Annotated in this window: 55 protein-coding genes and 1 pseudogene (1 of these 56 running past the window's edge); 23 read left to right on the forward strand and 33 right to left on the reverse strand. The window is 62.6% G+C overall.

Annotation, left to right across the window (positions count from 1 at the left end):
- Positions 1–359: 359 nt before the first annotated feature.
- The 13 genes from ACVOLI_RS06280 to ACVOLI_RS06340 form a co-directional block, all read right to left on the reverse strand.
- Positions 360–1,586 carry a flagellin gene (locus ACVOLI_RS06280; protein WP_481533969.1) on the reverse strand — a complete coding sequence of 409 codons (1,227 nt, stop codon included), beginning with the start codon at positions 1,584–1,586 and terminating at the stop codon, positions 360–362.
- Positions 1,587–1,653: 67 nt separating this feature from the next.
- Positions 1,654–2,856 (reverse strand): flagellar hook-associated protein FlgL, encoded by a 1,203-nt coding sequence (flgL, locus tag ACVOLI_RS06285; RefSeq protein WP_481533970.1) that lies wholly within the window; start codon positions 2,854–2,856, stop codon positions 1,654–1,656.
- Positions 2,856–4,733, reverse strand: coding sequence for a flagellar hook-associated protein FlgK (flgK, locus tag ACVOLI_RS06290; protein ID WP_481533971.1), 1,878 nt, complete (start codon positions 4,731–4,733; stop codon positions 2,856–2,858). The genes flgL and flgK overlap by 1 nt, the downstream gene beginning before the upstream one ends.
- Before the next feature lie 11 nt (positions 4,734–4,744).
- On the reverse strand, positions 4,745–5,938 hold the full coding sequence (flgJ, locus tag ACVOLI_RS06295) for a flagellar assembly peptidoglycan hydrolase FlgJ (RefSeq protein ID WP_481533972.1): 1,194 nt from the start codon (positions 5,936–5,938) through the stop codon (positions 4,745–4,747).
- Between the two features lies 1 nt (position 5,939).
- Positions 5,940–7,055, reverse strand: a complete 1,116-nt coding sequence (locus ACVOLI_RS06300) for a flagellar basal body P-ring protein FlgI (protein ID WP_481533973.1) — start codon at positions 7,053–7,055, stop codon at positions 5,940–5,942.
- An 8-nt stretch (positions 7,056–7,063) separates the two neighbouring features.
- Complete coding sequence (gene flgH / locus ACVOLI_RS06305; protein ID WP_481533974.1) at positions 7,064–7,753, reverse strand: flagellar basal body L-ring protein FlgH; 690 nt, start codon at positions 7,751–7,753, stop codon at positions 7,064–7,066.
- Positions 7,754–7,775: 22 nt separating this feature from the next.
- A complete protein-coding gene (gene flgG / locus ACVOLI_RS06310) occupies positions 7,776–8,561 on the reverse strand; it encodes a flagellar basal-body rod protein FlgG (RefSeq protein WP_303746374.1) in 786 nt (261 codons plus the stop codon).
- Between the two features lie 308 nt (positions 8,562–8,869).
- Positions 8,870–9,619: a flagellar basal body rod protein FlgF gene (locus ACVOLI_RS06315; RefSeq protein ID WP_282271512.1), complete on the reverse strand. Its 750-nt coding sequence runs from the start codon at positions 9,617–9,619 to the stop codon at positions 8,870–8,872.
- Positions 9,620–9,809: 190 nt separating this feature from the next.
- Positions 9,810–11,030, reverse strand: a complete 1,221-nt coding sequence (gene flgE, locus ACVOLI_RS06320; RefSeq protein ID WP_481533975.1) for a flagellar hook protein FlgE — start codon at positions 11,028–11,030, stop codon at positions 9,810–9,812.
- 31 nt (positions 11,031–11,061) lie between these two features.
- The gene (locus ACVOLI_RS06325) at positions 11,062–11,739 is read right to left on the reverse strand and encodes a flagellar hook capping FlgD N-terminal domain-containing protein (RefSeq protein ID WP_481533976.1); all 678 of its coding nucleotides are present in this window, start codon (positions 11,737–11,739) and stop codon (positions 11,062–11,064) included.
- 25 nt (positions 11,740–11,764) lie between these two features.
- Positions 11,765–12,172, reverse strand: coding sequence for a flagellar basal body rod protein FlgC (gene flgC / locus ACVOLI_RS06330; RefSeq protein WP_481533977.1), 408 nt, complete (start codon positions 12,170–12,172; stop codon positions 11,765–11,767).
- Positions 12,173–12,183: 11 nt separating this feature from the next.
- Entirely contained in the window at positions 12,184–12,588 is a 405-nt protein-coding gene (gene flgB / locus ACVOLI_RS06335) for a flagellar basal body rod protein FlgB (RefSeq protein ID WP_481533978.1), read from the reverse strand.
- Between the two features lie 297 nt (positions 12,589–12,885).
- Positions 12,886–13,842: a chemotaxis protein gene (locus ACVOLI_RS06340; RefSeq protein ID WP_481533979.1), complete on the reverse strand. Its 957-nt coding sequence runs from the start codon at positions 13,840–13,842 to the stop codon at positions 12,886–12,888.
- A 113-nt stretch (positions 13,843–13,955) separates the two neighbouring features.
- Here ACVOLI_RS06340 and flgA point away from each other — a divergent pair, with 113 nt between their 5' ends.
- The 4 genes from flgA to ACVOLI_RS06360 all read left to right on the forward strand — a co-directional run bounded on the left by flgA (position 13,956) and on the right by ACVOLI_RS06360 (position 16,608).
- Positions 13,956–14,600: a flagellar basal body P-ring formation chaperone FlgA gene (flgA, locus tag ACVOLI_RS06345; RefSeq protein WP_481533980.1), complete on the forward strand. Its 645-nt coding sequence runs from the start codon at positions 13,956–13,958 to the stop codon at positions 14,598–14,600.
- A 62-nt stretch (positions 14,601–14,662) separates the two neighbouring features.
- On the forward strand, positions 14,663–14,965 hold the full coding sequence (gene flgM / locus ACVOLI_RS06350; RefSeq protein ID WP_282271889.1) for a flagellar biosynthesis anti-sigma factor FlgM: 303 nt from the start codon (positions 14,663–14,665) through the stop codon (positions 14,963–14,965).
- A 2-nt stretch (positions 14,966–14,967) separates the two neighbouring features.
- Positions 14,968–15,300 (forward strand): flagellar protein FlgN, encoded by a 333-nt coding sequence (locus tag ACVOLI_RS06355; RefSeq protein ID WP_481534018.1) that lies wholly within the window; start codon positions 14,968–14,970, stop codon positions 15,298–15,300.
- Positions 15,301–15,414: 114 nt separating this feature from the next.
- Positions 15,415–16,608: an ATP-binding protein gene (locus ACVOLI_RS06360; RefSeq protein WP_481533981.1), complete on the forward strand. Its 1,194-nt coding sequence runs from the start codon at positions 15,415–15,417 to the stop codon at positions 16,606–16,608.
- Positions 16,609–16,837: 229 nt separating this feature from the next.
- Here the strand turns inward: ACVOLI_RS06360 and ACVOLI_RS06365 are convergent, their stop codons facing one another.
- Both ACVOLI_RS06365 and ACVOLI_RS06370 read right to left on the reverse strand, forming a co-directional pair.
- A complete protein-coding gene (locus tag ACVOLI_RS06365; RefSeq protein ID WP_481533982.1) occupies positions 16,838–18,568 on the reverse strand; it encodes an EAL domain-containing protein in 1,731 nt (576 codons plus the stop codon).
- Positions 18,569–18,588: 20 nt separating this feature from the next.
- A pseudogene (locus ACVOLI_RS06370) lies at positions 18,589–19,569 on the reverse strand (sensor histidine kinase); the annotation flags it as partial.
- A gap of 400 nt (positions 19,570–19,969) precedes the next feature.
- On the opposite strand from ACVOLI_RS06370, the gene ACVOLI_RS06375 reads away from it, so the two are divergent.
- Entirely contained in the window at positions 19,970–22,744 is a 2,775-nt protein-coding gene (locus ACVOLI_RS06375; protein WP_481533983.1) for a bifunctional diguanylate cyclase/phosphodiesterase, read from the forward strand.
- A 379-nt stretch (positions 22,745–23,123) separates the two neighbouring features.
- On the opposite strand, the gene ACVOLI_RS06380 is transcribed toward ACVOLI_RS06375, so the two are convergent.
- From ACVOLI_RS06380 to ACVOLI_RS06405, 6 genes are all read right to left on the reverse strand, one after another.
- Positions 23,124–23,375 (reverse strand): hypothetical protein, encoded by a 252-nt coding sequence (locus ACVOLI_RS06380; RefSeq protein WP_481533984.1) that lies wholly within the window; start codon positions 23,373–23,375, stop codon positions 23,124–23,126.
- A gap of 77 nt (positions 23,376–23,452) precedes the next feature.
- On the reverse strand, positions 23,453–24,643 hold the full coding sequence (locus tag ACVOLI_RS06385) for a methyl-accepting chemotaxis protein (protein WP_481533985.1): 1,191 nt from the start codon (positions 24,641–24,643) through the stop codon (positions 23,453–23,455).
- Positions 24,644–24,769: 126 nt separating this feature from the next.
- Positions 24,770–25,384, reverse strand: coding sequence for a high frequency lysogenization protein HflD (gene hflD / locus ACVOLI_RS06390; RefSeq protein WP_481533986.1), 615 nt, complete (start codon positions 25,382–25,384; stop codon positions 24,770–24,772).
- Positions 25,385–25,393: 9 nt separating this feature from the next.
- The gene (gene mnmA, locus ACVOLI_RS06395; protein WP_481533987.1) at positions 25,394–26,515 is read right to left on the reverse strand and encodes a tRNA 2-thiouridine(34) synthase MnmA; all 1,122 of its coding nucleotides are present in this window, start codon (positions 26,513–26,515) and stop codon (positions 25,394–25,396) included.
- Positions 26,512–26,976, reverse strand: coding sequence for an NUDIX hydrolase (locus ACVOLI_RS06400; protein WP_282272349.1), 465 nt, complete (start codon positions 26,974–26,976; stop codon positions 26,512–26,514). Before ACVOLI_RS06400 ends, mnmA begins: the two co-directional genes overlap by 4 nt.
- 2 nt (positions 26,977–26,978) lie before the next feature.
- A complete protein-coding gene (locus tag ACVOLI_RS06405; RefSeq protein WP_481533988.1) occupies positions 26,979–27,455 on the reverse strand; it encodes a hypothetical protein in 477 nt (158 codons plus the stop codon).
- Positions 27,456–27,559: 104 nt separating this feature from the next.
- Here ACVOLI_RS06405 and clpS point away from each other — a divergent pair, with 104 nt between their 5' ends.
- Together clpS and clpA are read left to right on the forward strand one after the other, a co-directional pair.
- Entirely contained in the window at positions 27,560–27,880 is a 321-nt protein-coding gene (gene clpS, locus ACVOLI_RS06410; RefSeq protein ID WP_282272346.1) for an ATP-dependent Clp protease adapter ClpS, read from the forward strand.
- A 323-nt stretch (positions 27,881–28,203) separates the two neighbouring features.
- Positions 28,204–30,483: an ATP-dependent Clp protease ATP-binding subunit ClpA gene (clpA, locus tag ACVOLI_RS06415; protein ID WP_481533989.1), complete on the forward strand. Its 2,280-nt coding sequence runs from the start codon at positions 28,204–28,206 to the stop codon at positions 30,481–30,483.
- Positions 30,484–30,880: 397 nt separating this feature from the next.
- Here the strand turns inward: clpA and infA are convergent, their stop codons facing one another.
- The 5 genes from infA to trxB form a co-directional block, all read right to left on the reverse strand.
- A complete protein-coding gene (gene infA / locus ACVOLI_RS06420) occupies positions 30,881–31,099 on the reverse strand; it encodes a translation initiation factor IF-1 (RefSeq protein ID WP_005409596.1) in 219 nt (72 codons plus the stop codon).
- Positions 31,100–31,196: 97 nt separating this feature from the next.
- Positions 31,197–31,931, reverse strand: a complete 735-nt coding sequence (gene aat, locus ACVOLI_RS06425; RefSeq protein ID WP_481533990.1) for a leucyl/phenylalanyl-tRNA--protein transferase — start codon at positions 31,929–31,931, stop codon at positions 31,197–31,199.
- Positions 31,928–33,070: a GNAT family N-acetyltransferase gene (locus ACVOLI_RS06430; protein ID WP_481533991.1), complete on the reverse strand. Its 1,143-nt coding sequence runs from the start codon at positions 33,068–33,070 to the stop codon at positions 31,928–31,930. Before ACVOLI_RS06430 ends, aat begins: the two co-directional genes overlap by 4 nt.
- Complete coding sequence (locus ACVOLI_RS06435) at positions 33,067–33,948, reverse strand: metallophosphoesterase (protein ID WP_481533992.1); 882 nt, start codon at positions 33,946–33,948, stop codon at positions 33,067–33,069. The genes ACVOLI_RS06430 and ACVOLI_RS06435 overlap by 4 nt, the downstream gene beginning before the upstream one ends.
- Before the next feature lie 35 nt (positions 33,949–33,983).
- Entirely contained in the window at positions 33,984–34,952 is a 969-nt protein-coding gene (gene trxB, locus ACVOLI_RS06440; protein WP_303746396.1) for a thioredoxin-disulfide reductase, read from the reverse strand.
- A 289-nt stretch (positions 34,953–35,241) separates the two neighbouring features.
- Between trxB and ACVOLI_RS06445 the strand changes: the two genes are divergently transcribed.
- From ACVOLI_RS06445 to ACVOLI_RS06475, 7 genes are all read left to right on the forward strand, one after another.
- Complete coding sequence (locus ACVOLI_RS06445) at positions 35,242–37,611, forward strand: DNA translocase FtsK (protein ID WP_303746397.1); 2,370 nt, start codon at positions 35,242–35,244, stop codon at positions 37,609–37,611.
- A gap of 93 nt (positions 37,612–37,704) precedes the next feature.
- Positions 37,705–38,343, forward strand: a complete 639-nt coding sequence (gene lolA / locus ACVOLI_RS06450) for an outer membrane lipoprotein periplasmic chaperone LolA (protein ID WP_282270466.1) — start codon at positions 37,705–37,707, stop codon at positions 38,341–38,343.
- A gap of 125 nt (positions 38,344–38,468) precedes the next feature.
- On the forward strand, positions 38,469–39,764 hold the full coding sequence (locus ACVOLI_RS06455) for a replication-associated recombination protein A (protein WP_481533993.1): 1,296 nt from the start codon (positions 38,469–38,471) through the stop codon (positions 39,762–39,764).
- A gap of 36 nt (positions 39,765–39,800) precedes the next feature.
- Positions 39,801–40,187 carry a fluoride efflux transporter CrcB gene (crcB, locus tag ACVOLI_RS06460; RefSeq protein ID WP_296252342.1) on the forward strand — a complete coding sequence of 129 codons (387 nt, stop codon included), beginning with the start codon at positions 39,801–39,803 and terminating at the stop codon, positions 40,185–40,187.
- A gap of 89 nt (positions 40,188–40,276) precedes the next feature.
- The gene (locus tag ACVOLI_RS06465) at positions 40,277–41,317 is read left to right on the forward strand and encodes a glucokinase (RefSeq protein ID WP_481533994.1); all 1,041 of its coding nucleotides are present in this window, start codon (positions 40,277–40,279) and stop codon (positions 41,315–41,317) included.
- Positions 41,318–41,339: 22 nt separating this feature from the next.
- Entirely contained in the window at positions 41,340–42,347 is a 1,008-nt protein-coding gene (locus ACVOLI_RS06470) for a glycosylasparaginase (protein WP_481533995.1), read from the forward strand.
- Positions 42,344–43,081 carry a copper homeostasis protein CutC gene (locus ACVOLI_RS06475; protein ID WP_481533996.1) on the forward strand — a complete coding sequence of 246 codons (738 nt, stop codon included), beginning with the start codon at positions 42,344–42,346 and terminating at the stop codon, positions 43,079–43,081. Before ACVOLI_RS06470 ends, ACVOLI_RS06475 begins: the two co-directional genes overlap by 4 nt.
- Before the next feature lie 145 nt (positions 43,082–43,226).
- On the opposite strand, the gene ACVOLI_RS06480 is transcribed toward ACVOLI_RS06475, so the two are convergent.
- The 3 genes from ACVOLI_RS06480 to ACVOLI_RS06490 all read right to left on the reverse strand — a co-directional run bounded on the left by ACVOLI_RS06480 (position 43,227) and on the right by ACVOLI_RS06490 (position 47,204).
- Positions 43,227–45,380, reverse strand: a complete 2,154-nt coding sequence (locus tag ACVOLI_RS06480) for a TonB-dependent siderophore receptor (protein ID WP_481533997.1) — start codon at positions 45,378–45,380, stop codon at positions 43,227–43,229.
- A 1,131-nt stretch (positions 45,381–46,511) separates the two neighbouring features.
- The gene (locus tag ACVOLI_RS06485) at positions 46,512–46,883 is read right to left on the reverse strand and encodes a DUF3693 domain-containing protein (protein WP_481533998.1); all 372 of its coding nucleotides are present in this window, start codon (positions 46,881–46,883) and stop codon (positions 46,512–46,514) included.
- A 126-nt stretch (positions 46,884–47,009) separates the two neighbouring features.
- Positions 47,010–47,204 carry a hypothetical protein gene (locus ACVOLI_RS06490; RefSeq protein WP_481533999.1) on the reverse strand — a complete coding sequence of 65 codons (195 nt, stop codon included), beginning with the start codon at positions 47,202–47,204 and terminating at the stop codon, positions 47,010–47,012.
- A gap of 32 nt (positions 47,205–47,236) precedes the next feature.
- Between ACVOLI_RS06490 and ACVOLI_RS06495 the strand changes: the two genes are divergently transcribed.
- The 8 genes from ACVOLI_RS06495 to ACVOLI_RS06530 all read left to right on the forward strand — a co-directional run bounded on the left by ACVOLI_RS06495 (position 47,237) and on the right by ACVOLI_RS06530 (position 52,339).
- Positions 47,237–47,401: a hypothetical protein gene (locus tag ACVOLI_RS06495; RefSeq protein WP_481534000.1), complete on the forward strand. Its 165-nt coding sequence runs from the start codon at positions 47,237–47,239 to the stop codon at positions 47,399–47,401.
- Between the two features lie 57 nt (positions 47,402–47,458).
- Complete coding sequence (locus ACVOLI_RS06500; protein WP_481534001.1) at positions 47,459–47,770, forward strand: hypothetical protein; 312 nt, start codon at positions 47,459–47,461, stop codon at positions 47,768–47,770.
- Between the two features lie 64 nt (positions 47,771–47,834).
- Positions 47,835–48,863, forward strand: coding sequence for a replication initiation factor domain-containing protein (locus ACVOLI_RS06505; protein ID WP_481534002.1), 1,029 nt, complete (start codon positions 47,835–47,837; stop codon positions 48,861–48,863).
- A 13-nt stretch (positions 48,864–48,876) separates the two neighbouring features.
- Positions 48,877–49,158 carry a single-stranded DNA-binding protein gene (locus tag ACVOLI_RS06510; protein ID WP_481534003.1) on the forward strand — a complete coding sequence of 94 codons (282 nt, stop codon included), beginning with the start codon at positions 48,877–48,879 and terminating at the stop codon, positions 49,156–49,158.
- Between the two features lie 282 nt (positions 49,159–49,440).
- Positions 49,441–49,572 carry a hypothetical protein gene (locus tag ACVOLI_RS06515; protein WP_481534004.1) on the forward strand — a complete coding sequence of 44 codons (132 nt, stop codon included), beginning with the start codon at positions 49,441–49,443 and terminating at the stop codon, positions 49,570–49,572.
- 286 nt (positions 49,573–49,858) lie between these two features.
- Positions 49,859–50,908, forward strand: coding sequence for a virulence factor TspB C-terminal domain-related protein (locus ACVOLI_RS06520; protein WP_481534005.1), 1,050 nt, complete (start codon positions 49,859–49,861; stop codon positions 50,906–50,908).
- Positions 50,901–51,185 (forward strand): DUF2523 family protein, encoded by a 285-nt coding sequence (locus ACVOLI_RS06525; protein WP_481534006.1) that lies wholly within the window; start codon positions 50,901–50,903, stop codon positions 51,183–51,185. Before ACVOLI_RS06520 ends, ACVOLI_RS06525 begins: the two co-directional genes overlap by 8 nt.
- Complete coding sequence (locus tag ACVOLI_RS06530; RefSeq protein ID WP_481534007.1) at positions 51,182–52,339, forward strand: zonular occludens toxin domain-containing protein; 1,158 nt, start codon at positions 51,182–51,184, stop codon at positions 52,337–52,339. The genes ACVOLI_RS06525 and ACVOLI_RS06530 overlap by 4 nt, the downstream gene beginning before the upstream one ends.
- 33 nt (positions 52,340–52,372) lie before the next feature.
- Here the strand turns inward: ACVOLI_RS06530 and ACVOLI_RS06535 are convergent, their stop codons facing one another.
- Entirely contained in the window at positions 52,373–52,624 is a 252-nt protein-coding gene (locus ACVOLI_RS06535) for a DUF3653 domain-containing protein (protein ID WP_481534008.1), read from the reverse strand.
- Between the two features lie 180 nt (positions 52,625–52,804).
- Between ACVOLI_RS06535 and ACVOLI_RS06540 the strand changes: the two genes are divergently transcribed.
- The gene (locus tag ACVOLI_RS06540) at positions 52,805–53,158 is read left to right on the forward strand and encodes a hypothetical protein (RefSeq protein ID WP_481534009.1); all 354 of its coding nucleotides are present in this window, start codon (positions 52,805–52,807) and stop codon (positions 53,156–53,158) included.
- A 675-nt stretch (positions 53,159–53,833) separates the two neighbouring features.
- On the opposite strand, the gene ACVOLI_RS06545 is transcribed toward ACVOLI_RS06540, so the two are convergent.
- The 3 genes in view from ACVOLI_RS06545 to ACVOLI_RS06555 are tightly spaced (each overlapping or abutting the next) and all read right to left on the reverse strand, a layout consistent with a single transcriptional unit that may run on beyond the window.
- Entirely contained in the window at positions 53,834–54,454 is a 621-nt protein-coding gene (locus ACVOLI_RS06545) for a TraX family protein (protein ID WP_481534010.1), read from the reverse strand.
- On the reverse strand, positions 54,451–55,626 hold the full coding sequence (locus tag ACVOLI_RS06550) for a zonular occludens toxin domain-containing protein (RefSeq protein ID WP_481534011.1): 1,176 nt from the start codon (positions 55,624–55,626) through the stop codon (positions 54,451–54,453). Before ACVOLI_RS06550 ends, ACVOLI_RS06545 begins: the two co-directional genes overlap by 4 nt.
- A protein-coding gene (locus tag ACVOLI_RS06555) for a DUF2523 family protein (protein WP_481534012.1) crosses the window boundary here: on the reverse strand, positions 55,623–55,844 show its 3' portion. Its footprint extends 96 nt past the window's final position; 222 of the gene's 318 nt are visible here — the last part of the coding sequence; its start codon lies off the right edge, out of view; it ends in the stop codon at positions 55,623–55,625. Before ACVOLI_RS06555 ends, ACVOLI_RS06550 begins: the two co-directional genes overlap by 4 nt.

Here is a 55,844-nt window from a genome sequence, read left to right on the forward strand (position 1 = left end):
TCCGTGCGCAACGCCAGGACAGGGCGGCCCGGCTCGAAGAGCGGCGACGGCAGACCGCCGAGCACGAGGCCGCCTATGACCGGGAACAGGCCCTGCGGGGGGGCCCCCCCCGGCCCCCGGGGGGGGGGGCCGCGGGGGGCCGGGGGGGGGGGGGGGGGGCGGCGCCGCGCCTGGCCCCCCCCCCCCCCCCCCCCCCCCCCTCAATACCCCCCACCCCCAAAACATCCCCCCCCTGGACGCGGCCCCGGCCCCCCCCCCCCCCCCGCTCCTACATGGGAACCGGCGCAGATCACCGCCAAGGTGTGTGAATGCAAAAACCCCGGCAAGCCGGGGTTTTTGTTTGAACATGTGGAGCGTGCTTACTTCAGCAGGCTCAGCACGTTCTGCGGCACCTGGTTGGCCTGGGCCAGCATGGCCGTACCGGCCTGCTGCAGGATCTGGGTGCGGGTCATCTCGGCGGTTTCCTTGGCGTAGTCCGCATCGCGGATACGGCTACGGGAAGCGGAGAGATTCTCCGAGGTGGTGGCCAGGTTGGCGATGGTCGAGGTGAAGCGGTTCTGGATCGCACCCATTTCCGCACGCGAGCTGCTCACCGCGGTCAGTGCCTTGTCGACAATTTCAATTGCGCGCTGCGAACCAGCGAAATCGGAAATGTCCAGGTCTTCCATGTGGCGGGTGCCGCCACCATTGGCAGCGACGCCGGCTGCTGCGGTGGTTGCGCCCAGATCGGCCGCCAGCGAGACGGTGATGCCGGTGCCGCCAGTCAAGGTGCCGTTGGTGATGCCGCCAAAGTCCTGGCCGGCCTTGACCGAGGTTAGCTTCAGCTGGCCGCCTTCGATGGTTGCGTACATGCCGGTCTGGTCCAGCTTGTTGTTGAAGGCCTGTGCAACCTTCTTCTGCACGGCCGCTGCATCGTCACCGACTTCAATCTTGATGTCGTCAAGCTTGATCTGCGAAGCAGACGCCGCGCCGGCCGGGGTGACGCTGACGGTGATGCCGCTGATCGAACCGGAGGCAGTCGCTGCGGTGCCGCCGATGCCGGCGCCAGTCACGTTGTCGGCGAAGCCCGACTTGCCGAGCGTGTCGATGTTGGCATCGACGATGGCGTTGATGCCGATGGTCTGGCCGGAGTTGGCACCGACCTGGAACAGGGCACCGGTGAAGCTGCCGTCCAGCAGCTTGGTGCCGTTGAAGCCGGTCTGGTTGGCAACGCGGTCGATTTCCGACAGCAGCTGGTCGACTTCGGCGTTCAGTGCTTCACGGTCGCTGGGCGAGTTGGTTGCATTGGACGACTGCACCGCCAGCTCACGGATGCGCTGCAGGTTGTTGCCGATCTCGACCATCGCGCCTTCGGCGGTCTGGGCCAGCGAGATGCCGTCGTTGGCATTGCGCACGGCGACATCGAGGCCGCGGATCTGGGTGCTGAAACGCTCGGAGATGGCCAGACCGGCAGCATCGTCCTTGGCGCTGTTGATGCGCAGGCCCGAGGACAGACGCTGGATGGACGTCGCCAGGCTGCTGCCGCTGGTGTTCAAGTTGCGCTGAGCGTTCAGCGACATGATGTTGGTATTGATGACTTGTGCCATGGGACTTCTCCGTTGTGTTCGGTGACGTACTGCGTGTGAGGAGGCGGAAGCGGTGCGGATTGCGGAATCAGCGGATCATGTTGAACAACGACATCGACTGCATCTGGGTGAAGATGGTCTGTGCCGCTTGCAAAGCCGCACCTTCGAGCTGGTATTGCCCGATGGCTTCGGCGTAGTTGAGGTCGCGTAACTGCGACAGGGAACTTTCAAGCGTGATGCTGCTGGCCTCGCGCAGCGATGCCGCATCATCGATCGACTTGAGTTGGGCGCCGCCGGCGGCGCGTGCATCGATCAGGCTGCCCGATGCGCGGGCGACATCGCGGATGCTTGCCTGCAGTGCGTTCTGTTGCGCGGTGCGGCCGGCTTCGGTGGAGGTATCCATCTGCAGTGTCTGCACCAGCTGGTCGATGGTGCTGAACACATCACGGGTGCTGGCCTGGCCGGCGGTGAATGCATCGCCCGCGGCTGGCGTGCCTTCAATGCGCACGCGCAGCCCCTGGAAAACGATATCCTCGCCAGTCTTGTAGGTGCCGGTGCCAACCACGGTGTTGCTGGAATCCACTACTTCGTAGGTATCTGCCGCGGTGAAGCGCAAGGTGTAGCTGTCGCCGTTCCAGTTGCCGGAACCGTCGCGGCTGATATCGGTGAGCACTGCCTTGCCGGTATTGCCGGCGACAGCGGCCGCATCAACCGTGCCGTCGCCGGTACGGATGCGCAGGAAGACTTCGCTGCCTGGCAGAGCATCCTTGACGAAGGTGCCCGGCGCGATCTCGACCTGGCGCTGGATCTGGTCGCCGTTGTAGGTGACGGTCCCATTGGCAAGGGTAAACGGTGCGGCACCGTCGGCGGCGCCGCCAAACAGGTAGCGGCCGTTGCCATCGGTGGTGTTGGCCAAGGCCAGCATCTGGTCCTTGATCGCCTGCAACTCGGCCGACACCGTCTTGCGGTCCTCGACGGACAGCGCGGCGTTGTTGGCCTGTACGGTCAGATCGGAAACCCTTGCCAACAGCTCATTGGCCTGCGCCAGGGCGTTTTCCTGCAGGCCGAGTCGGTTCTGAGCGGTATTGGCATTCTTGCCCAGCTGTTCCATCTCGGCCAGCACGCGATCCAGGTTGACCGCGGTGCCGGAGGCGACGGGATCATCCTTGGCAGTGACGATCTTCTTGCCGGTTGCCAGTTGCTGCTCAAGATGATTCATCTTGCTCTGCTTGGACAGCATCAGCGAGACCGACTGGTCGTACATCATGTTGCTGGAGATACGGTTACTCATCAGCCCACCGCCTTCAAGATCGTCTGGAACATGGTGTCGGCGGTGGAGATCAGCTGCGATGCCGCCTGGTAGGCCTGCTGCAGCCGGAGCATGTCCGCCGCTTCCTCATCAAGGTTCACGCCCGAGATCGAATCGCGCGACGCCTTGGCGTTGTCGTTGATCACCTGCTGCGCCTGCAGCGAGTAATCGGCGGCGCGTGCGGCAGAGCCAATCTGCGTGGTCAACCCGCCCAGCGCGCCGTTCAAGGTGACGGTGCCGCCATTGAATGCCTTGGCATCTTCGACATTGGCCAGACGCGAGGCGTTGCCGTTGTCGCTGGAGCCTGCAGCGGTCTTGCCGATGTCGAAACGATCGCCAGCGGCTGGTTTGCCATCAAGCACCACGCTCCAGCCATTGGCGCTGATGGTCTGGCCCGGCGTGTACGGGTAGGGGCCAGCGCCATCGATGGTGTAATTGTTGGCGTCGACGAAGGTGATTGCTGCCGGGTTGAGCAGGGCGGGGTCACCGGCGTTCAGTACGTCCAGCTTGCCGAGCACGCCGGTGCCGGTATTGCTCAGCACGGCAGTGCCCTTGACCGGATTGGCGGCGGCGATGCGCGAGGGATCGGTGATCGCCACAGACAGATCATTGGTTGCGTTGGCGGTGGGTTGCAGCAGGAAGCGGTCCCCCGTTGCCGGCGTACCGCCGACAACGAACTGCACGCCATTGACCATGAACGGATCGGCAGCGGTGCCGGTGCCGGTCATCGGTACCGCAACGCCGGTATCGGCACGCGTCGCCTGCCAGTTCGTGCCGTCGAACTTCAGCAGCAGGTTCTGCCCATCCAGCGCGGCCAGGTCGCCATAGTTGGCGGTGAACGTCGCGCTGCCGGTGTTGTCGCTATGGCCGGCGATCTTCGGTGCACCGAGATTGAAGAAATTGCCACCCATATCGCCGTACAGATCCATGCCTTCGGCATGCGTCTGGTTGAACGACTGCGCCATGCCGACTGCGATCCTGCCGAGCTCGGCCTGCGCAGGGGTAAGCACGGTTTCGCGGAACTCGAGCAGGCCGCCGATCTGGCCGCCCAGGGCTTTGCTGTCCAGGGTCACCGTCATGCCTTGGGTCTTGATCGCAAGGCGCAGGCGTTCGGGCTGATAAGGGTCAGTGGCGGTGGTGATCTGCGAGGCGGTGGTGCCAACCACCAGCGCATGTCCACCGGCGGAGTAGACGTTCATCACGCCGCCGTCCTGGATCACCGCGGTGCCGCCGGTATAGCCGACAAGTTTGGAGATCAGCTGGTCACGGCGGTCCAGCAGGTCCGGTGCGGCGGCAGCGGCATTGCTGCCGATCGCACCATTGATCTGCGCGATCTCCGAGGCCAGCCGGTTCACCTCGGTCGCGGCCGAGATCAGGCCGTTGTTGACCTCGCTGTTAAGGCTGTCGAGGTTGCCGTTGAGCTGTTTGAAGCGGTTGACCAGGGTGCTGGCGTTGTCCAGCACATCACGCCGGTCAGCGGTGCCGGAGGCATTGGATGCCAGTCCATTGACGGCGTCAAAGAAGTTGGACCACACGCCATTTACATTGGTGGCAGCATCGGAGAACAGCGCATCCACGCGGTCGGCCATGCCGGACAGCTGCTGCAGCCGTGCCAGCTCGCCATTGCTGTCGAGCAGGCGAGAGATCGCCAGCTGGTCGGCGACACGGCGGATGTCGGTGATCTTGGTGCCGTTGCCAACGTCGCCATAGCCCACGTCGCTGGGATCGCGCGTGGCGAAATCCACCTTCTGCCGGCTGTAGCCGTCAGTCTTTATGTTGGCGACGTTGTGGCTGACAGTGGCCAGCGCCCGTTGGAAGGCGATCAGCGCGCTGGTGCCGGTGGAAAGAACATTAGACATGGACGGCTATCTCAACGACGGGTGATGCCGGCAAAACCGGCGTTACTGGCAAAGGTCTGGCCCAGGCGCGCACCCGCATCACCGATGGCGGCGACGGCGCGCTGGATGGTCGGGCCCGCGGCAATGGCGGCGATTTTGGCGGCGTACGAGGGGTCGGTGGCATAGCCGGCACGCTGCAGCCCTTGGGCGAAGCTACGCACATCGCTGCCGGCGCTGAGGGCTGCCTGGTAGCGGGGGCTGGTCTTCAGCATGCGGACGTAGTCGCCAAAGCTCTCCGCCATCGAGCCATAGGCACGGAAGCTGGCAGTCTCGTTGCGGCGCTGGCCGTTGACGTATTCATGGGTGCCGGTGGTGGCGCGTTCGCCGCTCCAGCCAGTGGCCTTGATGCCGAACAGGTTGTGGCTGCTGTCACCGTTGTCGCGCTTGATATGACGCTTGCCCCAGCCGGTTTCCAGCGCGGCCTGGGCAACCAGTGCGCGAGGATCGACACCGAGCTCACGCGCGGCGCGTTCGGCGTGCGGCCAGATGCTGGCTACGAAACCTTCGGGGGTGTGCTTGCCGAGCTTGTCGGCGGCAACATTGGCAGTAGCTGTATCGACAGCGTCACCGCGTTCAGCCGCCGATACCTTGCTCCAGCGGTCGTTGCTCATCGCCCAGTCGGTTGCTAACTCGGTCGGGGCGTTGTCCTGGTAGGGATTGGCTGAATTCAGCGATGCATGGAAGCTGCTGCTGTCACGGCCCGCGATCAGGTCCAGTGCCTGCGCCTGTGGCGCCATGTAAGTGGACTGGTCATTGATGTTCAGCGATGACAGCGGATCCTCGCCAACAGGCGGAGCGGCATTGAGCGGCAGGCCGGTGGCCGCGGGAGCTGCCAATTGATAGGCGCGTGCCGCAGCGGCGGGCTTGATGCTTGGATCAACCGTTGGAGTCGTCGTAGCTTCGGCGCCACCCAATTGACGGGCGATCATCGCCGACAGGCCCAGCCCGCGACCACGCGTCATCGCTTCGGCAATGCGCTGGTCGTACATTTCGCGGAACATCTGGTTTTCACCGGGGAACAGCGAATCGCCGAAGCTGGCATCGCGCATGCTCTTGACCAGCATCTGCGCGAACTGGCCTTCCAGCTGGCGTGCAACCTTGTCGATCTTCGCCGGATCATTGGCGATGGCCGGATTCAGTTCCAGCGAGGGCGCGGCGATACGCATGTCAGATCACCTCAAGGTCGGCGGTCAAGGCGCCGGCCTGCTTGAGTGCTTCCAGGATCGCGATCAGGTCGCCCGGTGCCGCGCCAACTTCGTTGACCGCACGAACGATCTCGTCCAGGGTCGCGCCGCCGTCAAAGCGGAACATGCGGCTGCCTTCGTTGCTGGCGGTGATTGTGGATTGTGGTGTGGCGACCGTCTGGCCACCGCCAAAGGCGTTGGGCTGGCTGACCTGGGTCGATTCGCTGACGGTCACCGTCAAGGAACCGTGTGAGATCGCTGCCGGGCTGACCCGTACCTGCGAGCCGATCACCACCGTGCCGGTACGCGAGTTGACGACGATGCGTGCCGGCGCGGTGCCTGGCGAAAGCTCGACGTTCTCGATGCGCGCCAGCATGCCGATGCGTGCGCCCGGGTCCGTCGGGGTCTGCACCGAAACAGTGCCGCCATCCACCGCACGTGCCGACCCTTCGCCGAAGGTGGCATTGAGTGCATTGACCATCCGCGAGACGGTGGTGAAGTCGTTCTGGTGCAGGTTCAAGGTGATGTCACCACCACCAGCGAAGACGTCGGGCAGAGCACGTTCAACCGTGGCGCCATTGGGAATGCGACCGGCGCTGGGAATGTTCACCGAGACGCGAGAACCATCCTTGCCCTGTGCACCAAAGCCGCCAACGATCAGATTGCCCTGGGCGATCGCATAGACCTGGCCGTCGATGCCTTTCAACGGGGCCATCAGCAAGGAGCCGCCGCGCAGTGATACCGCATTGCCGATAGAGGACACGGTGATGTCGATGGTCTGGCCGGGCTTTGCAAACGGCGGCAGCTCGGCATGGATGGCAACCGCTGCAACGTTCTTCAGCTGCGGATTGACGTTAGCCGGAACATTGACGCCCAGTTCGCCAAGCAGGTTCTTCAAGCTCTGTACGGTAAACGGCGCCTGGCTGGTGCGGTCGCCGCTGCCATCCAGGCCAACCACAAGGCCGTAACCAACCAGTGCATTGCCGCGCACGCCACCGACCTGGGCCAGGTCCTTGATCCGCTCTGCGTGAGCGGGCAGGGCGACAGCCAGTGCCAGCGCGGCGAGGGCGAGATAACGCTTGAAAGAGAAAGTCTTCATCACAGTGCTCAGAACAGCGCAAACGCCGAGTTGAAGAAACGGCCCAGCCAGCCCATCGCATTGGACTGTGCTACCGCGCCGCGGCCGCCATAGGCGATGCGTGCATCGGCAACTTTGCTGGAGGAAATGGTGTTGTCCGGGTTGATGTCTGCAGCACGCACCACGCCCTGGATCTGCACCAGCTCATCGCCCTGGTTCAACCGCAGGTTCTTCTGGCCCTGCACCACCAGGTTGCCGTTGGGAAGGCGCTGGATCACGGTGACAGTGACGCTGCCCTGCAGGCGGTTGCTCTGCGCGCTGTTGCCCTTGCCGGCGAAGTCACGCTCCGACGATGCGGAGGCACCGAGGATGTCCTTGCCGCCTAGTGTCACCGGTGCGCCAAACAGGGTCGGGGTACCAACGTCGATATCGGACTTCTTGCTGATCGCGGTGCTGGCGGTGGTGGTGGCCATGGTGTTTTCCACCAGGGTGATGGTCAGCAGGTCGCCAACATCACGCGCGCGCCTGTCGCCATAGAGATTCAAACCAGGGCCGGCGGCGTAGATCGCGCCAGCCGTTGGCGCTGCGGCCTGCACGACGATGGGCTGGACCGGTACCATCGGCGCATAGGGCCGCACATCGCCCGCCAGTGTGCAACCACCTATCAAGGCGGCGCACAAGGCGATGGAAAGTTGGCGCAGGAGTGGGGTGCTGCTCATGACGGTATCCCTTGGCGACCAATCAGACGTTGTTGTTGAGGTAGCCGAGCATCGAGTCGGTGGTGGAGATGGCCTTGGCGTTCATTTCGTAGGCGCGCTGTGTTTCGATCATCGACACCAGCTCTTCGACCACGTTGACGTTGCTGCCTTCCAGCGCACCCTGCACGACGGTACCGAGGCCATTGAGGCCAGGCGTGCCGTTCTGCGCCGGGCCCGATGCGGTGGTTTCCAGGTAAAGGTTCTCGCCCTTGGCTTGCAGACCAGCAGGGTTGATGAAGTCGGTAAGCGTCAAGGATCCGATTTCGACTGATGCGGCTTCGCCAGCCATCTTCACGCTGATGGTGCCGTCGGTACCGATGGTCAGCGATTGCGCGCCCTCGGGAATCTGGATGCCGGGCTGCACCGGGTAACCACTGTTGGTCACCAGTTCGCCCTGTGCGTTGATCTGGAAGCTGCCGTCGCGCGTATACGCCGACGTACCGTCGGGCATCATCACTTCAAAGAAGCCGCGGCCATTGGCCATCACGTCAAGCGCGCGACCGGTCTGCTGCTGGCTACCTTGTTCGAAGTGCTTGGAGGTGGCGACGACACGTACACCGGTACCCAGCTGCAGGCCGGTTGGCAACTGCGTCTGTGCCGAGGACGAACCGCCGGGCTGACGTACCTGTTGGTACAACAGGTCTTCAAAGCTGGCGCGGTCGCGCTTGAATCCGGTGGTATTGGTGTTGGCCAGGTTGTTGGAGACAACCGACATGCGTGTCTGTTGCGCATCCAGACCGGTCTTGGCGACCCACAATGCCTGATTCATGGTGCGATTCCTTGGTGACTGATACCGGCCGATTGGCCCTTGCCTGTGTCAATGCATGGGCCGTGCCAAAAACGCCGCCGGAATGTCGACGCTGTTTTTAGTAAGGCTGCTGTGTGTTAATCCGCGCCGTAGCTGCTTTGCCAACAGCGCAGTCGAAGGCATGCGTTTATCCGCAAGCAGCGCAAGCCGAAGGGATGAATGGGGAGTTGCTTCTTTGACGCATCAGGCGGGCAACACACCGCCGCTGCCCTGTTGCGTTCCCCGTAGCAGGGGAGAGCGCGCACTGTGCGTGCGCGTGGGTTCTACGATCAGCCGTTCAGACGAAGCAGGCTGTTTGCGCTGCGCGCGTTTTCGTCACCATGCTTGATGACCTTGACCTGCATTTCAAACTGGCGCTGCAGCTGGATCATCTGCACCAGCGCGCCCGCTGCATCCACGTTGCTGGATTCCAGCATTCCGCTGTCCAAGGCCTTGCCCTGGCGCTGGGCAAAAGGCTGCTGTGGATCGGTGTTGCGCATCAGCCCGTCGAGGCGTCGTTCCAGCCGCTCATTGGGTGCATCAACCACGCGCAGCCGGCCAATCATCGCCATCGTTTGTGGGCCTTCACCCAACGGAATGATCGACAAGGTGCCATCGTGGCCGATCTCCATTGCCTGGTGCGGTGGCACCGCGATCGGATTGCCGTTGTCATCGAGAACCGCATTGCCTTCGGCGGTCACCAACTGTCCGTTCGGCGTCAGTGACAAGGCGCCACTGCGGGTATAGGCCTCACTGCCATCGCTGGACTGCACGGCCAACCAGCTGCCCGGCTGCAGCGACAGATCCAGCGAGTTGCCGGTGATCTGCTGCGCCCCAACGCGACGGTTGAAACCGGCATCCACATGCACGGCATCCACGCGCGACGGAAAGCCCGGTCCCTGGATACGGAAGGCTTCGGTGTTGGCCAACGCTTCCTTGAAGCCCGGCGTATCCGAGTTGGCCAGATTGTGCGACACCGTGGCCTGTGCCTGCAGCGAGGCACGGGCTCCGGTCATGGCAACGTAGAGGGCTTTGTCCATAGGGCGGGGATTCGAGAGTTGGGATTCAGGGTTGGAAAGCGTAAGCAGGGTTGGTGCAGAGGTCGGCGAAACGCTTCAATCCACACGCCTTCCCATCAAGAAACAATCTCAAGGAAAGACAATGGCGGGGTCGGGTCAGGAATCGATGAATTGCCGGCCAATTCCCGATCCCGCCTCGCCAAACCCAGAGTCAACGGATATTGATGATGCTCTGGGTGATCTGGTCCTGGGTGGACACCATCTGCGCGTTGGCCTGGAAGTTGCGCTGGGCAACGATCATGTTGACCAGCTGTTCGGTGAGATCCACCGTTGAGGCTTCCAGCGAGCCGGCTTGGATCTGGCCCAGGTCCGAGGTGTCCGGTGCACCGGTACGCGGGGTGCCTGAAGAGAAGGTTTCTACCCACAGGTTGTTGCCCTGGTTCTGCAGGCCCTGCGGGTTCTTGAAGGTGGTCAGTGCAACCTGGCCCAAGGCCTTGTCATCACCGTTGGTGTAGCGCGCGTAGACAACGCCTTCCTCGGAAATGCTGATTTCATTGAGCTTGCCGGCGGCATAGCCATCCTGGCGGGTATCGCGCATCGCGAACTTCTCGCCGTACTGGGTGGCGCCAGACACGTTCAAGGTCAGGTTGACCACGCCGGCACCGGTGGCCGGGGTGAACGGTGCCAAGGGGATGTCGCCGTCAGTCGGGCTGGTCAATGCGCCGGCGTTGGAGAACTGCAGCAGCGACGGTGCGCCGGCGGACTGGCCGTCGATGTAGTTGTATACCTGCCACTCGTTGGGATTGGCAGTCTTCACGAAGTACGAGGTCTGGGTGTGGCTGACGCCCAACGAGTCGTAAACGGTGACGCCACCGGTGGAATGGTTGTAGCTGTTGGAATCGGTCGGATCGAAGGTGGCGATCGTCGGCTGCGGTGCGTTGCCGGGCAGGGTGAAGGCCATGTTGACCAGGGTGCTCTGCTTGGGCGGGCTGTCGGTGGTGAGCAGCTGCAGGTCGGTCAACTCGCCGTCGAAGCGCGTGCCATCGGCGCTGGGCGCGAATACCTGCAGGCGCGCGCCTTGCGGGTTGATCACGTAGCCGTTGTTGTCGGTCTGGAAATTGCCGGCGCGCGAGTACACGCGGGTACCGTTCATGCTCATGGTAAAGAAGCCTTCGCCGGCTACCGCCAGATCCAGGCTGCGGCCGGTCTGGTCGATGTTGCCCTGCGAGAACTGCTGCGCGACGTTGGTCAGGCGTGCACCCGAGCCAACGGCATTGCGCGACAAACCATAGCTGGTGGCATTGAACAGGTCGGCGAACTCGGCGCGCGACTCCTTGAAGCCGACGGTGTTGACGTTGGCGATGTTGTTGGCGGTGACATTCAGGTCCGCGTTGGCCGCGTTGATGCCCGACAATGAGACGTTGAAGCCCATGGCGATACTCCTGGGAAAACGAAGAGGGGGCTCAGCTGACGCGGAGCACGTAGTCGAGCGGGGCAGTGCCCAGCCCCTTGAGGTTCAGGTACAGGCCATCGGAACCCACGGTCACGCTTTCCACTTCTGCCTGCACGTAGGTGCTGAGCTTGCTCTGCGCACCAGCGGTGTCGGTATGGGTGGCGGTAACGGTGTAGCTGCCAGCCGGCATCCGCTTGCCGTCGGCGTCGGTGCCGTCCCACTGGAATGCCACCTCGCCGGCGGCATTCGCCGGTACGGTCAATTGGGTGACCTTCACGCCGTTGGCATCGGTGATGTCGACAGTCACCGAACCGGCCGATGGCGCGGCAACGGTGCCGCTGGCGCCACCTTCGGCCTCCAGCGCGACCTTGGTCGAGGGCACCATCACTTCGTGGCCGACCAGAGCCGCGCCACGCAGCACCTGGTCGCTGGCCATGGATTGCTGGAAGCCCTTTACCGAGGTGTTCAGATCGGTGATGCCCTGCACCGTGGACAGCTGCGCCATCTGCGCAACCATCTGGCTGTTGTCCATGGGCTTGGTCGGGTCCTGATGCTGCAGCTGGGTGGTCATCAGCTTCAGGAAGTCGGCCTGGTCCAGCGAGCTTTTGTTCTTGCTGGTCGTGGTCGTCGTGTTCGGGGCAGTAAGCCCAAGCGAACTGTACAAATCGTTGTTGACGCTGGTGCTCATGTCGGCAGATTCCTGGGGAGCGGGCTCAGCGGCCCATCGTCAGCGTGGCCAGGGCAAGTTCCTTGGCGGTGCTGAGCATTTCCACACCGGCCTGGTAATTGCGCGAGGTGGAGATGAGGTTGACCATCTGCGCGACCGGATCGACGTCGGGCGAATACACGTAGCCCTCGCCATCGGCCAAGGGATGGTTGGGTTCGTAGCGTTTGATCGGCGCAGCGTCGCTCTGCGCGATTTCCTTGACCTGCACGCCGGTCAGGTTGGGATCGGTGCGACTGGTAACGGCCTGGAAGATCGGTTCCAGCGGCTTGTAGACCGCGTCGGCAGAGCCAGCGATCGAATCGGCATTGGACAGGTTGGAGGCGATGGTGCTCATGCGCACCGACTGCGCCTTCAAGGCGGAACCGGCGATATCGAAGATGGGCAGATTGCTCATGGCGTGCTTCCTTACTGGCCAGTGATGGCAGTGAGCATGGTCTTCACCTTCGACTCGACGAAACTCAACGAGGCGCGGTACTCCAAAGCAGCGCGGCCGTAGGCGGCGCGCTCGGTATCCGGATCAACGGTGTTGCCATCCAGGCTCGGCTGCGCGCCTTCGCGCAGGATCTGGAACGGGTTGAGGCCGGCGTTGCCACCTATGGCGTAATGCTGCTCGGCCGTGGTGTTCAGCAGGCCATTGCCGCTGGTAGCGCCCTGGGCGTTGCGCAGAGCGGCATCGAAGTCGAGGTCGCGGGCCTTGTAGCCGGGCGTGTCGGCATTGCTGAGGTTGCTGGCGATCAGCTTCATGCGCTGCTCGCGCAGCGGCATCGCCTGGGCATGGATGCCGAGATAGTTGGAAAACAGGTTGGCCATGTGGAACCTCCCACGGAACGTTGCCGGGGAAGCTGCAAAACCTGTGCCAGAAAGCCATGTAGTGCCGAGCCATGCTCGGCAGGGGCGCCACAAGAGAGCCGCCCCGACGCTGCAGGAGCGGCGTAAGCCGCGAAACCAGCGCTGCGTCGGCCCGCAAAGAGCCGACCCCTCCCCAACCCCTCCCCTTGGCTTCGGCAAAGGGAGGGAGCGAATCTGTAGTGCCGAGCCATGCTTGGCAGGGGGGCGTTACCGGTGGAGCTCCTGCCGAGCATGGCTCGGCACTACAGGAGCCATGGCTCAGCTGTACGCGTACTGGGTCTCAGCCACATGCCGCAGCCGCTGCAGCACGAAATCAGCCAGCTCATGCGGGCTGTACTTGGCCACGAAGGCGTTGGCGCCTACGCGCTCGACCATCGCGTTGTTGAATACGCCCGACAGGGACGTGTGCAACAGCACATAAAGACCAGCCAAACCCGGGTGGCGGCGGATTTCCGTCGTCAGGGTGTAGCCATCCATCGCTGGCATCTCGATGTCGGAGATCACCATGGCATAGCGTTCGGCCGGGTTCTCGCCCGATGCCTGGATCTGCAGCAGATGCTCCAACGCCTGCTTGCCGTCGGAGAGCAGGGTTGCACTCACCCCCAGCTGGTCCAGCACGCTGCGTATCTGTTGGCGGGCCACGCGCGAGTCGTCGACGACCAGTACCTGCATCTGTGGCGCATCGGCAGGCAGGGCCATCGAAGGGTCGAGCACGGCCTCGCTGCGTACCTGGGCAATATCGGCCAGCACGCTCTCGACGTCGATCACCTGGATCAGTTCGCCCTGAAAGCGGGTAACTGCGGTCAAATACGTCGATTCGGCGCCCAATTCCGGCGGTGGGTGAATATCTTCCACCGCAATATTGACGATGCGCTCGACTCCGCTGACCAGGAAGCCCTGTACCGAGCGGTTGAACTCGGTCACCACCAGATAGCCTGGCGAGGTGTCGGCCTCGGGTTCGCGCTCGGGATGGCCGATGGCCAGGCCAAGATCCAGCACCGGCACCGAGCGGCCACGCACGTCGGCTACGCCGGCAAACTGGGTCGGCAGGCCGGGCACCTGGAACAGTGCCGGACGGCGCAGCACCTCCTGCACCTTGAATACATTCACGCCAAAAAGCTGACGTCCGCCAAGGCGGAACAGCAGCAGGGCAAGGCGGTTGTGGCCGGCCAGCCGGGTCCGCTGGTCAATTCGGTTGAGCAGGTCTTGTGACATGAGTGCTGTATCGGCTGCAGGTGCCGACAACTTGAGTGCTCGCCAGCCGGGCAATTGGCACGGCGCTTGCAGCGACATCCAGCGAACTGTTCCTGAGCCGGTGGCCGCCGCTGATGCGCTTACTCCTTTCTATCTGCCTGCTGTTGCCATCACTGGCCGGGGCCACCGCTTTCCAGCCGGTGGAGTCGATCCGTTCCGCAGCCCTGGCCACGCTGGGGGCAGGGGAGAGCGGTGAAGCCAATGTCGATGCCAACCTGCGCCTGCCGGCCTGCAGCCAGCCTCTGCAGGCCAAGGTCACCGCCAACACAACGGTTGAGGTTGCCTGTCCGCAGGCGGGCGGTTGGCGCTTGTTCGTGCCGGTGAAAGTGCGCCGGGAGCAGCAGGTACTGGTGTTGGCCCGGGGCGTGGCGGCTGGAGAAACGCTGGCAGCGGCCGATATAAGCAGTGTCAAGCGTGACACGGCACGCCTGGCTGGCGCCGTGCTGTTGAATCCGGAGGCGGCCGTGGGCCGGGTGGCGCGGCGTGCATTGAGCGCTGGCAGCCTGCTGTCAGCGACCGATCTGGTTGCGCCTCGTACCGTCCGCCGCGGCGATAATGTCGCCCTGGTGTCCCGCCGCGGCGGGGTGGAGGTGCGTATGGCAGGCAAGGCCTTGGGCGACGCTGGCGAGGGCGAACGGGTCTCGGTCGAGAACCTGTCTTCACGCCGGGTGATGCAGGGTATCGCCACGCCCGCTGGCGACGTGCTGGTCAGCCGATAAATTGCTAAAGAACTGGCCGGCGTTGCCGTTATCGTTTTTGAACCGAATCAGGACTCCATCACATGAGCCAGAAAATCGACGGTGGTATTCAGGCCGCAGCGCAGTTGCGCAGCGTAGCCATCAACACCAAGGTGGCCGCCGCAGGCGATGCCAAGCCCAAGCCGGTGGAGGCAGCCGATAGCGTGCGCCTGACCGGTGAAGCGACCCAGCTGCAGGCCGTGCAGCGTGAGCTGAGCGCCGCCCCCGCCATCGACCAGGCCCGTGTGCAGGCCGTGCGCGAGGCGCTGGAAAACGGCAGCTACAAGATCAATCCCGACGCCATCGCCACGCGCATGCTGGGCCTGGACCAGCAGCTGCAGGGATGAACCTGTCCATGGGCGACCCGTTGCAGCGCCTGAGCGAAGCGCTGGACCGCGAACAGCGCGCCTTGGCCGAGCACGATGTGCCGGCCCTGGTTGCCGCCACGGGCAACAAACTGGAAGCCCTGCGCGAGCTGGAGCGGCAGCCCCCGCTGCATGAAGCCGAGAAGCTCAAGGAGCTGGCAGAGCGCAACCATGCCAACGGCATGTTGCTGGCTCGCCGCCGCCGCGAGGTCAACTGGGCGCTGCGTCAGCTTGGGCGTAGCGAGAGTGCGCCTTCTTACGATGCCAAGGGGCAGGCCCAGACCGTACATGCACGGCGGCCGCTGGCCGTGGCCTGATCGTTGCCAAACGCGGCGCCCTCGCCGCGATCAAGTACGCACATCCAGCTATAGTGGCGGCCTGTTCCTGAGCTTGTACCGGCCGCCGTGACCCAGATCGACAGCAGCACCCTCATGCCTATTCCCTCGGCGGCCACATTGCGAGCCCTCGGCGAGCGTGTCCAGCATGGGATGCTGGTCTTCAGCGGCAAATTTGAAGTCAGCATCGCCAATGGTCTGGTGCGCGAATTGTTTGGCGTGGATGGCCCGGGCAGTGTCGATCTTGGTCGCCAGCTTGAGGCCTTGTTGCCGCCGTTCGCGCTGTCGCAGGCCCGTGCTTCGGGTAGCTGGGTCGGCAGCCTGCCGGTTGGCGAGCGGGTCATCACCCTGCATCTGCACCATCACAGTGATGAGGCCGGCGAAGCGTTCCTGGCGCTGTTCCAGCATATCGACGGCCCGGAAGACTACGAGCGCGAGCTGCAGCAACGGCATGCCGAGCTGCGTCAGGCCTATCTTCGCTTGAACGGTACCCAGGAAAAGCTGCTGCAGTCGGAGAAGATGGCCTCCATTGGCCAGCTTGCCGCCGGCGTCGCCCACGAGATCAACAATCCGATCGGCTACGTCCACTCCAACCTGGGCAGCCTGCAGGAGTATCTGCGCAGCCTGTTTACGGTGATCGAGGCCTATGAGCGTGCGTTGCGCGCGCCCGATCCGAAGGCCTTGATCCCGGAAATCGATGATATCCGCGACCGTCTGGACATCGATTTCATCAGTCGCGACCTGCCGCAGCTGATGGCTGAATCACGCGAAGGTATCGAGCGGGTGACCCGCATCGTGCGCGATCTCAAGGATTTCTCGTACTCCGGCCGCGACGAGTCGTGGAAGCTGGTCGACCTGCATGCCGGCCTCGAATCGACCATCAACATCATCTGGAACGAGCTCAAGTACAAGGTCACGCTGGAACGTCGCTACGGCGAACTGCCGATGATCGAATGCCTGCCATCGGAGCTCAACCAGGTCTATATGAACCTGCTGCTCAACGCCGGCCATGCGATTGCCGATCGCGGCAACATCGTAGTCAGCACCGGCGTCAATGGTGATGAAGTGTGGGTTGAGTTCAAGGATGACGGCGCGGGTATTTCGCCGGAATTGCGACAGCGCATCTTCGACCCGTTCTTCACCACCAAGCCGGTCGGCAGCGGTACCGGGCTTGGCCTGTCGATCTCCTACGGCATCATCAACAAGCATCACGGCCGCATCGACCTGGACAGCACGGTAGGCGAGGGCTCCTGCTTCCGCATCGTGCTGCCGATCCGCCAGCCGAAGTAATCGAAGGGCGCGGCTGCAGGATCGTGGGATTGCAGGACTGTGGGAGCGGCGTCAGCCGCGAAGCTGGTGGCGTGTCGGTCATTGCAATATCTGCAATCACCGATGTCCTGCAGGCGGCCTTTCATCGATGCATCCTGCAATTGCGCCGGATGCATGTGGGTCTGAGTTGTCAGTAGCTTCGCGGCTTATGCCGCTCCCACAAAAAAACAGGGAAAGGACTGGCTGAAACCTACGCCGCCCCCACACCCTGCTTTTCATCATGGGTGCGGAAGGCCTGGCGGATGTGCTCGCGCAGCTCGTCGTCATTCCATGGTTTGGTCAGGAAACGGTAGATCGCACCGCGGTTGATCGCGTCGGTGACGGTGTTCAGATCGGTATAGCCCGAGAGCACCAGGCGGATCGTGTCCGGATACAACATCTTTACCCGGCCAAGGAACTCGGTGCCGCTCATGTCGCTCATGCGCTGGTCGGACAGGATCACCTGCACGTCATTGATTGCCAGCAGATCGAAGGCGTCACGCACATTGCCGGCGGCGAGGATCCGGTAACCATCGCGGCGGAACAGGCGCACCAGCGAGCGCAGCACGTTTTCTTCGTCGTCCAGCAGCAGCAGCGTGCGGTCAGGACGGGTTTCGGCGAATGCCTCCGGCCGCAGGTAGCGGCGCCGCAAGGTCATGCCGGCGGCGTCGGCCGACATCGGCTCGCCAAACAGATAGCCCTGGAACACATCGCAGTCATTGCGGCGCAGGAAGCCAAGCTGGGCCTGCGATTCCACGCCGTTGGCGATCACCGTCATGCCCAACTGGTGGCCCATGGCGATGATGGCGCGGCTGATCGCGGCCTCACGGTTTGCCGCAGGTGCGCTCTTGATGAAGCTGCGGTCGATCTTGAGCTTGTCCACGGGATAGCGGACCAGTGCGCTCAGGCTCGAATCACCGGTACCGAAGTTGTCCAGGCACAGGCTGATGCCTTCGTTGCGCAGGTTGGCCAGGGTCTCGTGGACGAAGTTGACGTTGTTGGTCAGCGCGCTTTCGTTGATTTCAAGGGTCAGCATGCGTGCAGGCACGCCGATGGACTGCAGCATCGCCATCACTTCGGTGAAGAAGTTCGGGCGCAGCAGCTGCAGGGTCGATACGTTGACCGCCACGTTGAAATCTTCGAAGCCCTGATCACGCCAGACCTTGGCTTGGCGCAGTGTCGTTTCCAGCACCCAGGCGCCGATCTGCACGATGATCCCGAGCCGCTCGGCGGTACGCATGAAGCGTTCGGGCACCAGCATGCCCAGGGTAGGGGACTGCCAGCGCAGCAGCGCCTCCATGCCCATGACGTGACCATCGCGGGCGCTGACCAGCGGTTGGTAGCGCAGCCGCAGTTCACCGTTGTCGATGGCGTCCACCAGCTGCCGCGAGATGATGCTCTCGCTGTGCGCACTGCTGGGCTTGTGCAATACGTGCACGTGCACCGCGTTGCCGCCTTCGCGACCGGCCTGGTGCAGGGCGTCTTCGGCCAGATCGAGCACGCCGGTCGCGGTATTGGAATGCTCGGGGCAGAGGCCAACCCCGATCTTGGCAGTCAGGAACAAGGTGTAAGGCAGCACCGACAATGGCAGCTCGATCTGCTGGCGTATCTGCTCGGCGAAGGCCTCCGGTGTCGGTGTCTGGCTGCTGCGGGGCACCGCGATCAGGAATTCGTCGCTGCCGTGTCGCCACAACTTGCCGCGGTCGCCCAGAAAGCCACGCAGGCGCTCGGCGATCAGGATCAAGGCCTGATCACCCACCTCGGCACTCATGTTCTCGTTGACCGATGCGAAGTGGTCGATGTCCAGGTGCAGCAGCATCAACGACGTGCCGGTGCGGTTGGCGGCGTCCACCAAGGTGGCCAGCTCGGGATTGCCCGCACCCAGCCGTGCAGGGCGCGCGTCGTTGCGGTCACCGAGCGAAGGAGGGCTGTTGTTCCACATCGGGCGGGGTCCTTGGGGGGTCACTGTGCGTCCATTGCGTAGGGTAAACGCAGATCAATACGGGTGCCTGCACCCGGCGCGGTCTCGATTTGCAGGCTGCCGCCGGCACTCTGCGCGCGTTCGCGCATCACGATCATGCCAAGGCCGCGCGGGCCGGCGGGGTCAAAGCCTTCGCCATCGTCCACGACCTGCAGGTGCAGGTCGCCAGTGTCGCTGTTGCGCAGCGACAGCGATACCTGGCTGGCGCTGGCGTGGCGCAGTGCGTTGGTAAGGCTTTCCTGGGCAATACGGAAACAGGCCTGCTCGACCTCGTTGCTGGGACGACGCGGCAGCGCATCCACATCCAGCAGAAGTTCAACGTCGGTGGAGCGGAACAGCAGCCCGGCCTGCCAGCGCAGCGCAGCCTCCAGGCCCAACGCATCGAGCTGCGGCGGTCGCAACAGCATCGACAGATTGCGTAGCTTGATCACCGTGCTGTCAGCCAGCTCGATGATCTGGTCGATGTCGTCCTGACGGCGCGGCTTGTTTTCTTCATCGCGGGCTGCGCAGGCGGCCAGTTTCATTGCGGTGATGGCCTGGCCGATGTCGTCATGCAGATCACGTGAGATGGAGCGACGCTCATCCTCCTGCAACGAAAACAAGCGGCCCGCCATGGCCTGCAGCTCGGCGTTGCTGGTGGCCAGGGCAACCCGGCCATGTTCCAGCTCACTCAAATCGCGGATGACAAAGAGTTGGCAGGCTTTGCCATCATGGTGCAGCTGCTGGGTGGTCACCATGGCATGAAAAGGCTCGCCGCCCATCCGCGACAGCTGCACCGGGAGCTCGCTCTTGCTTGAACGCGGGCCATGCCTGCCGAGGTTGGTCAGCGACTGGATGGCGCCACCGCTGCGACCGGCGCCCATGCCCAGAATGCCGCGTGCGGCTGGATTGGCATAAAGAACGGTATCGCCGTCAGCGATCACTACGCCGTCATGCAGTAGCGCTCCCAGCTGTTCGAACTCGGCAGGCAGCCGGCCATGCAAGTGCGCTGCCGGCATCCATGACCGGAGCTGGTACCAGAGCAGCATCAGCGCCGCACAGATTGCCACCGCGATGGCCGTCACACTTTGGCTCCGCCAGCCCGATGAGTCCGCATCCGTTGCCAGCAATACCGCCACACCGGCCGTCAAAAAAACGGCCAAACCAAGCAGCCAAAGCATGCGTGCACGCCGCCGCAGGAGTGCGAAGGGCACGGGTGGAGCGGAAGTGGCCGGATCGGCTTGCATGGTGAGCGGGGGTTTGGACAAGCGTCGGCGCAGTTTAACGGCTTGTGCACATAGCGCACGACGAAGTGCTCAATTCTGCCGAGTTGGTGCCGTTATCGAATGGGTACCCGGTTTGTCGGGCGTGGAGATAGATCGCGTGGATCGCGGCGTCATAGCTAGCCTGCTTCGTCACCCGTTGAATGCGGCCGTCGTGCTGCTGGACACGGACGGGCAACCATTGGCCGCCAATGGCATGGCCAGGGAGCTGGGCCTGCCCGAACGCCTGTCACGTTATTGCGCGCAACTTGCCGGCATCCGGCAGCGGCTGGACCGGCACGAGGCAGTGGCCTGCCCGCTGCCCGGTGCCGGCGAGCGCTTGGACGGCTGGCTCAGCGTGGTCCAGTCGCCCTCGGCGGTGCCGTTGGGGTATTTGTACTCCCTGGCCAGCGATACCGAGGCGCGCAATGCCCGTTGGGCGATGGCGATGGAATCGGCAGGCCACAGTCTGTGGGACTGGGATATCGTCAGCGACGCGGTCACCCGCGCCAGTCCGGCGCATGTCGCCAACGCGGCGCAACCTGGCATCGGCCTGCTTGACGAAGTCCATCCGGACGACCAACTGCAGCTGCGCCAGGCCATTGCCGCGCACCTGCATGACCCGCAGGTGCCCTTTGCCTGCCAGTTTCGCCTGCGTCAGGCTGACGGCAGCTGGCATTGGGTGCTGGATCGCGGCCAGGTAGTTACCCGCGCAGGGGATGGTCAGCCGTTGCGGATGGTTGGTACGTATACCGATATCCAGCAACAGAAGTCGCTGGAGGACGAGCTGCGTTCGCAGCAGGCTCTGCTGCGCCGCGCCCAGCGTGTGGCTGGCATGGGCAGCTGGGTATGGGAGCCGCAGCGCAAGCGCGTGCAGTGGTCCGAGGAATTTGCCGCCGCCATTGGCTGGAGCAATGCCGCGCTACCGACCGGACGGCAGTGGTTGCGCAATCTGAACAGCGATGCCCGCACGCATCTGTTCTGCAGCTGGCGGCGCCTGCTGGATGAGGCCAAAGGTGGCAGCTTCGATATCACCTGGGGTCGCGACCCGGTGACCCAGCAGCAGCTGCGCATCTGGGTGGAGCTTGATTACGATACCGCCGGCAGCCTGCACCGCGTGTTGGGGCAGGTGCAGAACATCAGCAATCAGCGCCGTACCGATGCCTTGATCCGCTGGCGCACCGAATTGCTGAACCGCGTGTCCGCGCTGGGCCGTATCGGCGGCTGCGAGATCGAGGTCAGTACTCGCGCGATGCAATGGACCGAGGAGTGCTACCGCATCCACGGCCTGCGCAAGGCGCCGATGACCCTGGACCAGGCATTGGACCTTTACATCCCGGACTCGCGCGACAACTTCGAGTCGGCGTTGCTGCGCATCGCCGAAGGCGGGCTGCCGGAACAGCTTGATCTGTGCTTCTATCGTCCGTCCGGGCAGCGGGTGTGGGTGCAGGTGCTGATCGAACTGGACCAGCGTGATGGCTTGCCCGAACGATTCGTCGTGCTGTTCCGCGACATCACCCGCGAACGCGAGGCCGATGAACGGCTGGAACTGCTGGCCCACTACGACCTGCTGACCGGCCTGCCCAATCGCATGCTGCTGCGTGAGCAGGGCTCGGAAGCGATCATCGAGGCGCGCGAACGTGGTGCCGTCCTGGCGATGCTGTTCATCGACCTGGACGGCTTCAAAAGCATCAATGACACCTTCGGTCACGCCACCGGTGACATGTTGCTGAAGGCCGCGGCGGCGCGCCTGCACCAGAACCTGCGCAACGCAGACCTGTTCGCTCGCTTCAACGGTGATGAGTTCATCGTGATCCTGCGCAACCTGGTTGAGCCTGATGATGCCGGTCATGTGGCGCGCAAGCTGATTGCCTCGCTGGCTGAGCCGCTCTACCGCGAGGATGTCACCTTGAAGGTTGGTGCCAGTGTGGGTATCGCGCTGCTGGACGAAGGGCGTAATGACTTCGACAGCCTGCTGCGTGCGGCCGATGCGGCCATGCATGCGGCCAAGGAGGCTGGTCGCAATACCTACCAGTATTACAGCCAGGATGCGCTGGCTCGCACCCAGCGCCGGGTCGAGATCGAACATGCATTGCATGGAGCGGTCGAACGCGACGAGTTCAGTCTGGTCTACCAACCGCTGGTGCACGCCAATGGCGACGCCATTCCCTCGATCGAAGCGCTGCTGCGCTGGAACAGCGGCAGGATCGGCTCATGCAGTCCCGCCGAGTTCATCCCGATCGCAGAGAAATGCGGCGAGATCATCCATATCGGCGACTGGGTGCTGCAGGAAGTCTGCCGGCAAGCCGTGGTCTGGCAGCAGGCCGGGTTGAAGTTCGAGCGCATCGCAGTCAACGTGTCCGCCTTGCAATTGCGTGATCGCGGCTTTGCCGAACGCGTTGTCAGCATCTGCCAGCAGTACGGCTGGCCGCCACAGCGGCTGGAGCTGGAGCTGACCGAGTCGGCGCTGATCCGCGACACCGATGCGCTGCGCCAGTGTTTTGATGTCTTCGAACAGCACGGCATTCCGCTTGCGGTGGATGATTTCGGTACCGGTTTCTCCAACCTGCATTACCTGAACCGTTTCCCGGTGCAGCGACTGAAGATCGACCGCAGCTTCGTGCAGGGCATGTTGCACGACGTCGGCACCGCCGAGGTTACCCAGGCCATCGTGCATCTGGGTCATGCGCTGGGCATGTTGGTGGTGGCGGAGGGCGTGGAAACCCCGGCCGAAGCAACGATGCTGATCCAGCAGGGCTGCGATGAACTGCAGGGCTATCTGTTCTCGCGACCACTGCGACCGCGCGAGATGGTGCAGTGGCTGCGCAGCGGTCCGGGCGAGTTGCTTGAATCGCCGAGCCAGGGCGCGATCACCACAATCAGCGCAACCCACTGATCGACGGCAAGAACAAATACAAGCCCGGCTGCCTGATCCGCAGCCGGGTTTTTTCGTCCTGTGGGAGCGGCGTAAGCCGCGAAGCTGGCGATGCTGGCAGGCCTTGACCCGATGCTATGCGTGCTTCGCGGCTTACGCCGCTCCTACAAAGATAGCTGCGGTGCACGAGGACATGTGACCCGGCAACGGCTGCGGAGCATCAATTCTCCACTGCTTCTGCCTTGACCGAGCCAGTCTGCTCACCGGGTGTGGGAGCGGCGTAAGCCGCGAAGCTGGTGTTGCTGGCAGGCCTTCATCTGATGATGTGCGTGTTTCGCGGCTTGCGCCGCTCCCAAAGGGCATTGTGCGCGCACGCATGTTGACCGGTTGGGGCGGTGTCTCAGGGAACGGACAGGTCCCAGTCGATGCTGCTTGTGAGCCAATCGGTCTCTTCTGCCTGACCAGGGGGCGTGTCTTGAGCGCGCAGTGCACGCAGTTCCAGCAGCTCCTGCCGTGCATGCTGTTCAAGCCGCGCGAGTTGTTCGCGTCGACTCAGCGGACTGCCGTTGGCGATAGGTGATGGAAGCATGGCGTCATCAGCCTGCGATGCTGGCTCGGCGTTGCTGTTGGCGGTGGAGCGGGATGTCAGCATATATCAGCGTGGTTGCAGCAACAGCAAAGCCCCGGCCAAGGGCCGGGGCTCGGGTGCAGGGATGGAGCAGTGCGAAATCAGAACAACTCTACCGTGCCAGCGCCCATGCTCTGCTGGGACACCGGCTTGTGCGGCGGGCGTTCCCATTCCACGCGCATTTCGCGCAGGCGGTTGCCGGTGCGCTGCAGTGCGCTAACCATCTCGCCATCGAAGACGCCGCCGTTACGGTGCAGCAGTTCCTGCAGCGCCACGGCTTCGCGGTTGATCGCGCCAAGACGGTCAAGATGGGTGTGCACGCCGCCCAGGGCCTGGGTGGCGATGTCCTCGAACTGCAGGGCGCGCACGGCTTCGGCCACGCTGCCGTCGATGGCGCGGCCGCATTCGGAGATCTCGCGCATGCCATCACCCAGCGAGGCGTTGATGGCGGCAACACTGTCCAGCATCGAGGCTGCTTCGTGGCGGGCTTCGCGGGACCGGTCCATGTCGCGTGAGGCCATGTGGGTGACGGTTTCACGCACCTTGGCAATCGCGTCCTTGGAGCTGTGGGCCAGCTTGCGGATCTGCTCGTTGAAGGTGGTGGAGCGCTCGGACAGATTGCGCACCTCGTCGGCCACCACGGCGAAGCCACGACCGGCTTCACCGGCACGCGCGGCTTCGATGGCGGCATTCAAGGCCAGCAGGTTGGTCTGGTCGGCGATCGACTTGACGTCTTCCAGCAGGGCGAAGATGCCATCCAGGTGCTGCGCCATCTGGTCGATGTGCTGCACGGTGTTGCTGCTCTGGCCGCTGACCTGCTCAAGTGCTTCCACCAGCTGTTCCATCTGGTGGCTGGCATTCTGGGCGAAGCGGGCCACGTCGACACCGCCGCCACCTTCATCACCGGCGCGGTCAACGATGCGGGCCAATGCCTGGCTCTGCTGGCGCGACTTGCGGCTCATCGCATCGAAGCTGCCGCCCAGGCCGCCGACGGCCTGCCGGATCAGCTCGCGGGCGCGCTCGATCTCGCTGCGCGAACCATCGATTTCGTTGCTGACAAAGCTGCGCAGTTCGTTGAGCAGCTGGTCCTGCTCCTTCAGCACCTTGGCGTGCTCAGGCGAGCGCTGGCTTTGCGAATGCACGCTCCACCAGGCAAACACCAGCCAGCTCAGCACCATGGTGGTCAGGATCGCCCACAGGGCCGCGGAGGGCCAGGACAGGACGGCAGCGACCACAACCAGAAGGGTGAGGACAAGCGGGGCTGCCAAACGGATTGCAATACGTGAATACATGGACGTTCTCGGGAGAGTCACGAATGCAGTATCGGCAGTGGGCAGGGTGTCTTTAGGCCACTGGCGTGAATCCCGGGAGGTTTTGCGATGCAGGCCCGCAACCGCTGCGATTGCGGGCCTTGAAAATCAGCGCAGACGGCGCTCGATGGCTTCGAGCATGGCCTTGCGCGAGAACAGGAAATCCCAGTAAGCGCCGCCAAGCTGGCGCCACAGCACCGCCGAGCGTACCGCCGCCAGCAGCAGCGCCCGGATCTCCGACACCACCATCGCCTGGCCCAGGTAGTGCGGGTTGCCCTGCACCATGATCTTCGGCTTGAGCTGGCTGATGGTGTCTGCATACAGCGCGCCCATCGCGCTCAGTACGTCCGGGTGGCAGCTGTCGCCGCGTTCCTGGGCAATGCTTGCAGCGCGCTCGATGCCGGCTTCAACCTTGTCGACCGTGGCGCCTTCACGCACGAAGCGACGTTCCAGCTGCATCACCGACAGCGCGAGCCGCGGCAGCAGGTCGTCCTTGCCCTGGTTGCGGAAGTAATCGCGCAGCAGGCGCAGGCCGGGTTCCACCTGGTTGGCACTGCCGTACACGGCAGCGGGCGAGCTGGCATCAATACGCATTACGCTGTCCATTGCGGTACGCACCACGGCGCTCTCCGAATGGCCGGTTTCTGCGATGCGGCGGACCTGCTGCAAGGCCTGGGCAATGCCAGCCAGGGCAAGTACGCGGTCATCGATGGAAAAGGTCATGGTCATCTCTCAAGGGGAAACAGGGGCGGCCAAACGGCGCTCCAGGGGTGCATCGGTGGCGGCGATCACCGCGCCGCCCAGGCATTCCATGCCGTCGTACAGCACCAGTGATTGGCCGGGGGTGACGGCGCGTTGCGGGCGCGCGAAATGCACGTCCAGCGTACCGTCATCACGCACCTTCACGGTGCAGGCTTCGTCGGGTTGGCGGTAGCGGGTCTGCGCGGTGCACTCGAACTCGCGCGCGGGCGGGGCACCTGCAATCCAGTGCATGGCCTCGCTGCGCAGCCAGTTGGACTGCAGCCAGGGGCTGTCATGGCCCTGGTCGACGTACAGGATATTGCGGGCTACGTCCTTGCCGACCACGAACCACGGCGCGGCCGGGCGCCCACGCACGCCGCCGATATTCAGGCCCTCGCGCTGGCCAAGGGTGAAATAGAACACGCCGGGGTGACGGGCGATCACCTGGCCATCGGGGTCGTGGATCTCGCCCTCGCGGGCCGGCAGGTACTGGCCAAGGAACTCACGGAAATCGCGTTCGCCGATGAAGCAGATGCCCGTCGAATCCTTCTTGGCATGCGTGGGCAGGCCAGCGTCACGGGCGATGCGGCGCAGCTCGCTCTTCTCCATGTGCCCGATCGGGAACAGGGTGGCTGCCAGCTGGGTCTGGCCCAGCTGGTGCAGGAAATAGCTCTGGTCCTTGCCACGATCGGCACCGCGCAGCAGGCGCCAGCGGCCGCCGGAGTGGTCGACCTGGGCGTAGTGGCCGGTGGCGATGCGCTCGGCGCCCAGCTCGCGCGCGGCGTCCAGGAAGTGCTTGAACTTGACCTCGCGGTTGCACAGCACATCCGGGTTGGGCGTGCGGCCAGCCGCATATTCGGCCAGGAAATGCTCGAACACACCCCGCCAGTATTCGCTGGAGAAATCGCGGAAGTGGAACGGGATGTCGAGCCGGCCGCAGACCGCCACGGCGTCGCGGCGATCATCCTCGGCACGGCAATGGCCGCTGCCATCGTCGGCCCAGTTCTGCATGAACAGACCGGCGACATCCAGGCCTTGCTGGACCAGGGTAAGTGCTGCCACCGACGAGTCCACGCCGCCGGAGACGCCCACCACGATGTTGGGATTGCTCACGGTGCCACCTGTCGCACAATCGAAAGCGGGTAGCGCTGCCCGGCCAGCCAGTCGGAAATCGTATGCCAGACCAGCGGGCTGCGCAGCCGCGCCATATCGGCCTGCAGGGCTACCGGGCTCATCCACAGCGCCTGCACGATGCCAGTGTCCAGCGCCTGCTGCGGGTGGTGCTGCAGCGGTTCGGCGGAGAAGGCAAAGCGCAGGAACGGCGTGCCGTCGGCGGCCGTCCATTGATAGCTGCCGATGAAGCCGGTCAGGTGCACGTCCCAACCGGTCTCTTCGCGGGTTTCACGCACGGCCGCCTCGAGCAGGCTTTCGCCTGGCTCGAGATGGCCGGCCGGCTGGTTCAATACCCGCCGGCCGTTCTTTTCTTCTTCCACCAGCAGCAGTTGCCCTGCGCGGGAGACCACGGTGGCCACGGTCACATGTGGCGCCCATCGCTGGGACTGCAATGCATTCACGCTCAGTACTCGTCCTTGGACGTCATTTCCAGCTCGATCGCATCGGCGCTCTTGGCGGCGGCGTCGATGGCATCGGAAATCACTTCCGCGCTGGCATCGGCGTCAATCTTCACCACGAACATGGCCACCTCGCCCTGCTTCACCCAGCCGCCGAGCTTGGAGTCGTTGGAATCCTCCAGCAGGCGGTTGGCGACCAGTGCCGGGAACTGCGGACCTTCGGACTTGTAGCCCGGCGACCAGATTTCGCGCACGTGGTGGCTGCCATAGGTTTCGACGTTGGAGCGCACGAACACCAGCTGGGTACGGTCATCGTCCATTTCAAAGACCAGCTGGTAGTCACCGTCGCTGTCTACCTCGTACTTGTACTTGAGGGTATCAAGCAGGCGACCGACCGCACGGTCCGGTTCGCCGGCAAAAGCGGTTCCAGCGGTGGCGGTGGCCAAGGTCAGCAGGGCGATGCTGAGTACGGACTTCTTCATGTTTTCCCCAAGGAATGGATGGTTAGCCGGTAAATTGTGCGGGGGCGAGGGGGCAGACGTCCAATGGTCAAAAGACAGCCAACTGGAACGGCTATAATCGCCAGATGTCCCAGAAGACCCAACACGACAGCGAACACGGCCTGCTGGTAGCTCCCGGCAAGCCCGAGGTTGCGCCCCCGCCGCAGTACCAGGTGATGCTGCTGAACGACGATTACACCCCGATGGACTTCGTGGTGACTGTCCTGCAGAGCTTTTTCTCGATGGACATGGACAAGGCCACCCAGGTGATGCTGCACGTCCATACCCGCGGCCGTGGCATCTGCGGTGTGTATACCCGGGAAGTCGCCGAGACCAAGGTTGCCCAGGTCAATGAGTTCTCGCGGATGAACCAGCACCCACTGATGTGCACGATGGAGCGGGCCTGAGCCTGCCTTGGGCGCCGATCCAGCGCTTGGCTTTCTCCCCATGCGGCAGGGTTATCAGCATCGGCGGCGCAGCGGACACTTACCTGCTGTAGAACTGCCGGTATGCCCGGGTGAGGCAGTCCGGGCTGGCGGAACGATCCGTTTCGCGCGAGACACACAATCCCGATCCAAGCCCCTGTTCCTGCGTCGAAAGTGAATGCAGGATTCACGGAGGCGGGCGATTTGCCGTGCCTGCCGGCCCGGCGTCTACATCTTCGTCATTACGGTGCTGGAAAAATCGTCGTCAGGCCGCATATTGTCTCCAACCGCAACCGGAGTGCCTTATGTTCAGTAAAGACCTCGAGCAGACCATTGGTCAGTGCTACAAGCGCGCCCGAGAAGCCCGTCATGAGTACATGACGGTTGAACATCTACTGTTGGCGTTGTTGGAGAATGCTTCGGCGCAGGCGGTTCTCAAAGCCTGCGGCGCGGACCTGGAGCGCCTGGGTCGCGAGCTGGCGAAGGCGATCAATGCCTCGGTCTCGTTGCTGGCCGAGGATGACGGCCGGGATACGCAGCCGACCCTGGGCTTCCAGCGGGTGCTGCAGCGGGCCGTGTACCACGTACAGTCCTCCGGCAAGAAGGAGGTCACCGGTGCCAATGTGCTGGTCGCCATCTTCGGCGAGAAGGAGTCGCACGCGGTCTATTACCTCAACCAGCAGGACGTGACCCGCCTGGATGTGGTCAATTACCTGTCCCACGGCGTGGGCAAGAGTGGCGATGACCCGGAAATGTCTTCCCCGCTGGAAGGTGAGGGCAGGACCGAAGGCAGTGAGGGGGAAGGCAAGGGCGATTCCCTGGCCGAGTTCGCCAGCAATCTCAACGAACAGGCCAAGGCTGGGCGGATCGATCCGCTGGTTGGGCGCCGCGACGAGATCGAGCGTACCATCCAGGTGCTGTGCCGCCGCCGCAAGAACAACCCGTTGTATGTCGGCGAGGCCGGCGTCGGCAAGACCGCCATCGCCGAAGGCCTGGCCAAGCGCATCGTCGATGGTGAGGTGCCGGACGTGCTTGCCGATGCGGTGATCTATTCGCTGGATCTGGGCGCGCTGGTGGCTGGCACCAAGTACCGCGGCGACTTCGAGAAGCGCCTGAAGGGCGTGATCACCGCGCTGAAGAAGATTCCCAACTCGGTGCTGTTCATCGACGAAATCCACACCATCATCGGTGCCGGTTCGGCGTCGGGTGGCACCATGGATGCGTCCAACCTGATCAAGCCGGCGCTTGCCTCCGGTGAGCTGCGCTGCATCGGCTCAACCACGTTCCAGGAATACCGTGGCATCTTCGAGAAGGATCGTGCCCTGGCGCGGCGCTTCCAGAAGATCGACATCGTCGAGCCGACCATCGGCGAGACCTTCGAGATCCTCAAGGGCCTGCGGCCGAAATACGAGGCGCACCACAGTGTGACCTATGCCGACGATGCATTGCAGGCGGCGGTGGACCTGTCGGTCAAGCACATTGCGGATCGCCTGTTGCCGGACAAGGCCATCGATGTGATCGACGAGGCCGGTGCGCGCCAACGCCTGTTGCCGGAAGGCCAGCGCAAGGAGCGCATCGACATCGAGGAGATCGAAGCGATCGTCGCCAAGATGGCACGGATTCCGGCCAAGCAGGTTACGGCGACCGACAAGGATGTGCTGCAGCATCTGGAGCGCAACCTGAAGATGGTGATCTTTGGCCAGGACCAGGGCATCGAATCGCTGGCTTCGGCGATCAAGCTGTCACGTTCCGGCCTCGCCAGTCCGGACAAGCCGATCGGCAACTTCCTGTTCGCCGGCCCCACCGGCGTTGGCAAGACCGAGGTGACCCGTCAGCTGGCGTTGCAGCTGGGTATCGAGCTGGTGCGCTTTGACATGTCCGAGTACATGGAGCCGCATTCGGTCAGCCGCCTGATCGGTGCGCCTCCGGGCTACGTCGGCTTCGACCAGGGCGGTCTGCTGACCGAGAAAATCGTCAAGACGCCGCACTGCGTGCTGCTGCTGGACGAGGTGGAGAAGGCGCATCCGGACATCTTCAACATCCTGTTGCAGGTCATGGATCGTGGCGTGCTTACCGACACCAATGGTCGCGAAGCGAACTTCAAGAATGTGGTCCTGGTGATGACCACCAATGCTGGCGCAACCCAGGCAGCGCGTCGCTCGATCGGCTTCACCAAGCAGAACCATGCAACCGATGCGATGGAAGTGATCCGCAAGAGCTTCACCCCGGAGTTCCGCAACCGCCTGGATGCCGTGGTGCAGTTCCAGCCGCTGGGCTTCGAGCACATCCTGCGGGTCGTGGACAAGTTCCTGATCGAACTGGAAATGTTGCTGCAGGACAAGCATGTTTCGTTGTCGGCCACGCCGGCTGCCCGCGAATGGCTGGCCCATCACGGCTTCGACGCCGACATGGGCGCGCGTCCGATGTACCGCGTGATCCAGGACAAGGTGAAGCGCCCCCTGGCCGACGAACTGCTGTTCGGCAAGTTGTTGAACGGCGGCAAGGTCAGCATCGATGTCCGCGACGGCGAGCTGATCGTGGAAACCGAGTCCGAGCCGGAGCATCTGTTGCCGGCAACGGTGTAAGCCAGCTCCTGTGGGAACGGCGTAAGCCGCGAAGCCAGGATTGTTTCGACGCAAACAAAACCCCGCATCCAACGATGCGGGGTTTTTCTTTTGCTCTGGTCCCTCCCTTGTGCCGCAGGCGCAGGGGAGGGTTGGGGGGGGGGCTTCGTTGCCTCTGTAGTGCCGAGCCATGCTCGGCATGGGGCATTACCAGCAATGCCCCACCCCCCGTAGTGACGAGCCATGCTCGGCAGGAGCGTTACCGGTAACGCTCCTGCCGAGCATGGCTCGTCACTACGGGGGGTGGGGCATTGCTGGTAACGCCCCTGCCGCGCATGGCTCGGCACTACGGGGAATCCTGGCCACGCGAAAAAGCCAGCGCTAAGGCTGGCTTTCTGCTCACGCTCGACTTACCGCATTACTTCATGCGGTAGGTGATACGGCCCTTGGTCAGGTCGTACGGCGTCATCTCAACCTTGACGCGGTCACCGGTCAGGATGCGGATGTAGTTCTTGCGCATGCGGCCGGAAATGTGGGCGATGATTTCATGCCCATTTTCCAAGCGAACACGGAACGTGGTGTTCGGCAACGTCTCGCTGACGGTGCCTTCGAACTCGATGGAGTCGTCTTTCGACATGTAGTCCTGTGCGGTTCTGCGGACGGCCATTGGCCTAAGGGCGGGCATTTTACGCTGTCGCGGCCAAGGATGCAAAGTTTGCGTTAAGTACCGGCATTCAAGCCAACGCCGAGGCGGCCAGTTCGCCGAATCTGGGCGTCCAGCTGCCAGCGTCGCTGGGTTGCTGTACCAGTTGGCGCACGCTTTCCAGAAACACTGCGCGGGGCAGGTGCTCCGCACCCATCCGCAGCAGGTGCGGGTTTTCCACCTGCGCGTCCATCAATGGCCAGCCCCACTCGGCCAGGGTGCTGGCCAGGGCAGCGAGTGCGACCTTCGAGCCGCCGCTGCGGCCACTGAACATGCTTTCGCCGTAGAACATCTGGCCGATGGCGACGCCGTAAATGCCACCCACCAGCGCTTCGTCGTCGAACACTTCCACCGAATGCGCGTAGCCGAGCTGGTGCAGGGCGACATAGGCCTGGTGCATGTCGGCGGTGATCCAGGTGCCATCCTGGCCGGGGCGCGGGGCCAAGGCGCAGGCCTGCATGACCTCGGAAAACGCTGTATCAGCGCGGATCGTCCAGTTGCTGTTGCGCAGCCCGCGCCGGAAGCGCGAGGACAGGTGGACCTGATCGGTGCGGAACACCATGCGTGGGTCCGGTGACCACCACAGCAGCGGTTGGCCCTCGGAAAACCATGGAAAGATGCCGCCGGCATAGGCATTGAGCAGCCGCACCGGGCTGAGGTCGCCACCGACGGCAAGCAGGCCATCAGGCTCCCGCAAGGCCAGCTCGGCGGGCGGGAACGGCGCATCGCTGGCGCTGTCCAGCAGGAACGGACCTTTGTTGCTCATTGCGATGGATCTTCCTGCTTGAAGGGCGAATGGCGCATCAGGTCTGCGGCATAGGTCGCGACATCCTCGCGCTCGTGGCCGCACCAGTCGCGTGCCGCCTCGCGGAACTGCGGATGGGCCAGCCAATGGTGGCTGCGAACCTGTGTCGGAAGAAAGCCGCGCGCCAGCTTGTGCTCGCCCTGCGCGCCGGGCTCGAAGCGCTGCAGGCCTTCGCGCAGGCAATATTCGATGCCTTGGTAATAGCAGGTCTCGAAGTGCAGGCCGGGCAGGGTGGCGCCGCCCCAGTAGCGCCCGTACAGCGTATCGGCGCCACGCAAGCACAGCGCGCCTGCAATCGGCTCGCCATCCTGGATCGCCAGGAACAACACCAGCTGACGCGGCATCTGCTCGGCCATGTGGCGCAGGAACGCCAAAGTCAGCGCCGGCGCGTTGCCGTACTCGGCAAAAGTCTGCAGGTAGAAGCCGTGCATGGCGCGCAACTCGTCCGCGCTGGCCTCATCGCCGTGGCGCACGACGAAGCTGATGCCGGCGCGGACAACCTTGGCGCGCTCCTGGCGGATGTTCTTGCGCCGCTTGTGATCCATCGCGCCGATGAAGTCATCGAAGTTCTTCCAGTCCGGCTGGCGGCGCCACTGGAACTGCACGTCATCGCGCTGCAGCCATTGCGCGCCGAACAATGGGTCTTCATCGGCGAGATGGAAATTGATGTGTGCGGACGACAGGTCGTTGTCCTGCACATGGCGCACGATGGCCTCGATCAATGCCTGCCGATCAGCGTCGTAATGGGCCAGTAAACGCGGCCCGGTGACCGGAGAGTAGGGCACACCACACAGCCATTTCGGGAAATATTCCAGACCGTGGCGGGCATATGCATTGGCCCAGGCATGATCGAACACGAACTCACCGTGCGAATTCTGCTTCAGGTAACCCGGTGCGGCGGCGATTAGTTCATCGTCGCGCCACAGGCTCAGGTGCTGGGCCTGCCAGCCCCATTCCGGGCGCAGGCAGCCATGCTGCTCCAGTCCACTGAGAAAGGCGTGGCTGATGAAGGGGTTGCTGCCGTCATGCAGGCCATCCCACTGCGCGGCGCACAACGCTGCAAGGCTGGGGAGGACGCGAAGTTGCAAAGGCAGGTTCATGGTTCCAGCGTCAGTACGTCGATGACGGGTGGGTTGAACAGGCGCAATGGCAGGCCGATCTCTCCGCTACCGCTGGTGGTGAAAACACGTATCGGACCGCAGGCGCCCTGCATGACCTGCTCACCGCGATCGAAGCCATAAGCGCTCGGAATGACCTTGCGGTACAGCCAGGGGATGCGGATCTGCCCGCCATGCGTATGCCCGGCGAGCACCACGGCCACATTGCCGGCGCACACCTGCATGGCGCTGTCGGGGTTATGGGCAAGAATGATCGTGGGTCCAAGCAGTGCTTCGCCTCCGAGCAGGAAGCGCGCGTCATCCCGCCCTGCCCAGCGATCGCCGAGGCCCGCCCAATCCACACCATCGGCGTCCCTGAGCAAACGTCCTTCGATGACGTTCATGCCGTGCGCGGCGAGAGCGGCACGCAAGGGTTTGTCGATGTCTGGGCCGGGCTTTTGCTGGTCGTGGTTGCCGAGTACCACAAACGCGGGCGCGCGCAGGTCCGCCAGCGGTGCGAACAGCTCCTGCAGCGACAGGCCTTGTGGCTCGTAGGTCAGGTCGCCGGCGATCGCCACCGCGTGGACATCCTGATCGTTGATGCGCTCGACCAACCGCTCAAGGAAGCGCCGATCCTTGTAGACGCCCAGGTGGATGTCACTGACCAGAGCGAGACGTGTCGCGGTGCCGGTACCTTCCAGCGTGGTGTGCCTGATCACGATCATCTGCGGCTCGATGAAGCGTGCCCAGGCGAACACGCTGCAACCGAGCAGTAGCACCACGGTGGCTGCGCGGTGCTGCCGTTTGCGCCAGCGCCACAGCAGCCAGGCGATGACAGGAAAGACCAGCCAGCTGCCATGGAACAGCAGCTGCTTGATCATCAGCTTGTCCATGGCGGGCTGGCCGGGTGGGGCGCTCAGGCGCCCTTTTCGTCCAGGAAGCGCTCGGCGTCCAGTGCGGCCATGCAGCCGAAGCCGGCCGAGGTGATGGCCTGGCGGTAGTGCTGGTCGGCAACGTCGCCGGCGGCGAAGACGCCTTCGACCGAGGTCATGGTGGCGTTGCCGCCCAGGCCGGAACGGATTTCCAGGTAGCCGTTGTTCATTGCCAGCTGGCCGGTGAACAGCTCAGTGTTGGGCTGGTGGCCGATGGCGACGAAGAAGCCGTGGGCTTCGATATCGCGGGTGCTGCCGTCCAGAGTGGACTTGACGCGCACGCCGGTGACGCCAGCGTCATTGCCCAGCACTTCGTCGACCTGGTGGTGCCACACGGTTTCGATCTTGCCGGCGGCGACCTTGGCGAACAGCTTGTCCTGCATGATCTTTTCCGCCTTCAAGGTGTCGCGGCGGTGGACCAGATAGACCTTGCGGGCGATGTTGGACAGGTACAGGGCTTCCTCAACGGCAGTGTTGCCGCCGCCGACCACGACTACGTCCTGGTCGCGGTAGAAGAAGCCGTCACAGGTGGCGCAGGCAGACACGCCGCGGCCCTTGAAGGCTTCCTCGGACGGAATGCCCAGGTATTTGGCAGTGGCGCCGGTGGCGATGATCAGCGCATCGGCGGTGTACTGGGCGTTGTCACCGGTCAGGGTGAACGGGCGCTTGGACAGGTCGGCGGTATGGATGTGGTCGAACACCACTTCGGTTTCGAAGCGCTCGGCATGCGCCTGCATGCGCGCCATCAGGTCCGGACCCATCAGGCCATGCGCATCGCCCGGCCAGTTGTCGACCTCGGTGGTGGTCATCAGCTGGCCACCCTGCTGCAGGCCGGTAACGACCAGCGGCTTCAGGTTTGCGCGTGCGCCATAGACCGCAGAGGTCCAGCCGGCGGGGCCGGAGCCGAGGATCAACAGGCGGGAGTGCTTGGTCGGGAGGCTGGAAGTGCTCATGTATACTCGCGAAAGTCAGGATTGGTGGCCCGAACGCGGCATTCCGCAACTGTCCGGGCAAGCCAATAGAGTGGCGGTCTGACCCCGGTGAATCAAGGCACGTGAATGGAACTGCGCGGCCCGTTGGATACAACTCCGCGGTTTCCCGCATTGCCGCCGCCTCCGTCTGGCGGCTTTTTGACGTTTTCTGTCTGTCAGCAGTACCGCAGTGCGCTGTAATTGGGTGAAACCCGACGATCTGTCGTTTAATATCAATCACTAACCGTGCATTTTTAAGGTCTGGTCAAAGGTGGCGAAACAGGTCCCGGAACGCGACAAGAGCCCCAAGGCTGCCGCTGAAGCGCGCAAGTCGGCGGCTGCAGCAGCAGACAATCCGCGTCGTCAAAAACTGTGGCGTGACCTTGCGTTGATCGCGATCGCGCCGGCGTTGCTGTATCTGCTCGCCAGTCTGTTCACGTATTCGCCTACCGATCCGGGCTGGTCACAGTCGGGCTCGGTGGTTGCGCCCGTGCACAACATGGGCGGCAAGGTCGGCGCATGGATTGCCGATGTACTGCGCCAGTTGTTCGGCTATGTGGCCTACCTGATCCCGCTGATGCTGGCGGCGGTCGCATGGATCGCCATGTTCGGGCTGAAGAAGACCGATGAGCGCGGCCAGGATGACCTGGGCCCGGCGCTGCGTCTGGTCGGCATCGTCGGTTTCCTGATTGGTGCTACCGGTTTCCTGTACCTGCGTCTGCCGCCGGGTGATGTTGCCCGCGCAGGCGGTGGTCTGGGCGTGCTGGTCGGCAAGTCGCTGCAGACTGGTTTTGGCCCGGTGGGTAGCAACCTGTTCCTGCTGGTCCTGCTGCTGACCTCGATCACCCTGGCCACCGGGCTGTCGTGGTTCGCGGTGATGGAGAAGATCGGCAAGTGGGTGCTGGCGCTCGGCCCGATGCTCAACAAGAAGAAAGAGCAGGCCAGCGAGTGGCAGCAGACCCGCGTGCTGCGCGAGGAGCGCGAGGAAGTGCGCAAGGTCGACGCCGAGGTACGCGCCAAGCGCGAGCCGGTGAAGATCGAGCCGCGCCCGGCACCGGTGATCGAGAAGAGTGACCGCGCCAAGCGCGAGACGCAGATTCCGATGTTCCAGGGCGTCAATGGCGACGGCTCGGACATCCCGCCGCTGGCCCTGCTCGACGACCCCAAGCCGCAGGCCAAGGGCTACGACGAACAGACGCTGGAAACCCTGTCGCGGCAGATCGAGTTCAAGCTCAAGGACTTCCGCATCGATGCGCAGGTCGTCGGCGCCTATCCGGGCCCGGTGATCACCCGTTTCGAGATTGAACCGGCGCCGGGCATCAAGGTCAGCCAGATCAGTTCGCTGGACAAGGACATCGCCCGCGGCCTGTCGGTCAAGTCGGTGCGTGTGGTTGACGTGATTCCGGGCAAGTCGGTGATCGGCCTGGAAATCCCCAACGTCACCCGCGAGATGATCTTCCTGTCCGAGCTGCTGCGCTCCAAGGAATACGACAAGTCGGCCAGCGTGCTGACCCTCGCTCTGGGCAAGGACATCGCCGGCCGCCCCAGCGTGGCCGACCTGGCGCGCATGCCGCACCTTCTGGTGGCCGGTACCACCGGCTCGGGCAAGTCCGTTGCGGTCAACGCGATGGTGCTGAGCCTGCTGTACAAGGCCAGCCCGAAAGACCTGCGCATGCTGATGATCGACCCGAAGATGCTGGAGCTCAGCGTCTACCAGGGCATCCCGCATCTGCTGGCGCCGGTGGTCACCGACATGAAGGAGGCCGGCAACGGCCTGCGCTGGTGCGTGGCCGAAATGGAGCGCCGCTACAAGCTGATGAGCGCGGTCGGCGTGCGTAACCTGGCCGGCTTCAACAAGAAGGTGAAGGACGCCATCGACGCTGGCCAGCCGATGATGGACCCGTTGTTCAAGCCCAACCCGGAGATGGGCGAGGCCCCGCGTCCGCTCGAACCGCTGCCCTTCATCGTCATCTTCATCGACGAATTCGCCGACATGATGATGATCGTCGGCAAGAAGGTCGAAGAACTGATCGCACGCCTGGCGCAGAAGGCACGTGCGGCCGGCATCCATCTGATCCTGGCCACGCAGCGCCCGTCGGTGGACGTGATCACCGGTCTGATCAAGGCCAATATCCCGACCCGTATCGCCTTCCAGGTCAGCTCCAAGATCGATTCGCGCACCATCCTCGACCAGTCCGGCGCGGAAGCGCTGCTGGGCAACGGCGACATGCTGTACCTGCCGCCGGGCACCGCCATGCCGGACCGCGTGCACGGCGCCTTCGTCTCCGACGAAGAAGTGCACCGCGTGGTCGAGCACCTGAAGGCCAGCGGCCCCACCGATTACATCGAGGGCGTGCTGGACGAAGTGCAGACCATGGGCGATGGCGTGGTGGTCGGCGCCAACGGTCTGCCGGAGAGCAGTAGCAGCGGCGGTGACGAGTCCGATCCGCTCTACGACGAAGCCCTGCGCATCGTCACCGAAACCCGCCGCGCTTCCATTTCTGGCGTGCAGCGTCGCCTGAAGATCGGCTACAACCGTGCCGCGCGCCTGATCGAGGCAATGGAAGCGGCCGGCGTGGTCACCGCGCCCGAGCACAATGGCGATCGCACCGTGCTGGCGCCGCCGCCACCCAAGCACTGAACGAAAGGGCGGCATTCAGCGATTGATTGCCGCCCATTCAGTTTGCAAGAGGCAGACTCTGCCTCACCAACGACACAACTATCCCAAGCCGCCATGACTGCATTCCTGCGCCACTCCGTTCTTGCTGTTGCCCTGGCTTGTGCCGGCCTTGCTGCGGATGCCCATGCCGGCGCCCGCGACGACCTGAAGTCCTTCACCAGCGGCCTGCGCGGCCTTGATGGCCAGTTTGCGCAGCAGGTGGTGGATCAGCGTGGCCGGGTCAAGGAATCCTCCAGCGGCCGTGTCGCGCTGTCGGCACCACGCCAGTTCCGCTGGGAATACACCCGTCCGCATCCGCAGCTGATCATTGCCGACGGCAGCAAGCTGTGGGTCTATGAGCCGGACCTGGAGCAGGCCCGGGTCAGCCCGCAGGGCACCGAGGAGCAGAACAATCCGCTCACCGCGCTAATCAACCCCGCGCTGCTGGAACAGCAGTACGACATCAGCGAAGAGGCTGCGCCGCGTGACGGCATGCAGTGGCTGTCGCTCACCCCCAAGCGTGATACCCAGGCCAGCTTCGATGTCGCCGCACTGGGCTTCGCCGGTGGCGCGCTGTCGCGGATGGAACTGACCGACGCGGTGGGCCAGCGCACCATCATCACCTTCAGCGGCTGGAAGAAGAACCCGAGCTTCGCTGCGGGCACCTTCCGTTTCGTGCCTGGCAAGGACGTCGACGTCGTCGGCGAACGCTGAACCCAAGCCGGGCTTTTGAGACCAGGGCAGGGCGGCCACGCTGCTAGAATGCAGGCGTGGCCAGATCCCGAAATATCTTTCTTGATGAAGCTCCCGCCGACCTGCTGACAGCGGACCGGGACAATATGCGCCCGCTCGCCGAGCGCATGCGCCCGCGTGCACTGGACGAGATGGTTGGCCAGAAGCGCTTGCTGGCACCCAACACGGCGTTGCGCCGCGCTGTTGAGTCCGGCCGCGTGCATTCGATGATCCTGTGGGGCCCGCCGGGCTGCGGCAAGACCACCCTGGCCTTGTTGCTGGCGCAATACGCCGATGCCGAGTTCAAGGCGATATCGGCAGTGCTGTCTGGCCTGCCGGATGTCCGCCAGGTGCTGGCCGAGGCCGCACATCGTTTCGCCGACGGTCGCCGCACCGTGCTGTTCGTCGACGAAGTGCACAGGTTCAACAAGGCACAACAGGATGCCTTCCTGCCGCACATCGAGCGCGGCACGATCATTTTTGTCGGTGCGACCACCGAGAATCCCTCGTTCGAGTTGAACTCGGCATTGCTGTCGCGCTGCCGCGTGCACGTGCTGGAGTCGGTGTCGCCCGAGGATGTTGTGGAAGCGCTGCAGCGCGCCTTGGACGACAAGGAGCGCGGGCTGGGCGAGCAGGACATCGCGGTCTCGGCCGAGTCGTTGCTGGAAATCGCCCGTGCCGCCGACGGTGATGTGCGCCGCGCCCTGACCCTGCTTGAAATCGCCGCCGAACTGGCAGCGGGCGAGGGCGGTGAGATCACCCCGGAAACCCTGTTGCAGGTACTGGCCGACCGTACACGCCGCTTCGACAAGAACGGCGAGCAGTTCTACGACCAGATCTCAGCACTGCACAAATCGGTACGCAGCTCAAACCCGGACGGCGCCATCTACTGGTTGGCGCGCATGCTCGATGGTGGCTGCGATCCGTCTTACCTGCTGCGCCGGCTGACCATCATGGCGGTGGAAGACGTCGGCCTGGCAGATCCACGTGCGCTGGAAATGGCGATCAATGTCTGGAACGCCTATGACCGCATCGGCGCCCCGGAAGGCGATATCGCCCTGTCCAACCTGGTCGTCTACCTGGCCAGCACCGCCAAATCCAACGCGGCCTACATGTCCCTGCACGCGGCCCGTGCCGACATCGCCAAGTACGGCACCCAGCCGGTGCCGATGCACCTGCGCAACGCACCCACGCGTCTGATGAAGACGCTGGGCTACGGTCAGGGTTACCAGTACGACCACGATGTCGAGGGCGGCATCGCGCTGGACCAGACCGCGTTCCCGGACGACATGGGCGAACAGGTCTATTACAAGCCGGTGGAGCGCGGCCTGGAGATCAAGCTGAAAGACAAGCTGGATCGCCTGCGCACCGCCCGCGAGCAGGCCCGCGCGCAGCGCAAATGACCGCCATCCGCCAACCCGTGCCTGGAGCGTGAATCCATGTGGCAGTCCTTCCTGGCCATCGGTATTGGCGCGGCACTCGGTGCCTGGCTGCGCTACGGGCTGAGTCTTTGGTTGAACCCGCTGCACAACACCGTGCCGCTGGGGACCTTGACCGCCAACCTGCTCGGTGGCTACGTCATCGGGCTGGCGCTGGCATTCTTCGCCAGCCGGCCCGAACTGTCACCGCAGTGGCGGCTGTTCATGGTCACCGGGCTGCTGGGTGGCCTGACCACGTTCTCGACCTTTTCGGCCGAAGTGGTTTACCTGTTGCAGCGCCAGCAGCTGGGCTGGGGACTGGTCACCATTGGCTTGCACCTGGGCGGCTCGTTGTCGATGACCGCTCTGGGCTGGTGGACCTGGCGTGCCCTGCGGCACCTGACTTGAGCCCGCTTTCAATGCCGCAGTCGATACCGCATCATGCGCCCACCACAAATTGAGCGTTTCCTGGATATGCAGCAAAAGCGGACACACGAATGAGCAGACCGGCGTTGGATGACGCGGCCCGCAGCGAAGCAATCCAGGATTCTGAATCGGGGAGCGCCATCATCGGCGCGGATGTCGGCGGCACCTATGCACGTCTTGGCTGGACCCGGCTGGATGCCAACGGTGCGTTGAGCGTGCAGGGGTTCCGCAAGTACACCTGCGCCGAACATCCCAGTCTTGCCGCGATCCTGCGCGACTACGCCGACTGGCTGGCGCGCGAAACCGACGCGCCACCGATCGCACATGCCGTTGTCGCCATTGCTGGCGTGCTTGATGGCGACACCCTGCTCAACACCAACCTGGCCTGGCCGGTGTCGTTGGCGGCAACCCGCCGCGATTCCGGCTTGCAAACGCTGGAGTTGATCAACGATTTCGTCGCTGTCGCACAGGCGATGGCACATGCCGAAGCCGACGCGCTGCATCTGATCTGCGGTGATCCCACGCGGGTAGCCCCAGGTCCGGCCGTAGTGCTCGGCCCCGGCACTGGCCTGGGCGTCGCGGTCTATCTGCCAGGCGGAGATCCCTCGGTGCTCGCCAGTGAAGCAGGGCACGCGGCGCTGGCGGGTTCCACTGAGTTGGAGCAGGACGTATTGCGCCTGCTGTCGCGGCAGTACACGCATATCGACAACGAACGGATCCTGTCCGGTCCGGGCTTGATCACGCTTTACACCAGCCTGTGCGAACTGCGCGGCAGCACGCCGCATTGGCTCAGCCCCGCCGATCTGGTGGCGGCAGCCCACAGCGGCACTGATGCGCTGGCGACGGAAAGCATCGAGGTGTTCTGTGCGTGGCTGGGCAGTCTGGCCGGCGACCTCGCACTGACCTTTGGCGCGCGTGCGGTTTACCTCACCGGCGGCATCACCGGTCATTTGAGCGGCCCGCTGCATGCCGGTGGCTTCCAGCAACGCTTCCTTGCAAAAGACCGCTTGTCGCAGGCGCTGCGGCACGTGCCGGTCTGGCGTGTGGAACATGGTGAGCTCGGTGTACTCGGTGCCTTGGCTTGGCACGTGGATAAACTCGCAGCACGCTGACACCACCCAGGAGAACCCAGGCATGAGTACCCGCAGACAGTTCCTGCAGTCGTCCGCGCTTATTGGCATGTTGGGCAGTGCGGCGCCGGGGCTGCTGGCATCGCCGGTGGCCGCCAACGGCGCGCGCGTGGTCTCAACCTGGGACTTCGGCGTAGGTGCGAACCAGGCTGCATGGAAGGTATTGGCTGCGGGCGGCAGCGCACTGGATGCGGTTGAAGCCGGCGCCCGCTGGGCGGAAAGCGAACTCTGCAATCCCACTGTCGGCCGCTGCGGCAATCCGGATCGCGATGGCGTGCTCAGCCTCGACGCCAGCATCATGGCTGGCGATGGGCGTTGCGGATCGGTGGCTGCATTGGTCGACATCCTGCACCCGATCTCTGTTGCCCGCGCGGTGATGGAGAAGACCCCACACGTCATGCTGGTGGGCGAGGGGGCTCAGCAGTTCGCCGTGCAACAAGGTTTCGAACGACAGAACCTGCTCACCCCGGAAGCGGAGAAGGCATGGCGCGAGTGGCTGAAGACCGAGCACTACGCGCCGCAGATCAACGCCGAGCGCCGTGGTATTCCCGGTGACAAGGACAACCACGACACGCTGGGTATGATCGCCATCGATGCCAGCGGACAGATGGCCGGCGCCTGCACCACCAGCGGCATGGCCTTCAAGATGCACGGCCGCGTTGGCGACAGCCCGATCATTGGCGCCGGCCTGTACGTGGACAACGAAGTCGGCGCCGCCACGGCGTCCGGCATGGGCGAGGAAATGATCCGCAATGCGGCTTCGTTCCTGGTGGTTGAATTGATGCGACAAGGTCGCTCACCGGCAGAAGCCTGCCGCGAGGCCATCCAGCGCGTTGTCCGCAAACGCCCGGAAGCGAGCCGCACCTTGCAGGTCTGCTTCCTGGCGATGAACCGCAGTGGCGAGGTCGGCGCGTATGCGCTGCACAAGGGCTTCGTCTATGCGGTCTGCGATAGCAGCAGGCAGGACGCGCTGCTTGAGTCCGCGTCGGTGTACACGAGCACGCAGGCATGAGCTCGCGCTATCTGTTGGAGATCGCCTGCAATTCGGCGATGTCGGCCGTGGCCGCGCAACAGGGCGGGGCGAATCGCATCGAACTGTTCGAGAACCTGGAGCAAGGCGGCACCACGCCTTCGTCCGGCAGTATTGCGGTGGCGCGGGATTACCTGCAGATTCCGTTGTTCGTGTTGATACGACCGCGCCCCGGTGACTTTCACTACGGCGCACTGGAAGCGGAACTCATGCTGCGCGACATCGCGCATTGCCGGCAGCTGGGCTGCGATGGCGTGGTGATTGGCGCTTTGAGTGCAGACGCTGAAGTCGACATGCCGCTATGTCGTGAACTGGTCAGCGCAGCCGGGCCCATGGATATCACGTTCCACCGTGCCTTCGACGCAGCCCGTGATCTGCCAACAGCGCTGGAGCAGATCGCAGATCTCGGTATCAAACGCATCCTCAGCTCAGGTGGCCACGGCAGTGCCGCCGAAGGCAGCGCCGTGCTGGCCAGCTTGGCAGAGCAGGCTGGCTCACGCCTGGCCTTGATGGCTGGCGCGGGACTCAGCGCCCAAAACATCGCCGAGATCGCCTTGAAGACTGGTTGCGTGCAGCTACATGCCTCGGCCAAAGGGCGGCAGCGGTCCGCCATGCGTTACCAGAACCCCAGGTTGCAGGGCTTGGACAACGATTGGATTCAAACAGAAAGCAGCGCGGTCGCCGCTTTGCGCGAGGCGCTGGATCAGCTGGGCTGATCCGGCGCTCCTTGATGTTTGTCGATTAAAGTGTCGAGTCACTTTAATCGGCGAGTAGCCGCCTCTAGAACCTTTGTGGCTGGCACTTCAAATCAGGTACGGCCGAGCGCGATGCCAACGGAGACGTGGGCATCGGCGTTTTTGCTTACCAATCGATGCGCAGATCCAGGGATGCGTTGCGAGCCTCGCCGAGCATGTCCAGGTTCCAGTATTTGCGATTGAACACATTGTTGAGGTTGGCGGTCAGCGTCGCGTCGCGTCCTGCCACCGTGGTGCGGTACTGGAAGCCAACATCAGTGATCGTGCGTCCCGGGATCAGGATGCGATTGGCGTCTTCGTAATACTGCTCGCCGGAATAGCGGACCGTGCCGTGCAGGCTGAAGCCGCTGAGCAGGGCAGGACGGTATTCGAAATTGCCGACGTAACTACGCGGCGCCGAGCCTGCTGGGCGATTGCCGCGCAATGCGGCGTTCTCCGGCGAGAGATCTTCCAGGCTGGCGTCCAGCCACAAAGCTCCCAGGCCGACATCCAGGCTGTCGGTTACACCGTAGCTCGCGATGGCTTCAAAGCCGCGGTACAGGGTGAGGCCGTCCTGCACCAGGTAGAGCTGGCCATCACGCCATTGGTCGATCTGCGCGCTACGTTCTACCCGGAAAGCGGCGGTGGTGAAGCCCAACCTGCCGCTCTGGTATTTGGCACCGATCTCGTACTGCTTGCTGATTGTGGCGTCCAATACCTGGCCGGCGTTGGCATACGGCGGCTCGTTGTCAAAGCCAACGCGGCCCGCCGGTTCCAGCGACTCCACGTAGCTGCCGTAGATCGACACCGCGTCCACCGGCTTGTAGATCAAGGCAAGCGTGGGTGTCAGTGCCGAGGTGGCGTAGCGCGAATCCACGGTCGGGTCGCCATCTTTGTCGCGTTGTTCGTAATCGACATAGCGTGCACCAAGTATTGCCTGCCATTTTTCGCCGAAGTGCAGGGTGTCGCTGGCGAACACCGACTTCTGCCGCTCATCCGAGCTCACTGGCGCAAAACTGAAATCCGGAACATGGTGGGAAATGAAATCCTGACGTTGGTAGAGGTTGCCCGAGAAGTCGTTGCTCCAGTAAAACTCATTGCTCCAGCGGTCCCAACTGCGCTGCACCGCGCTGCCAAACACCAGTTCATGGCGGATCGCACCGGTTTCAACGCTGCCGGTGACCAGTACCTGGGCAACGCTGCTGCGCAGATCGGCGCCGAAGTTGTAAACGCTGCCCTCGTAATCGCCTGCCTCATTGAGCAGGTTGCCGAACATCTTGTTGGAGTAGTGCTCGCGCCGGCTGCCGCCAACGGTGAAGTCCACGTTCCAATCCTCATTCACACGCCACTGCAAGCCGGTGGTGGCATTGGTGGTCTTCGCACGGTAGTAGGAGTTGCGGACGCGGACGTTCTCGTAGTCGTAGGTGGGGCGGGGCAGGCGATCGCCTTCGTAGCTGTCCCAGTAGAAGTACATCGGCTCGTACTTGAGCTTGTTGTCCTCGCGCAGCAGTTCGGCATGCCACACCAGCGAATCGCCGATCGGCTGCTCCACTGCGATCGCAATCAACTCGCGATCAAGGCCCGCGCCGTTATAGGCGTCGCCACCGTCCTTGGCCAGATTGACGCGGACACCGAACGAATCAGGCCCGTTCAGGCGGGTGCTGGCGTCCACGCGGGCAGACCAGGCGCTGTCGTTGCGCCAGCCGACTGTGGCGGAGAGCATCGGCGTGCTGGTAGGCCGTTTGGTCCGGTAGCTGATGATGCCGCCGGGCGAACCAAAGCCATACATGAAGCCCCCGAGTCCCTTCAGTGCCTGCACGGATTCGACGGCTTCGAGCGGGTACTCGCCGCCCCATTCCATCAGCATCGGCACGCCATCCACATAGTGGTTGCTGACGCCGATGCCTCGGATCTGGGTGCCCCACCAGGCAGTCGTTGCCGAAGGCTCGGCTGCGTAAACCGATGGGTCATTGATGAAGATGTCGCCCAGCGTGGTTGCGCCGCGCTTCTCGATATCTTCCTGCTCCACCACGGTTACCGAGAACGGCGTGTCGAGCAGCCGCTTGGTGCCCAGCGCGCCCGCGCTGGCGTCCAGGTTGAGGTTCAAGCCCAGGCGCTCGCCCTTGACCCGAACGGTGTCGAGCTCGGTTGCGTCCTTGGCAGCTTGTGCGGCGGGAACGGGTTCTGCCGTTTGTGCCTGCACGTTCAGGCAGGCGGCGGTGAGGCAGACGAACAGGGCGGAATGACGCGGGAAACGCACGCGCGAAAGACTAGGCAGCAAGGAGATGGCCTTGGCGAGGGACGTAGATTGGAGCAGGGCGGTAGCGGCCTGCCAGCAGAAGTACGGCAGCGATCCTATTGCGAACGAGTCTCAATAGCAATATTTGACAAAGGTGACGGGGAGCGTCGTCTACGCGGTGAAATAGCGACATCGCGGGGATCTGCGTTACCGAAGAGTGGACTTGTGCTGCTCCATGTCCGGTACCTGTCTCGAATAAAGTGATCCATCACTAAATTAAAGACTCCCAGTTGCGGTTTGCTCGGGCTGAGCCGGAACAGGGCGGGGCAGGCCGCCGCAAAGCTCAGACTCCGGCTGGAGGACGGGCACCTGTTTGCGGCCAATACGACGCCTTACTACAAAACCCTTTCAGGGATCGCACTCTGCAATGGTCAGCCAGTTGCGGTCGCCAGCGAAGGCTTGCTGGCACCGCAATCAGACACGCGCATCGCTGATTCCGCACCTGCGTGCAGCAAGACCCGTCACTTCAGTTCACCTAGATCGATGATGAGGGCAACAACCAGGCTTGCCGGGCAACGTTGTCGGCAAAGTAAGTGTCTGCGATTGCTTGTTGAATGCAGGCACGAGTTGCAAGAAGCCGATTAGACCGGTGATTGCTGCCAGCGGCGTAGTTAAAGGGCATACCCGCTCATTTAAGTGACGAAACACTAAAATAAGCGGCGATCGGCAAGGCGCGTCGTGGGCCGGCGCGCCCATTGCTTGAACAACTGCGAGCACGCCGCAAGATCCAGCTGCATTGGCGCTGTGGCCGTCGCCCTGTGTTGCGGTAGCCGCCGCAGAACGATTGCAGCCACCTGAGCTCGAACCATGCAAGTTCTGGCTTCGTTGACCAACAGGATCAAGCCAGGCTGATGAAGCCGACCAGATAGATGCCGGTACGAGAACAAGTCGTGAAGTCGATCTGCGGGACAGACTTAGGGGCAGCTGCACTGAAGCCGTCAGCCAAACGGCATAGCTCATAGATAGACAGCGCCAAGCCATTGAAGGGTTCTGAGCCAAACCAGCAAGACGAATCGCTGTTGAGACCTCAGCTGGAACTGGACAAATCTGAGAGCTGGGCTCTCCGCGAGTGCTGCAGATCTCGCGGAGAGCCTCCCATCGCATCCTGTTTTTTTACATAATATACATACCGGGCACTTTTTCAGCGGCAATAACTTGATTTGCAAGGGATTTATCGGCGGCGCCAGCGCTCAAGGGCGCAACGAAAATCGCTGCTGCTGCGAGCCGCAAAAGCATTTTTGACCATAGAGCGCGTTCCGCAGGGGACTGCGCTCTTTCTGCGTGGACCCGTGCAAGCCATTCCGGTCCATCGATCTTCGCGAGCGCGCAAAGCTGCGCAATTCTTTCGTCAGGGATCGGATTTCGTCCCTGCCTCCACGCGCTCACAACGGCACGCGTCAGGCCAAGGCGCTGAGCTAACGCATTGTCTGAATTGAAATTTCCTGCCTGCTTTGCCTGGTCGAGCAGTGCGTTGGTCGTTTCCACGTATGCGAATCCGTTGACGAAGTGTCTGCGAATCAATATACAACCCTCGTGTCTGCGGGTTCGCATACACCCCGCCCCCTGTACCCGCAGGGGGCCGGGTCACGGGTAGGGAAGGGGATGGAAGGGTCATTCAGCGATCCGTTGAGCTATGGCTTTAACGGTTAATCGGGTACCGGTTGGACAGTTTGGGTCGTTGGTCTTCGTTAGTAGATTGGCAATGAGTTCTGCCTGAGTCTCTTTCGGGAGGGTTTTGGCAAGTTGCCCTATAGCAAAGAACACACCTTCAAACGTCTGCATTAGTGCTTGGCTGTTCTGGTCCATTTCGGTCTCCGTAGTCGTTCACGGAGTTTCGCATGCACACAGCTGCCGTCATCGCATTGTTCGCTTCATCGCTGGCCTTCTCGGTCGGCACGGCTCGTCTGTTCGGCTGGGTGATTCGTCGCCGGAATTCGCGTGTTGATTCCGCGTACCGCGCTGCTCGCCTAGTTGCCCAGGCACGTGCGGAGGTGGGCCCATGATCTTCCTCGTTCCGGTCTTGCTCTACGTGTTCTTTCTCCTCTGGATGTGGGCGCGCCGTGGCTAACCGCATCCCTTACGGCATCCGTCGCGTAGATCCGCGCTTCTACGAGCCGCTTCCCGCGTCGTCGCACCTCGACATCGAGGTCGAAGCGCTTCGCGCCATGCCGCAACCCAATTACGAGATTGAACACCGCATTGGTGACGGTCCATGGCTTCCCAAGTGCCGCTATGGCCGGGATGACGCATGGGCCGTCGCCCGCGCTCGCTGGTGGAATGCGCTGCTGCGTGGCCGTCGCTCCTATCGCGTTGTTGCTGTCCTCGGCAACACCCGCACCGTGGTCTGCGGGGAGGGTTCCAGCTATGCATGAGGTCGCAGCTTTGGGACTCCCCTCGTCTAACAGGGGAGTCAGTGAAAATGAACAGATCGGGGTAGTGATTGACTGGCTGGCTGCATCGTTCGATTTGATTTCTGTTCTTGAGGTCCACGGGCTGGTCGATGACCGTAAAGCGGTCTTGGATGACCTCGATGGTCCGATAGGTTCCTGCGTTCGACCTGTCGCCCAGGCACTGGCGGATCACTTCTTCCCCGGTCTGTTTGAGTTGGGCGATCCATCCCGTGGCCGCTTCTACAACTGGCGCGTGGCCCTGCGCGCTGGTGGCGAGCATGTAGGTCTGCTGGAGTTCGGCGGCCTCAACACCATTCGACAAGATGGCACCCACACCGGTCGGCTGGAATTGACAGGTGATGGTTGCCGCCTATTTGAAGCCAGCAGTGGCGATGACCATGCGGAGCGGTGGTCGTCGCTCGCTTCACTGCTGGGCATCTGCGATGCGCGGATCACGCGCGTCGATATAGCGGCAGATGATTTCCTCGGCCAGTGGCCCGTTCAGTGGGCTATCGATCGGTACAACGAAGGCGGTTTCGACCGTCGTGGTCAGCGTCCCAAAGCCCGCCTGATCGACGATATGGGCAACCGCACCGGTAAGACGTTCTATGTCGGCAGTCGCAAGTCTGAGCAGCAGCTGCGCGTATACGAGAAGGGCAGGGAGCAGGGGAACGTGGCATCCGAATGGGTGCGCTACGAAGGCGAGTTTCACGCCAGCAACCGGCGTGAGCTTCCGTTGGAGATGCTCGTTGACCCCGCACCGTACCTGGTCGGCGCGTATCCGGTGCTCGACTTTGTTGGCGGCATTGGCGAACGCCTGCGTATCGCAACTGAAAAGCTGCTCGCCAACTGCACCCGCGCAGTGATGAATTTCCGGCGCCAGTACGGGCCGATGGTCAACGCGATGCTGCATGCATCGGGTGGCGATGAATCAACGCTGGCCCGGCTGATCGTGGGTACCGCCCGAGCCAAGTTGCCGCCGTGGTGCCCGCGTCCAGAGGACACCGCACAGCTGCTCACCGCAATTCTTTTCGCCCCCTCGGGGCATGTCGATAGCTCGCCATCGCGGGCATAACCAAGGAAAAACCATGGAACTGATCAAAGTCACCATCCTCAATGCCCAGGTCGAAGAGCGCAGCGGCGTCTTCGAAGACGACAGTGGCAAGGAACGCAAGTACACCACGCGCAAGCAGAAGGCGAAGGTGGAGGCGGGCGGCTTCGCCTACCCGTACGACGTGCGTCTGGAGGACGGTCAGGCCGCATGGCCGGTGGGTGAGTACGTCATGGATACCGCCGCGATGGTGGGCATCAACAAGGGCGTGCATAACTTCTCCAAGTACGCGGTGCTGGTAAAGGCAGTGAAGTCCTAACTGATGCCAACGCAGCCTCACGTCTTGCAGTGTGTCGAGTTCGACCCACAGACCGCCACGTGTGCGGTACAGGCGTGGGTTCCTGTTCCGACGCTCTTGCCCGACATTCCGATGACTGATGTTTTGCAGCTTCTCGGTGCCGCAGCTGTTCCGCTTGCGGTCGCGTGGGGAGCCAAGCTTCTGGGCAGAACTACGAGGGACTAACTATGTGGTATTGAGCGGTTCTTTTCCCGGCGGAACTGCTCTCTATTTTCAAGCTGGGCGCTATAGAAGGAGTTAGAAATGGATACTGGTGACGCAGTTGCAGCCATCGCCCTGATCACCGCGGGTGTGGCTGCTATCGGTGCAGCAAAGCTGCTGCCGGCGGCTACTTCGGTGGGCTGGAAGTGGTTGAAGGGCGCGATCTTCGGCTGATGCCAGGTCGCAGGGGAGGGGGCCAGTTGGCCCCCTTTTTCTTTGGAGGTCTTATGTTGGGATGGTTCGTGCTATGCGTCGGAATTCTCGCGCTGTACATCACCTTTTCCGATTGAGGTGGTTTTTCGCCGCGCTCTTGCTTTCCACTTGCATTGCGTCTGTATACGCAGCTGGAAAGGTTCGTGTATCGCCTCAATCAACGGGGTATGTGCGTATGGGGCAAAACGCGGATGGTAGTACCCGTTGGGCGACAAAAACCGAGTGGGCAGCATGGTTTGATTCTCAGATGGCAGGCAGTGCCGCTGCTGGTGCTGCTGAGTATGCGACTACTACGGGTGCATTGAGTTCGTCAACGCTCGGCGGTCTTGCGCGCAAGGCAATTCGTGGAGGTGTCTATGGTGCAGCTGTTGGTCTAGCGGTTGAGGGGATAGTAGATGCGGCAGGGTGGGCTATTGGTGAGTTGCAGGATCAGGTAGTTGTTCCCGGTGTTGAGCAGGAGCAGCTTGGGCAGAAAGCCTATTGCATGTACAAAGATGGGCAATTCCATTGCGCAAATGCACCTGGGCAGCTTCTTGGATTTGTGCAAACTCAAATGATCAACCCGACTCAGAAGCCACCGTGTGGCGTTGGCGGAGTGGGTGCTGATGGTGGTCGCTATTACTGGTGCACTCGAATTGAGGATGGTGCAAAGATTTCTTCATACCTTGAATCTATGATTATGCGTCCAGTGTCTGGCTGGACCAGTAATCATCAAAATTCGAATCCCTCTAGTCCTCCGGTAGCGGTTTCAGATGACGATCTTGGCAACGCGATCAAAGGTAATCCGGGCCTTGTTGATTCGCTTTTGACAGACCCGCGTACTGGTCGGCCAATCATGACGCCCGAATTGCAGCAGCAAGGTGATGAGTTGCAGCGGCGCTTGGAAGAGCGTGAGGGCTATGCTCCTTCCGATCCAAAGCCAGCTCCGAATCTGGATGACGACACTGCCACTGATGATGGTTCGCCATGGCCCTCGTTCTGCGGATGGGCAACAGTCGTTTGTGATTTCATTGAGTGGTTTAAGACCGAGCCGCCTGAAGAAGAGGCGCCTGAGGTTCCTTGGGAAGAAGAGGAACCTGCCGATTACGAACAGTCTTGGAGCGCCGGTCTTGGTGGTGGATCCTGTCCTTCGCCGGTTTCCTTCTCTGTTTCTCTTGGCGGACAGAGTGCGTCGCCTGAATTTTCCTTTGATGGCATATGCCAATTCGCCACCATGATGCGCCCTGTGATCGTTGCGTTGGCTGCAATCATTGCTGGGTTCATCATTGGCGGGATAAGGGGGACCAAGGATGCTTAATTGGCTCTCCGTATTGCTGAAAAATTTGTTTGGTGAGGGTGTGGCTCGTGTGCTTGGTGGGGCAGGGCTATCACTCGTTACCGGGGCTGTTGCACTTCCTTTAATCACTACTGCACTCAATACGGCAGCATCAAAGATCGGCGGTATCGGTGGTGATGTTCTTTCCGTCGCACTGCTTTTCGGCTTTGGCGAGGCTTTGTCGATCATGGGGACTGCGATGCTGACGCGTGCGGCAATGGGCGCAACGCGTGCGGGGATTAAGAGGGCTACTGAATGATGTATTTGATTTCCGGGCAACCGGGTAATGGCAAGTCTCTACGTGCGATGTTCATCATGCGCGAGGAATACGAGCGCAACCGCAAGGCCAATGCGGATGGGAAGGAAGAGCTTCGCAGGTTCTTCAGCAACATTTCTGGATCTACGACAGAGGAAAATCCCGAGGCTTATCCGTGGGTAGAAAAGCTGCCGGAGCACAACGATTGGACCAAGCTCCCGGATGGCTCGTATGTTGTCTACGACGAAGCTCACGCGGATGGCAATACGCCGGGGCTTGAGCGCTATGGGAGTTTGTTCCCTTCAACGGGTAAGCCGGGAGAGTCGGCGGATCTGCGCATTCGTGCGATGTCAACCCATCGCCATCGTGGCTTTGATCTCGTTTTTCTTACGCAATGGCCCAGCAAGATCCACCACCAGGTGCGGTCGCTTATTGGCTCCCACACCCATATGAATCGCGGCATGGGTTTGCAAGCTGCAGGTGTCTTGCAATGGCCTCGGGTGCAAGTTGATCCCTATGATGAGAGTCAGCGGGAAAAGGCTGAAGAAGAGATTTGGACCTATCCGAAGGATCTCTACGGCAAGTACAAAAGCGCCACGCTGCACACGGCCAGCCACAAGTTCAAAATTCCTAAGAAGGTAGTCGCGGGTCTGTCGAAGCTTGTTGTTACGCTTCTGGTCCTTTGGGCGCTATGGCATTTTCTCGTACCAAAGGGCAAAGAAAAACCGGAGGAGGGGCCGGCGCAGAAGGAGGCCAGCTTGCTGGCCCCTGCGCCGGGCGCTCCGGTTACTTCCGATCCTCAATTGTTGCCGGGCATGCAGGCGTTCGCCCAGATTAACACCCAGCCGGCTCCGTCTTTGGCTGGTTGTGTTTCGAGTGATCGGGGTTGCCGCTGTTTCAGCACTGAAGGTTTTCAGATCGATATGGCACGTCACGAATGCCTGGCACTGATCGAAGGTCCGTTGCCGTTCAACGTCTACCATGAGTACAAGGCTCCGGTCGGTTCTTCGTCGGCGGGTGCTTCGTCATCAAGGGCTGCGGGCGTTTCTGGTTCCGTCATTGGGCGTGCTGATCGTGCGCTGGGCTCTTTCCCCGAGAATGAGGCTTACAAGTCGGAAAGTTACAGCACCGTGCAGGCTCGTCCGGGGTTCATGTAGGGGTGTAGGGGCCAAGCCCCTACGGTGGACGCCTCACACGCGTGCAGAGCGTTTCAGCGCCGGTATCAATGGGACCACCGGGCATGGCTCCGCTGATCGGCGGATTTCCCCCTTGGCAAGCTGCTTTTCCTGATCCAGCAGTCGCCGGTACTCTTGGGCCAGTGCAGCTGTCAGGCTCAGCCACGCCAGATCCTCCGGCAGTAGCTCGCGGCCCTCGGGTGTGACCAATCGACCTGACCTAAACGAAAAACCGGCCCAAGGGCCGGTTAGTTTGCGGTTACGCATGTTGCAGACTCCGTGTCAAGATCCCAAGCGGCTGCACAAGCCGTGCCAGCCATTGTCCGAACAATCCGAACATAATATACATTATGCGAAATGGCTGATGGGCCGATTGAGATGGATCTGGATCTGGCTCACTTCTCACCTACCATCCCGGCCTCCTAAGGATTCGGGGGAAATTGAGGCATGAGCGACACCTACAACCTGGACAGCCGTCCACCGTGCTGGGAACCGGGAACGCAATGCCCGAACAGCTGCGCCAGCGACTACTACCGGCGCGTGATCGACAACCACGTCGCCCTGACAGGTCCATGGGCTGGCTGGCGTCTGGCAGGACGAGATCTGATCGCCCCAAGCGGCGAAAGGATCCCAGAACGCAGGCTGCGCGGCCTGCTGTGGCGCGCCGATGCTTCTGATTTACGTGACGCGACACGGAAAAGGAACGCTGCGCGAAAAGCGCGTCAGCAGTCGTTGGTCAAGGTCGTTGTCGTGGACCTGGGCGAATGGCGGGAACGCCACTTCGGAACGCGGGCTGGATAACGGCGTCAACGCAGGGGCAACGCCCCTGCACCCCCTATTTGCATGCGTTTTGAACCGCGTTGTCATAGGCACTGGAAAGAGCAAAAGAGCGCCTAGTACCTGCAGCGTTGTAAACAACATCTCGCTGCCGCTTCGCACTCTCGCAAGCGTAGCTAGAACCCGTAGTTCGGATCGTCGCCCCTGTAGCGCGACCACCACCGCCCCCGCCAACAGAAGCAACGTACGGGCGCTGTGCTGCACGGCGGGCCGCAACTTCGCGTTCCATCTGGGCAAGCCGCGCCCGTAGATACGGATTCTCCTGATCCGGCACAGCGTCCCAAGCCTTAGCCGCAGGACCGTTCGCGCAAGGATGTGACTGATACGAATCTGGCTTACCGCGCTCGACGCACTTGTAGACCTGTTGCGCTGCCGCGCCGCCAGACAACGCCAACAGAACAACTGCAAAAATTCCCCTGTACATCCCGGCTTCCTGCTGGATATGAACGCGCATCATACAAGAGGAAAGCTCGACCAATTTAGTGACGAATCACGTAAATAGGGCGAGCAATCCGTAGGGGCTTGGCCCCTACAGCCCAAGTGCCTGGCGCATTTGCGATCGGTAAATTTTAGAAAGCTGCCGAAACCCTTGCAGCGCAATGGTTTCCAGACAGCCCTTTCTGCAGGGCAGATCCGCGATCAGGAAAAAGCGGCCAACAACCCGATATGCAAAACGTAATAACCGTAGAAGGCCCATCGTGTCCTGGGTACGCGTAGATCCAGCTGGGCGACGGCCATCACTGGTAGCGCAAGCAGCGCCCACAGGTTGCCGTTGTAGAAACACAACGGCGCGAAGGCAGCGGCACCCAGCCAGAAATGGCTATCAACACGCTTGGTCGAGAACAGCCACCACCACACGACCACCAGCACGACGCCTGACCACTGGTAGTCCACCAGCAGCGGCGCTGGCACTGCCAACACCAGCAGCGACCACCAGCGTCGATTCTGGGCGCACAGGACGCACGCAGCGGCCAACGCGAAGCTCAGCAGTACGTTGACCGGCAATAACGCATCAAAGGCCCACACGTAGACCGGCTGAGCGATCAGGCCCCAAACGAAAAGCCGCTTCACCGACTTGCCAACGTCAGCGCCCGGCTGCGCCAAGTTATAGGCCATGACCAAGGCGAACACAGGGAAAGCAATGCGGCCCAACTCGCTGACCACCGGGACGTAATCGCCATAGAGCAGCTTGGCGGCATGGTCACCAGTCATCAGCACAACGGCCAACCATTTCAGCAATTCGCGTCCGCCGCTGGTCATAGCTGGAAATCCGTAGAAGGCACCGTTGTGGCGGTGTTGTAGCCGGGCGATTCAGGGAACGTACCCAACTTGCGCTGGCCCCGTTCGATCGATACAGACTCCCTGCGCTGGGAAAGGTCCTCCCTCGCCCGCTCCATCTGCATTGGACCATCAACGAAACGATCGTCGCGTTGATCACGGTAAGGCTCGTATTGACCACGACGAGCTACGAAGCGGCAGGTCGGCTCATCGAGCACATAGTTGGTGCCCTGCTCCGTCAGGCACGTACAGGATGGCTCAGCTTCTTTGCCCTGGGCATTCTGCCCACCCATGGATGACATACAGAACAACCGCGGCGATGCGCTCGGCAATGACAGGGCATCATCGTATGCAGGTGCACTCCACGGCTCCGATGGGATACGCGGTAAGAATCGCTCGGCATATTCCGCCGGGGTTACACGCTTGGTGCTGGCTGCGCCACTCGCCGTCGCTGACGCTCCGTCGCGTGTCGCAGCCGCATTCGCTGCCTTTACCGTAGCGTCCGCATCCTCGCCGCCCAGCCGCTTCCCCATGTTGCCGAACGTGTAGTACATCAAGAACAAGCCAAGCCCCGTCAGGATTGGAAGCGCGATGTAGTACCAAGGAATCTTGCGCTCCGTGGTGTCCATCTCCGTGGACTGATACGTGCCCATCGGCCGCTTAGGCAGCGCCTTGCGCCGAACAACCAACGGCGTTGCTTTTTCGGCCTGTGCTTCGAACCTGTCGAACTCACGCAGGTGCACAAACTTCGTGCCGAAGCGACGACGAACGTGAATATGCCGTTCGATCAGGTCATGAACGAACTGATCACACTGCTTGTCCGGGGACTGGCTGACAAAGATGAAATCCAAGCCGCGATGGCGGTGCTTTGCCAGCTGCTCAACATGGTGCGGTACCTTGGAGCCGGGTGGCCGCTTGGGCAGCATGCCATGCTCATAGGCCTCATCTACAAGCACGACAGCACCGTCAGGCAGGAAGTTCGGCCAGTCGCAGAACTGCTCTGGCGTCATCGGGAGCACGCCGGTTTTGGAGTAGTCGAATTGACGGATATTGCACGCGTAGACAATACGACCTTGATCCTTGAATTCGAGAAGGCGGTCAATCGCGTGCAACGTTTTGCCGTGACCTGGTTGGCCGGTGTACCAGTAAATCATGACGAACCTCCGGTAAGGGTGTCGGCAACCGTCTTAGGGACGATGAACGTTTTCCACGCCATACGGACCGTCAAGGCCGAAAGAACCATAGAAATAGCCTGCCCTACTCCGAGATAGCCAAGCAGCTGCGCTGCCTGCCCGGAAATACCGCTGGCGTGCTGAACCACGAACGCCTGAAGGTTCGGCAAGATCTGATCCCACGTCACGATAGTCAGGCC

This window comes from Stenotrophomonas sp. STEN029 (assembly GCF_056760015.1).

Bases quoted from the DNA above. Each gene is read 5' to 3' on its own strand.
- ACVOLI_RS06280 (WP_481533969.1), bottom strand. From the start codon at position 1,586: ATGGCACAAGTCATCAATACCAACATCATGTCGCTGAACGCTCAGCGC.
- flgL (WP_481533970.1), bottom strand. From the start codon at position 2,856: ATGAGTAACCGTATCTCCAGCAACATGATGTACGACCAGTCGGTCTCG.
- flgK (WP_481533971.1), bottom strand. From the start codon at position 4,733: ATGTCTAATGTTCTTTCCACCGGCACCAGCGCGCTGATCGCCTTCCAA.
- flgJ (WP_481533972.1), bottom strand. From the start codon at position 5,938: ATGCGTATCGCCGCGCCCTCGCTGGAACTGAATCCGGCCATCGCCAAT.
- ACVOLI_RS06300 (WP_481533973.1), bottom strand. From the start codon at position 7,055: ATGAAGACTTTCTCTTTCAAGCGTTATCTCGCCCTCGCCGCGCTGGCA.
- flgH (WP_481533974.1), bottom strand. From the start codon at position 7,753: ATGAGCAGCACCCCACTCCTGCGCCAACTTTCCATCGCCTTGTGCGCC.
- flgG (WP_303746374.1), bottom strand. From the start codon at position 8,561: ATGAATCAGGCATTGTGGGTCGCCAAGACCGGTCTGGATGCGCAACAG.
- ACVOLI_RS06315 (WP_282271512.1), bottom strand. From the start codon at position 9,619: ATGGACAAAGCCCTCTACGTTGCCATGACCGGAGCCCGTGCCTCGCTG.
- flgE (WP_481533975.1), bottom strand. From the start codon at position 11,030: ATGGGCTTCAACGTCTCATTGTCGGGCATCAACGCGGCCAACGCGGAC.
- ACVOLI_RS06325 (WP_481533976.1), bottom strand. From the start codon at position 11,739: ATGAGCACCAGCGTCAACAACGATTTGTACAGTTCGCTTGGGCTTACT.
- flgC (WP_481533977.1), bottom strand. From the start codon at position 12,172: ATGAGCAATCTGCCCATCTTCGATATCGCCGGTTCCGCCTTGAAGGCG.
- flgB (WP_481533978.1), bottom strand. From the start codon at position 12,588: ATGGCCAACCTGTTTTCCAACTATCTCGGCATCCATGCCCAGGCGATG.
- ACVOLI_RS06340 (WP_481533979.1), bottom strand. From the start codon at position 13,842: ATGTCACAAGACCTGCTCAACCGAATTGACCAGCGGACCCGGCTGGCC.
- flgA (WP_481533980.1), top strand. From the start codon at position 13,956: ATGCGCTTACTCCTTTCTATCTGCCTGCTGTTGCCATCACTGGCCGGG.
- flgM (WP_282271889.1), top strand. From the start codon at position 14,663: ATGAGCCAGAAAATCGACGGTGGTATTCAGGCCGCAGCGCAGTTGCGC.
- ACVOLI_RS06360 (WP_481533981.1), top strand. From the start codon at position 15,415: ATGCCTATTCCCTCGGCGGCCACATTGCGAGCCCTCGGCGAGCGTGTC.
- ACVOLI_RS06365 (WP_481533982.1), bottom strand. From the start codon at position 18,568: ATGTGGAACAACAGCCCTCCTTCGCTCGGTGACCGCAACGACGCGCGC.
- ACVOLI_RS06380 (WP_481533984.1), bottom strand. From the start codon at position 23,375: ATGCTGACATCCCGCTCCACCGCCAACAGCAACGCCGAGCCAGCATCG.
- ACVOLI_RS06385 (WP_481533985.1), bottom strand. From the start codon at position 24,643: ATGTATTCACGTATTGCAATCCGTTTGGCAGCCCCGCTTGTCCTCACC.
- hflD (WP_481533986.1), bottom strand. From the start codon at position 25,384: ATGACCTTTTCCATCGATGACCGCGTACTTGCCCTGGCTGGCATTGCC.
- ACVOLI_RS06405 (WP_481533988.1), bottom strand. From the start codon at position 27,455: ATGAAGAAGTCCGTACTCAGCATCGCCCTGCTGACCTTGGCCACCGCC.
- clpS (WP_282272346.1), top strand. From the start codon at position 27,560: ATGTCCCAGAAGACCCAACACGACAGCGAACACGGCCTGCTGGTAGCT.
- clpA (WP_481533989.1), top strand. From the start codon at position 28,204: ATGTTCAGTAAAGACCTCGAGCAGACCATTGGTCAGTGCTACAAGCGC.
- infA (WP_005409596.1), bottom strand. From the start codon at position 31,099: ATGTCGAAAGACGACTCCATCGAGTTCGAAGGCACCGTCAGCGAGACG.
- aat (WP_481533990.1), bottom strand. From the start codon at position 31,931: ATGAGCAACAAAGGTCCGTTCCTGCTGGACAGCGCCAGCGATGCGCCG.
- ACVOLI_RS06430 (WP_481533991.1), bottom strand. From the start codon at position 33,070: ATGAACCTGCCTTTGCAACTTCGCGTCCTCCCCAGCCTTGCAGCGTTG.
- ACVOLI_RS06435 (WP_481533992.1), bottom strand. From the start codon at position 33,948: ATGATCAAGCAGCTGCTGTTCCATGGCAGCTGGCTGGTCTTTCCTGTC.
- trxB (WP_303746396.1), bottom strand. From the start codon at position 34,952: ATGAGCACTTCCAGCCTCCCGACCAAGCACTCCCGCCTGTTGATCCTC.
- lolA (WP_282270466.1), top strand. From the start codon at position 37,705: ATGACTGCATTCCTGCGCCACTCCGTTCTTGCTGTTGCCCTGGCTTGT.
- ACVOLI_RS06455 (WP_481533993.1), top strand. From the start codon at position 38,469: ATGCGCCCGCTCGCCGAGCGCATGCGCCCGCGTGCACTGGACGAGATG.
- crcB (WP_296252342.1), top strand. From the start codon at position 39,801: ATGTGGCAGTCCTTCCTGGCCATCGGTATTGGCGCGGCACTCGGTGCC.
- ACVOLI_RS06465 (WP_481533994.1), top strand. From the start codon at position 40,277: ATGAGCAGACCGGCGTTGGATGACGCGGCCCGCAGCGAAGCAATCCAG.
- ACVOLI_RS06470 (WP_481533995.1), top strand. From the start codon at position 41,340: ATGAGTACCCGCAGACAGTTCCTGCAGTCGTCCGCGCTTATTGGCATG.
- ACVOLI_RS06475 (WP_481533996.1), top strand. From the start codon at position 42,344: ATGAGCTCGCGCTATCTGTTGGAGATCGCCTGCAATTCGGCGATGTCG.
- ACVOLI_RS06490 (WP_481533999.1), bottom strand. From the start codon at position 47,204: ATGGACCAGAACAGCCAAGCACTAATGCAGACGTTTGAAGGTGTGTTC.
- ACVOLI_RS06495 (WP_481534000.1), top strand. From the start codon at position 47,237: ATGCACACAGCTGCCGTCATCGCATTGTTCGCTTCATCGCTGGCCTTC.
- ACVOLI_RS06510 (WP_481534003.1), top strand. From the start codon at position 48,877: ATGGAACTGATCAAAGTCACCATCCTCAATGCCCAGGTCGAAGAGCGC.
- ACVOLI_RS06515 (WP_481534004.1), top strand. From the start codon at position 49,441: ATGGATACTGGTGACGCAGTTGCAGCCATCGCCCTGATCACCGCGGGT.
- ACVOLI_RS06520 (WP_481534005.1), top strand. From the start codon at position 49,859: ATGGCAGGCAGTGCCGCTGCTGGTGCTGCTGAGTATGCGACTACTACG.
- ACVOLI_RS06525 (WP_481534006.1), top strand. From the start codon at position 50,901: ATGCTTAATTGGCTCTCCGTATTGCTGAAAAATTTGTTTGGTGAGGGT.
- ACVOLI_RS06530 (WP_481534007.1), top strand. From the start codon at position 51,182: ATGATGTATTTGATTTCCGGGCAACCGGGTAATGGCAAGTCTCTACGT.
- ACVOLI_RS06535 (WP_481534008.1), bottom strand. From the start codon at position 52,624: ATGCGTAACCGCAAACTAACCGGCCCTTGGGCCGGTTTTTCGTTTAGG.
- ACVOLI_RS06540 (WP_481534009.1), top strand. From the start codon at position 52,805: ATGAGCGACACCTACAACCTGGACAGCCGTCCACCGTGCTGGGAACCG.
- ACVOLI_RS06545 (WP_481534010.1), bottom strand. From the start codon at position 54,454: ATGACCAGCGGCGGACGCGAATTGCTGAAATGGTTGGCCGTTGTGCTG.
- ACVOLI_RS06550 (WP_481534011.1), bottom strand. From the start codon at position 55,626: ATGATTTACTGGTACACCGGCCAACCAGGTCACGGCAAAACGTTGCAC.